This is a genomic window from Faecalibacillus faecis, from assembly GCF_003024675.1.
In the GTDB taxonomy this organism is placed as follows: Bacteria; Bacillota_I; Bacilli_A; order Erysipelotrichales; family Coprobacillaceae; genus Faecalibacillus; species Faecalibacillus faecis.
In genome coordinates, this window is sequence record NZ_PYLP01000009.1 from 1 (window position 1) to 57671 (window position 57671).

Annotated in this window: 61 protein-coding genes, 6 tRNA genes, 1 pseudogene and 1 other annotated feature; of the genes and pseudogenes, 58 read left to right on the plus strand and 10 right to left on the minus strand. The window is 29.6% G+C overall.

What is annotated here, in order from left to right; genetic code table 11:
• Positions 1-52: 52 nt before the first annotated feature.
• The 4 genes from C7U55_RS08010 to C7U55_RS08025 all read left to right on the plus strand — a co-directional run bounded on the left by C7U55_RS08010 (position 53) and on the right by C7U55_RS08025 (position 731).
• A tRNA-Met gene (locus C7U55_RS08010) sits at positions 53-129 on the plus strand.
• Between the two features lie 4 nt (positions 130-133).
• Positions 134-210 (plus strand) — tRNA-Asp (locus C7U55_RS08015).
• 6 nt (positions 211-216) lie between these two features.
• Positions 217-292 (plus strand) — tRNA-Phe (locus C7U55_RS08020).
• Positions 293-344: 52 nt separating this feature from the next.
• The gene (locus tag C7U55_RS08025) at positions 345-731 is read left to right on the plus strand and encodes a hypothetical protein (RefSeq protein WP_106988118.1); all 387 of its coding nucleotides are present in this window, start codon (positions 345-347) and stop codon (positions 729-731) included.
• 25 nt (positions 732-756) lie between these two features.
• On the opposite strand, the gene gdhA is transcribed toward C7U55_RS08025, so the two are convergent.
• Positions 757-2100 (minus strand): NADP-specific glutamate dehydrogenase, encoded by a 1344-nt coding sequence (gdhA, locus tag C7U55_RS08030; RefSeq protein ID WP_048923989.1) that lies wholly within the window; start codon positions 2098-2100, stop codon positions 757-759.
• Between the two features lie 482 nt (positions 2101-2582).
• Here gdhA and C7U55_RS08035 point away from each other — a divergent pair, with 482 nt between their 5' ends.
• Genes C7U55_RS08035 through hisIE form a run of 8 tightly spaced genes read left to right on the plus strand, consistent with a single transcriptional unit; the run spans position 2583 to position 8784 of the window.
• Positions 2583-3548, plus strand: coding sequence for an ATP phosphoribosyltransferase regulatory subunit (locus C7U55_RS08035; RefSeq protein ID WP_106988119.1), 966 nt, complete (start codon positions 2583-2585; stop codon positions 3546-3548).
• Between the two features lies 1 nt (position 3549).
• Positions 3550-4188, plus strand: coding sequence for an ATP phosphoribosyltransferase (gene hisG / locus C7U55_RS08040; protein ID WP_106988120.1), 639 nt, complete (start codon positions 3550-3552; stop codon positions 4186-4188).
• Positions 4181-5479 carry a histidinol dehydrogenase gene (gene hisD / locus C7U55_RS08045; RefSeq protein WP_106988121.1) on the plus strand — a complete coding sequence of 433 codons (1299 nt, stop codon included), beginning with the start codon at positions 4181-4183 and terminating at the stop codon, positions 5477-5479. The genes hisG and hisD overlap by 8 nt, the downstream gene beginning before the upstream one ends.
• A gap of 2 nt (positions 5480-5481) precedes the next feature.
• Complete coding sequence (hisB, locus tag C7U55_RS08050) at positions 5482-6069, plus strand: imidazoleglycerol-phosphate dehydratase HisB (protein WP_106988122.1); 588 nt, start codon at positions 5482-5484, stop codon at positions 6067-6069.
• Positions 6070-6678 carry an imidazole glycerol phosphate synthase subunit HisH gene (gene hisH / locus C7U55_RS08055; RefSeq protein ID WP_106988123.1) on the plus strand — a complete coding sequence of 203 codons (609 nt, stop codon included), beginning with the start codon at positions 6070-6072 and terminating at the stop codon, positions 6676-6678. It begins immediately after the preceding gene.
• Positions 6672-7397: a 1-(5-phosphoribosyl)-5-[(5-phosphoribosylamino)methylideneamino]imidazole-4-carboxamide isomerase gene (gene hisA / locus C7U55_RS08060; protein ID WP_106988124.1), complete on the plus strand. Its 726-nt coding sequence runs from the start codon at positions 6672-6674 to the stop codon at positions 7395-7397. Before hisH ends, hisA begins: the two co-directional genes overlap by 7 nt.
• Entirely contained in the window at positions 7379-8146 is a 768-nt protein-coding gene (hisF, locus tag C7U55_RS08065) for an imidazole glycerol phosphate synthase subunit HisF (RefSeq protein WP_106988125.1), read from the plus strand. Before hisA ends, hisF begins: the two co-directional genes overlap by 19 nt.
• Complete coding sequence (gene hisIE, locus C7U55_RS08070; protein WP_106988126.1) at positions 8146-8784, plus strand: bifunctional phosphoribosyl-AMP cyclohydrolase/phosphoribosyl-ATP diphosphatase HisIE; 639 nt, start codon at positions 8146-8148, stop codon at positions 8782-8784. The genes hisF and hisIE overlap by 1 nt, the downstream gene beginning before the upstream one ends.
• A gap of 106 nt (positions 8785-8890) precedes the next feature.
• Here the strand turns inward: hisIE and C7U55_RS08075 are convergent.
• Positions 8891-8966, minus strand: a tRNA-Lys gene (locus C7U55_RS08075).
• A gap of 166 nt (positions 8967-9132) precedes the next feature.
• Here C7U55_RS08075 and C7U55_RS08080 point away from each other — a divergent pair.
• From C7U55_RS08080 to C7U55_RS08095, 4 genes are all read left to right on the plus strand, one after another.
• Positions 9133-9330: a helix-turn-helix domain-containing protein gene (locus tag C7U55_RS08080; RefSeq protein ID WP_048923980.1), complete on the plus strand. Its 198-nt coding sequence runs from the start codon at positions 9133-9135 to the stop codon at positions 9328-9330.
• Between the two features lie 169 nt (positions 9331-9499).
• Positions 9500-11011 (plus strand): HAD family hydrolase, encoded by a 1512-nt coding sequence (locus C7U55_RS08085; RefSeq protein WP_106988127.1) that lies wholly within the window; start codon positions 9500-9502, stop codon positions 11009-11011.
• An 88-nt stretch (positions 11012-11099) separates the two neighbouring features.
• A tRNA-Ser gene (locus C7U55_RS08090) sits at positions 11100-11190 on the plus strand.
• 14 nt (positions 11191-11204) lie between these two features.
• Positions 11205-11281: transfer RNA gene (locus tag C7U55_RS08095), tRNA-Asp, on the plus strand.
• 30 nt (positions 11282-11311) lie between these two features.
• On the opposite strand, the gene C7U55_RS08100 is transcribed toward C7U55_RS08095, so the two are convergent.
• The gene (locus tag C7U55_RS08100; protein WP_106988128.1) at positions 11312-11845 is read right to left on the minus strand and encodes an NUDIX hydrolase; all 534 of its coding nucleotides are present in this window, start codon (positions 11843-11845) and stop codon (positions 11312-11314) included.
• A 242-nt stretch (positions 11846-12087) separates the two neighbouring features.
• Here C7U55_RS08100 and C7U55_RS08105 point away from each other — a divergent pair, with 242 nt between their 5' ends.
• The 16 genes and pseudogenes from C7U55_RS08105 (at position 12088) to greA (ending at position 28372) form a co-directional block, all read left to right on the plus strand.
• Entirely contained in the window at positions 12088-13068 is a 981-nt protein-coding gene (locus C7U55_RS08105) for an RluA family pseudouridine synthase (protein WP_106988129.1), read from the plus strand.
• 48 nt (positions 13069-13116) lie between these two features.
• A complete protein-coding gene (locus C7U55_RS08110; RefSeq protein ID WP_106988130.1) occupies positions 13117-14034 on the plus strand; it encodes an ROK family protein in 918 nt (305 codons plus the stop codon).
• A gap of 145 nt (positions 14035-14179) precedes the next feature.
• Positions 14180-15319 (plus strand): annotated as a pseudogene (gene mnmA, locus C7U55_RS08115) (tRNA 2-thiouridine(34) synthase MnmA); the annotation flags it as partial.
• A complete protein-coding gene (recD2, locus tag C7U55_RS08120) occupies positions 15319-17589 on the plus strand; it encodes an SF1B family DNA helicase RecD2 (protein ID WP_106988132.1) in 2271 nt (756 codons plus the stop codon). The pseudogene mnmA and the gene recD2, both read left to right, overlap by 1 nt.
• Before the next feature lie 195 nt (positions 17590-17784).
• Positions 17785-17978, plus strand: a binding site (T-box leader).
• 41 nt (positions 17979-18019) lie between these two features.
• Positions 18020-20626 carry an alanine--tRNA ligase gene (alaS, locus tag C7U55_RS08125; RefSeq protein ID WP_106988133.1) on the plus strand — a complete coding sequence of 869 codons (2607 nt, stop codon included), beginning with the start codon at positions 18020-18022 and terminating at the stop codon, positions 20624-20626.
• Between the two features lie 51 nt (positions 20627-20677).
• A complete protein-coding gene (locus tag C7U55_RS08130) occupies positions 20678-20932 on the plus strand; it encodes an IreB family regulatory phosphoprotein (protein ID WP_048923973.1) in 255 nt (84 codons plus the stop codon).
• Complete coding sequence (gene ruvX / locus C7U55_RS08135; RefSeq protein WP_106988134.1) at positions 20932-21351, plus strand: Holliday junction resolvase RuvX; 420 nt, start codon at positions 20932-20934, stop codon at positions 21349-21351. The genes C7U55_RS08130 and ruvX overlap by 1 nt, the downstream gene beginning before the upstream one ends.
• Positions 21352-21354: 3 nt before the next feature.
• Entirely contained in the window at positions 21355-21642 is a 288-nt protein-coding gene (locus C7U55_RS08140; RefSeq protein WP_048923971.1) for a DUF1292 domain-containing protein, read from the plus strand.
• Positions 21643-21726: 84 nt separating this feature from the next.
• Positions 21727-22830: a beta-propeller fold lactonase family protein gene (locus C7U55_RS08145; protein WP_106988135.1), complete on the plus strand. Its 1104-nt coding sequence runs from the start codon at positions 21727-21729 to the stop codon at positions 22828-22830.
• Between the two features lie 79 nt (positions 22831-22909).
• Positions 22910-23983 (plus strand): endolytic transglycosylase MltG, encoded by a 1074-nt coding sequence (gene mltG, locus C7U55_RS08150; protein WP_239985183.1) that lies wholly within the window; start codon positions 22910-22912, stop codon positions 23981-23983.
• Between the two features lies 1 nt (position 23984).
• Positions 23985-24575 (plus strand): O-methyltransferase, encoded by a 591-nt coding sequence (locus tag C7U55_RS08155; protein ID WP_106988137.1) that lies wholly within the window; start codon positions 23985-23987, stop codon positions 24573-24575.
• A 5-nt stretch (positions 24576-24580) separates the two neighbouring features.
• Entirely contained in the window at positions 24581-25513 is a 933-nt protein-coding gene (locus tag C7U55_RS08160; protein WP_106988138.1) for a peptidase U32 family protein, read from the plus strand.
• The gene (locus C7U55_RS08165) at positions 25500-26753 is read left to right on the plus strand and encodes a peptidase U32 family protein (RefSeq protein WP_106988139.1); all 1254 of its coding nucleotides are present in this window, start codon (positions 25500-25502) and stop codon (positions 26751-26753) included. The genes C7U55_RS08160 and C7U55_RS08165 overlap by 14 nt, the downstream gene beginning before the upstream one ends.
• Positions 26743-27372: a uridine kinase gene (gene udk / locus C7U55_RS08170; RefSeq protein ID WP_106988140.1), complete on the plus strand. Its 630-nt coding sequence runs from the start codon at positions 26743-26745 to the stop codon at positions 27370-27372. Before C7U55_RS08165 ends, udk begins: the two co-directional genes overlap by 11 nt.
• A 2-nt stretch (positions 27373-27374) precedes the next feature.
• Positions 27375-27827 (plus strand): DUF4234 domain-containing protein, encoded by a 453-nt coding sequence (locus tag C7U55_RS08175; protein WP_106988191.1) that lies wholly within the window; start codon positions 27375-27377, stop codon positions 27825-27827.
• A 59-nt stretch (positions 27828-27886) separates the two neighbouring features.
• Positions 27887-28372, plus strand: coding sequence for a transcription elongation factor GreA (greA, locus tag C7U55_RS08180; RefSeq protein ID WP_048923967.1), 486 nt, complete (start codon positions 27887-27889; stop codon positions 28370-28372).
• Between the two features lie 10 nt (positions 28373-28382).
• Here greA and C7U55_RS08185 read toward each other — a convergent pair whose 3' ends face one another.
• A complete protein-coding gene (locus C7U55_RS08185; RefSeq protein ID WP_048923966.1) occupies positions 28383-28733 on the minus strand; it encodes a hypothetical protein in 351 nt (116 codons plus the stop codon).
• 54 nt (positions 28734-28787) lie between these two features.
• Between C7U55_RS08185 and C7U55_RS08190 the strand changes: the two genes are divergently transcribed.
• Positions 28788-29414: a DUF421 domain-containing protein gene (locus C7U55_RS08190; protein WP_106988141.1), complete on the plus strand. Its 627-nt coding sequence runs from the start codon at positions 28788-28790 to the stop codon at positions 29412-29414.
• Here C7U55_RS08190 and C7U55_RS08195 read toward each other — a convergent pair whose 3' ends face one another.
• Positions 29415-30194, minus strand: coding sequence for a ZIP family metal transporter (locus C7U55_RS08195; RefSeq protein ID WP_048923964.1), 780 nt, complete (start codon positions 30192-30194; stop codon positions 29415-29417).
• Positions 30195-30242: 48 nt separating this feature from the next.
• A complete protein-coding gene (locus C7U55_RS08200; RefSeq protein ID WP_106988142.1) occupies positions 30243-31496 on the minus strand; it encodes a hypothetical protein in 1254 nt (417 codons plus the stop codon).
• 111 nt (positions 31497-31607) lie between these two features.
• On the opposite strand from C7U55_RS08200, the gene pnp reads away from it, so the two are divergent.
• From pnp to C7U55_RS08240, 9 genes are all read left to right on the plus strand, one after another.
• Complete coding sequence (pnp, locus tag C7U55_RS08205; protein ID WP_106988143.1) at positions 31608-33749, plus strand: polyribonucleotide nucleotidyltransferase; 2142 nt, start codon at positions 31608-31610, stop codon at positions 33747-33749.
• The gene (locus C7U55_RS08210) at positions 33739-34293 is read left to right on the plus strand and encodes a Maf family protein (RefSeq protein ID WP_106988192.1); all 555 of its coding nucleotides are present in this window, start codon (positions 33739-33741) and stop codon (positions 34291-34293) included. The genes pnp and C7U55_RS08210 overlap by 11 nt, the downstream gene beginning before the upstream one ends.
• A gap of 77 nt (positions 34294-34370) precedes the next feature.
• The gene (locus tag C7U55_RS08215) at positions 34371-34679 is read left to right on the plus strand and encodes a hypothetical protein (protein ID WP_106988144.1); all 309 of its coding nucleotides are present in this window, start codon (positions 34371-34373) and stop codon (positions 34677-34679) included.
• Positions 34680-34786: 107 nt separating this feature from the next.
• Entirely contained in the window at positions 34787-34936 is a 150-nt protein-coding gene (locus C7U55_RS13545; protein ID WP_155522381.1) for a hypothetical protein, read from the plus strand.
• A gap of 137 nt (positions 34937-35073) precedes the next feature.
• Positions 35074-35475, plus strand: a complete 402-nt coding sequence (locus tag C7U55_RS08220) for a hypothetical protein (protein WP_106988145.1) — start codon at positions 35074-35076, stop codon at positions 35473-35475.
• A 150-nt stretch (positions 35476-35625) separates the two neighbouring features.
• Positions 35626-37647: a helix-turn-helix domain-containing protein gene (locus tag C7U55_RS08225; protein ID WP_106988146.1), complete on the plus strand. Its 2022-nt coding sequence runs from the start codon at positions 35626-35628 to the stop codon at positions 37645-37647.
• A gap of 2 nt (positions 37648-37649) precedes the next feature.
• Positions 37650-39647: a penicillin-binding transpeptidase domain-containing protein gene (locus C7U55_RS08230; protein ID WP_106988147.1), complete on the plus strand. Its 1998-nt coding sequence runs from the start codon at positions 37650-37652 to the stop codon at positions 39645-39647.
• A gap of 56 nt (positions 39648-39703) precedes the next feature.
• Positions 39704-40111, plus strand: a complete 408-nt coding sequence (locus tag C7U55_RS08235) for a hypothetical protein (protein ID WP_106988148.1) — start codon at positions 39704-39706, stop codon at positions 40109-40111.
• Between the two features lie 2 nt (positions 40112-40113).
• Positions 40114-40515: a hypothetical protein gene (locus tag C7U55_RS08240; protein WP_106988149.1), complete on the plus strand. Its 402-nt coding sequence runs from the start codon at positions 40114-40116 to the stop codon at positions 40513-40515.
• A gap of 26 nt (positions 40516-40541) precedes the next feature.
• On the opposite strand, the gene C7U55_RS08245 is transcribed toward C7U55_RS08240, so the two are convergent.
• On the minus strand, positions 40542-40955 hold the full coding sequence (locus C7U55_RS08245) for a hypothetical protein (RefSeq protein ID WP_106988150.1): 414 nt from the start codon (positions 40953-40955) through the stop codon (positions 40542-40544).
• Between the two features lie 48 nt (positions 40956-41003).
• On the opposite strand from C7U55_RS08245, the gene C7U55_RS08250 reads away from it, so the two are divergent.
• The 4 genes from C7U55_RS08250 (at position 41004) to C7U55_RS08265 (ending at position 43240) form a co-directional block, all read left to right on the plus strand.
• Complete coding sequence (locus C7U55_RS08250; protein ID WP_106988151.1) at positions 41004-42053, plus strand: serine/threonine protein kinase; 1050 nt, start codon at positions 41004-41006, stop codon at positions 42051-42053.
• A gap of 81 nt (positions 42054-42134) precedes the next feature.
• On the plus strand, positions 42135-42350 hold the full coding sequence (locus C7U55_RS08255) for a hypothetical protein (RefSeq protein ID WP_106988152.1): 216 nt from the start codon (positions 42135-42137) through the stop codon (positions 42348-42350).
• Positions 42351-42375: 25 nt separating this feature from the next.
• Positions 42376-42735, plus strand: coding sequence for a hypothetical protein (locus C7U55_RS08260; protein ID WP_106988153.1), 360 nt, complete (start codon positions 42376-42378; stop codon positions 42733-42735).
• Position 42736: 1 nt separating this feature from the next.
• A complete protein-coding gene (locus C7U55_RS08265) occupies positions 42737-43240 on the plus strand; it encodes a DUF4352 domain-containing protein (RefSeq protein ID WP_106988154.1) in 504 nt (167 codons plus the stop codon).
• A 55-nt stretch (positions 43241-43295) separates the two neighbouring features.
• Here the strand turns inward: C7U55_RS08265 and C7U55_RS08270 are convergent, their stop codons facing one another.
• A complete protein-coding gene (locus C7U55_RS08270) occupies positions 43296-43835 on the minus strand; it encodes a TetR/AcrR family transcriptional regulator (protein ID WP_106988155.1) in 540 nt (179 codons plus the stop codon).
• 115 nt (positions 43836-43950) lie between these two features.
• On the opposite strand from C7U55_RS08270, the gene C7U55_RS08275 reads away from it, so the two are divergent.
• Together C7U55_RS08275 and C7U55_RS08280 are read left to right on the plus strand one after the other, a co-directional pair.
• Positions 43951-44829: an SDR family oxidoreductase gene (locus C7U55_RS08275; protein ID WP_162297430.1), complete on the plus strand. Its 879-nt coding sequence runs from the start codon at positions 43951-43953 to the stop codon at positions 44827-44829.
• A gap of 91 nt (positions 44830-44920) precedes the next feature.
• On the plus strand, positions 44921-46039 hold the full coding sequence (locus C7U55_RS08280; protein ID WP_106988157.1) for a 6-phosphofructokinase: 1119 nt from the start codon (positions 44921-44923) through the stop codon (positions 46037-46039).
• A gap of 23 nt (positions 46040-46062) precedes the next feature.
• Here C7U55_RS08280 and C7U55_RS08285 read toward each other — a convergent pair whose 3' ends face one another.
• Complete coding sequence (locus C7U55_RS08285) at positions 46063-46947, minus strand: MurR/RpiR family transcriptional regulator (protein ID WP_106988158.1); 885 nt, start codon at positions 46945-46947, stop codon at positions 46063-46065.
• A 158-nt stretch (positions 46948-47105) separates the two neighbouring features.
• On the opposite strand from C7U55_RS08285, the gene C7U55_RS08290 reads away from it, so the two are divergent.
• The 10 genes from C7U55_RS08290 to C7U55_RS08335 all read left to right on the plus strand — a co-directional run bounded on the left by C7U55_RS08290 (position 47106) and on the right by C7U55_RS08335 (position 57311).
• Entirely contained in the window at positions 47106-48518 is a 1413-nt protein-coding gene (locus C7U55_RS08290) for a glycoside hydrolase family 1 protein (RefSeq protein WP_106988159.1), read from the plus strand.
• 80 nt (positions 48519-48598) lie between these two features.
• Positions 48599-49384, plus strand: a complete 786-nt coding sequence (locus tag C7U55_RS08295) for a histidinol-phosphatase HisJ family protein (protein ID WP_106988160.1) — start codon at positions 48599-48601, stop codon at positions 49382-49384.
• Positions 49385-49444: 60 nt separating this feature from the next.
• Positions 49445-49786, plus strand: a complete 342-nt coding sequence (locus C7U55_RS08300) for a hypothetical protein (protein WP_106988161.1) — start codon at positions 49445-49447, stop codon at positions 49784-49786.
• Entirely contained in the window at positions 49783-50949 is a 1167-nt protein-coding gene (locus C7U55_RS08305; protein ID WP_106988162.1) for a cation diffusion facilitator family transporter, read from the plus strand. Before C7U55_RS08300 ends, C7U55_RS08305 begins: the two co-directional genes overlap by 4 nt.
• A gap of 53 nt (positions 50950-51002) precedes the next feature.
• Positions 51003-51533, plus strand: a complete 531-nt coding sequence (locus C7U55_RS08310) for a hypothetical protein (RefSeq protein WP_106988163.1) — start codon at positions 51003-51005, stop codon at positions 51531-51533.
• A gap of 88 nt (positions 51534-51621) precedes the next feature.
• Positions 51622-52791: a MupG family TIM beta-alpha barrel fold protein gene (locus tag C7U55_RS08315; protein WP_106988164.1), complete on the plus strand. Its 1170-nt coding sequence runs from the start codon at positions 51622-51624 to the stop codon at positions 52789-52791.
• A 70-nt stretch (positions 52792-52861) separates the two neighbouring features.
• The gene (gene rho, locus C7U55_RS08320; RefSeq protein ID WP_106988165.1) at positions 52862-54028 is read left to right on the plus strand and encodes a transcription termination factor Rho; all 1167 of its coding nucleotides are present in this window, start codon (positions 52862-52864) and stop codon (positions 54026-54028) included.
• A 34-nt stretch (positions 54029-54062) separates the two neighbouring features.
• Positions 54063-55169 carry a metallophosphoesterase gene (locus C7U55_RS08325; protein WP_106988166.1) on the plus strand — a complete coding sequence of 369 codons (1107 nt, stop codon included), beginning with the start codon at positions 54063-54065 and terminating at the stop codon, positions 55167-55169.
• A gap of 74 nt (positions 55170-55243) precedes the next feature.
• Positions 55244-56146, plus strand: coding sequence for a LysR family transcriptional regulator (locus C7U55_RS08330; protein WP_106988167.1), 903 nt, complete (start codon positions 55244-55246; stop codon positions 56144-56146).
• On the plus strand, positions 56136-57311 hold the full coding sequence (locus C7U55_RS08335; RefSeq protein ID WP_106988168.1) for a polysaccharide deacetylase: 1176 nt from the start codon (positions 56136-56138) through the stop codon (positions 57309-57311). Before C7U55_RS08330 ends, C7U55_RS08335 begins: the two co-directional genes overlap by 11 nt.
• Positions 57312-57323: 12 nt before the next feature.
• Here the strand turns inward: C7U55_RS08335 and C7U55_RS08340 are convergent, their stop codons facing one another.
• Complete coding sequence (locus tag C7U55_RS08340; protein WP_106988169.1) at positions 57324-57602, minus strand: hypothetical protein; 279 nt, start codon at positions 57600-57602, stop codon at positions 57324-57326.
• Positions 57603-57671 lie beyond the last annotated feature (69 nt).

Here is a 57671-nt window from a genome sequence, read left to right on the forward strand (position 1 = left end):
TCCTGCGGGGGTTCGAATCCCTCAATCTCCGCCATTTATTAAAATTTAATATCGCGGGATGGAGCAGTCTGGTAGCTCGTCGGGCTCATAACCCGAAGGTCGTTGGTTCAAATCCTTCTCCCGCAACCAAAATGGTCTGGTAGTTCAGCTGGTTAGAATGCCGCCCTGTCACGGCGGAGGTCGCGGGTTCGAGTCCCGTCCAGACCGCCAAATGATGGTTCCGTAGCTCAGTCGGTAGAGCAGAGGACTGAAAATCCTCGTGTCGGTGGTTCGATTCCGCCCGGAACCACCATTTTTTTTATTTATAAAATATTTAATTTTTTTATCTTTAAAGGAGAAAAGTTATGTTTAAATATAAAGATTTAAGAATGGTTGTTATTTCTATTATTTTGGTTGTTTTATGTGTGTTTAGTGGGATTCATTTTCGTTATGATCATATGAAGCTTATCGTTGTTTTATTACTGGCATTAAGTGTTATACCAACGTTGATCGTTCGTTTTAATGCCTCGGTATTTGAAGATGGTATGTTGATTTATACGTTTAGAGGAATTGCTATTTTACCACAAATGATTGAGTTTAAAGATTTAACATCGTATAAACTTCTTTCAAAACATGTTTTAGAATTACAATCTCAAAATAAAACAAAAAAAATCTATCTTGTAAATGCGATTGCTTTTTATAAAGAACTTGATGATCGATTTACTCAATACAAAAATGGACAAGAGATTTAATCTCCTGTCCATTCTTTTTTACTTATTAATAGATTCCTTGAGAAATCATTGCTTCTACTACTTTTTCAAAACCAGCAATATTAGCACCTTTGATTAAGTCAAATCCTAATCCATATTTTTCAGCAGCTGCAACAGAGTTATTAAAGATTGATTTCATGATATTATGCAATTTTTCATCAACTTCTTCACTTGACCAGTTATATCTCATAGAGTTTTGAGACATTTCTAATGCTGAAACAGCAACTCCACCAGCGTTAGCAGCTTTTGCAGGTCCTAAAGTACCTCCGTTTGCTGTAAAGTAAGCAATTGCTTCAGGTGTACTTGGCATGTTTGCACCTTCGATAATGTATTTACATCCATTAGCGATTAATTGTTTAGCTTCTTCTTCACCGATTTCATTTTGAGTAGCACAAGGGAAAGCCATATCTACTTTTAATCCCCATGGTTTTTCACCAGGATGGAATTCGCATCCAAATTTTTCTGCATAGTCTTTTAATTTAACATCATTTGATGAACGAATTTTTAATAAGAAATCAATTTTTTCATCAGTATTGATTCCTTCTGGATCATAGATATATCCATCTCTACCAGAAATAGAAACAACTTTTGCTCCATATTCTTTAGCTTTGATACATACACCCCAAGCAACGTTACCATATCCAGAAACAGCAATTGTTTTTCCTTCATAAGTATCGTTAAAATGAGCTAATACTTCTTTACCGTAGTATACAGCACCAAATCCAGTAGCTTCTGGTCTAATTAAAGAACCACCATAAGTCATTCCTTTACCAGTTAAAACACCGTTTTCATAGGCATCTTTAATACGTTTGTATTGACCAAATAAATATCCGATTTCTCTACCACCAACACCGATATCTCCAGCAGGTACATCAACGCTAGGTCCAATGTGACGATATAATTCAGTCATGAATGATTGACAGAATCTCATAACTTCAGCATCTGATTTACCTTGTGGGTCAAAATCAGAACCACCTTTACCACCACCGATAGGAAGTGTAGTTAATGAGTTTTTGAAAATTTGTTCAAATCCTAAGAATTTAATAATTCCAAGGTTAACAGAAGGGTGGAATCTTAAACCACCTTTATAAGGTCCAATTGCACTAGAGAATTGAATACGATATCCTCTGTTTACTTGAACTTTACCTTGATCATCCATCCAAGGTACTTTAAACATTAAAGTTCTTTCTGGTTCAGTTAATCTTTCTAAAATAGCCATATCTTCATATTCAGGATGAGCTTTGATTACTGGTTCTAAGCTTTCTAATACTTCTTCAACAGCTTGAATAAATTCAGGTTGATCAGCATTTTTAGCTTTTAAATTTGTTAATACTCTTTCAATATATTCCATTGTCATATCCTCCTATCGCTATGATACATCTTTAATAATAATAAATGAATAAATTAAGAAAAAGTTATCACATAAATAAGTTATCGTGATAATAAAAACACTTCATAATGTGTTTTATCACGATAAAAATTGTATACAATTGATTATCATTTTATTTAATTTACTTTAAAATAAAAAAGTGGTGTAGGTAAACAACTACAATGATGTTAAATGTATACAATATATAGTTTAAAAGATAAAATAATTCATAAAAATACATAATTGTCTTTTCTTTGTATACAATCTATGCTAGAATAAAGCACAACAAGAGGTGATTACTATGAAAAGACTAAATAACACACAATTACATCACCATCATTGGATCGAGTAGGGTTATATCATTTATGATACAGCCCATTTTGTCTATCGCAAATAAGCTGTATCTAATGATATTGAAACGAGTCATTAGATGACTCGTTTTTTTAGTAATAAGGGGGATTTTTATGGAAGAGTTTAAATATTTGATACCTGAAGAAAGCATTGATGCAATTATTACAAATGTAGAAAAATTAAGGGAAATTGAAAATCATTTACGACATGTTTTTTCAAATCATGGGTACAATGAAGTGTTGATGCCATCATTTGAATATGTTGATTTATATACAAAATTGGATTGTGGTTTTACGGTTGATAAGATGTTTCAATACATCAATCACGAAGGTAAAAATGTTGCAATGCGTTTAGATTTTACAATTCCACTTGCCAGACTTTATGCTAATAGTGCTAATGTTGGGGAAGCACGTTACAGTTATTTTGGAAAAGTGTATCGTAAAGAAACAATGCATAAAGGAAGAAGCAGTGAGTTTTTTCAAGGTGGTGTAGAATTAATGAATAAGCCAGGACTTCAAGGAGATAAGGAAGTTATGACAATGATTCAAGAATCTTTACCAGGAATTTCATTAAAAAATATTCTTTTAGAATTGGGCTCTGCTAAATTCTATAATCGTTTATTAGAATTAGTGGGAAATCAAAGAAATGAATTAGAAGATATTTTAAGATTAAGAGATATTAGTGAAATGAAACGTTTTGTTTCTAAGAATGATTTTGGAGATAGTTTAAATCAATTGTTGCTATCTTTACCAACATGTTTTGGAAATATTGATTTACTTCATCAAATGATGAAAACATGTCAAGATTCTGTTTTATTAGGGGCATTACAAGAATTAAATGATTTATATGAATCATTAGAAAGTAAAGAAGGCATTATTTTTGATTTAGGAATGGTTCCAACGATGAAATATTATACAGGTTTTATGATTAAAGGTTATAGTGATCAAAGTGCGAATCCAATTTTATCGGGAGGACGATATGATGATTTACTTCCAAGATTTAATGTTGAAAAAACAGCCGTTGGATTTTGTTTTCATATGAACCATATTTTAAAAGCCATTGAAAAAGAGGGAGAGTAATATGATTAAAATAGCGATTACTAAAGGAAGAATTGAAAAACAAGTATGTAAACTTCTTTCAGAAGCAGGGTTTGATATGGAACCTATTTTTAATAAAAATCGAGAATTATTAATTGAAACAAAAGATGGAATTTCAATGATTTTTGGAAAACCAAATGATGTAGTTACATTTTTAGAACACGGCATTGTTGATATTGGCTTTGTAGGAAAAGATACATTAGATGATGTTGATTTTGAAGATTATTATGAACTTCTTGATTTGGAAATAGGAAAATGTTATTTCGCGGTAGCTGCTTATCCAGAATATCGTGATAAAGTGTTCAATCGTCGTAAAAAGATTGCCAGTAAATATACAAATGTGGCAAAAAAATATTTTGCTTCTAAACAAGAAGATGTAGAAATTATTAAATTAGAAGGATCAGTTGAACTTGGACCAGTAACAGGTATTTCTGATGCTATTGTTGATATTGTAGAAACAGGATCAACGCTTAAAGCAAATGGCTTAGAAGTAATTGAAAAAGTAAGTGATATTTCGACAAGGATGATTGTTAATAAGGTGGCTTTTAAATTTAAAAAAGATGAAATCATGAATATCGTAAATCAATTAGAAAAAGTAATAGGGGGAAATCAAAATGCTTAAAGTAATTCAATATGATGGGAATTTAAAAGAAATTGCAAAAAAACTAAATAATCGTAAAGAAGAAATTTCAATTGAAGTTAATAATGCAGTCAGTGATATTATTGAAGATATTAGAAAAAATGGAAATCAGGCATTAATTGATTATTGTCAAAAATTTGATGGTTATCAAATAAAAGATGAAAGTGATTTTGTGGTATCAAATCAAGAAAAAGAAGAAGCTTTAAAACAAGTTGATCAAGATTACATAAGAATCTTAGAAAGAACAAAAAAACAAATTACTGAGTTCCATAAAAATCAAATTGATAAATCATGGTCTTTATATAAAGATAACGGAGTGATCATGGGACAAATGGTACGTCCAATTGAAAGAGTTGCTTTATACGTTCCAGGTGGAACAGCAGCTTATCCTTCAACTGTTTTAATGAATGCCATTCCTGCAAAACTTGCAGGAGTTACAGATTTAGTGATTATTACACCAGTTAAAGCAGATGGAAAAGTCAATCCAGTAATTGTCGCTGCTGCAAAAGTTTCAGGAGTGGATACCATTTATAAATTTGGTGGAGCCCAAGGGGTTGCTGCGATTGCTCATGGTACTGAAACAATTGAAAAAGTAGATAAAATCGTAGGTCCAGGAAATATCTTTGTTGCGACAGCTAAAAAATTAAGTTATGGGGTTGTTGATATTGATATGGTGGCAGGGCCGAGTGAAGTTTTAGTGATTGCTGATGAAAAAGCAAATCCAAAATATATTGCTGCTGATTTAATGTCACAAGCAGAACATGATAAACTTGCCAGTGCTATGCTTGTTACAACTAGCGAAGAACTTGTTGAAAAAGTTAATGTTGAATTAAAAAGACAAGTGGCTTATTTATCACGTAAAGAAATTATTGAAGAATCTCTTAAAAACTATGGAGGAGCTATCCTTGTTAAAGATTTAAAAGAAGCCTTTGATGTATCTAATTATTTAGCACCAGAACATTTAGAAGTTTTAGTAGAAAATCCAGTTAATACACTTCCTTCTATTAAAAATGCAGGTTCTATTTTCCTTGGTGAATATTCTCCAGAACCTCTAGGAGATTACATGTCAGGAACAAATCATGTTTTACCAACAGGAGGAACAGCTAAATTCTATTCAGCTTTAGGTGTTTATGATTTTGTTAAATATTCATCATATAGTTATTATCCAAAAGAAGTATTAGAAACTTTCAAAGATGATGTCCAAACTTTCGCAAAAAGTGAAGGTTTAGATGCACATGCAAATAGTATTGCTGTACGTTTTGAGGAGGAATAACAATGAGAAAAGCACAACTAGAAAGAAATACGAATGAAACACAAATTGAATTAGAAATTAATTTAGATGGAACCGGAAAAGCACAAATTCAAACAGGAATTGGTTTCTTTGATCATATGTTGACTTTGCTTGCCTTTCATAGTGAAATGGATATTAAGATGATTTGTCATGGTGATTTAGAAGTTGATAGTCATCACAGTGTAGAAGATATGGGAATTGCTTTAGGTAAAACGATTTTAGAAGCTTTAAATGATAAAAAAGGAATTACACGTTATGGACATTTTACAATACCTATGGATGAAGCATTAGTAACATGTGATTTAGATATTTCAGGAAGAAGTTTTCTTGTCTTTAATGTGGATATTCCTAAAGTTAATTTAGGGAATTATGAAAGTGAAATGACAGAAGAATTTTTTAGAGCAGTTGCTTATAATATGAATGCAACATTGCATATTAATGAAGCTTATGGAAATAATGTCCATCATGTCATTGAAGCATGTTTTAAAGCTTTTGGTAGAGCTTTAAAAGAAGCAGTACGTATTGATGAAAAAAATAAAGACAAAGTTATTTCTTCAAAAGGGGTTTTATAAATGATTGTAATTATTGATTATAATGTGGGAAATTTAAAAAGTGTTACAGGTGCTTTTAAAAGAATTGGTTTAGAAGCTATTGTTTCTCGTGATGAAAAGGTAATAAGAGAAGCAAAAGGAATTGTTTTACCAGGAGTAGGAACGTTTCCTACAGCAATGAAAAATTTAGAAAGGTTTCATTTGGTTAGTCTTTTAAAAGAAAGAAAAGAAGCTGGAATTCCAATTCTAGGTATTTGTTTAGGAATGCAAATTCTTTTTGAAAAAGGCTATGAGGTAGAAGAAACAAAAGGATTAGGATTTATTCCAGGTTATGTAAGTTATATGGATATTGATGAAAAGATTCCTCATATGGGATGGAATCAATTACATAAAACACAAAATCATCTTTTACTTAAATATGTTCATGAAAATGAAGATGTTTATTTTGTTCATTCTTACATGGCTCATGTAAGTGATGAAAATCTTGTGGCTTATAGTGATTATGGTTCAACAAAAGTAACAGCACTTGTCCAAAATGGAAATGTTATGGGATGCCAATTCCATCCAGAAAAATCAGGCAAAGTCGGACAAAATATATTACGTGCATTTAAGGAGATGGTAGAATGTTAGTGATTCCAGCAATTGATTTAAAAGATGGACAAGCGGTTCGTCTATTTAAAGGCGATTATCAACAAAAAACAGTATATAGTGATCATCCTGAAGAGTTAGCTCAAACATTTGAAGAAGCTGGTGCCAAGTTTTTACATGTTGTTGACTTAGATGGGGCAAAAGATGGACAAGCTAAAAATTTAGAAACAATCAAAAAAATAAGAAAACAAACATCAATGAAAATAGAATTAGGTGGCGGTATTCGTGATTTAAAAACTGTACAACTTTATTTAGAAGAAGTAGGAATTGATCGTGTTATTTTAGGTACGGCTGCTTTGGAAGATCCTGAATTTTTAAAAACTGCTTTAAAACGCTATGGAAGCGAGAAAATTGTTGTTGGTGTTGATGTTAAAAATGGTTTTGTTTCTACGGCAGGATGGTTAGAAACAAGTCAAACACCTTATTTAGAATTTATTCAATTTTTAGAAAAAATTGGTGTTCAATATATTGTGGCAACAGATATTTCTAAAGATGGTACTTTAATGGGACCTAATTTTGATATGTATGATCAAATTGCAAAAACAAGTTCAATTCAATTTGTTGTTTCAGGTGGTATTAAGGATTTTGATAATATTAAAAAGGTGGCTGAAAAAGGGTATTATGCCTGTATTGTAGGAAAAGCCTATTATGAAAAGAAAGTAGATTTAAAGGAGACAATACAATGCTTACAAAACGTATAATTCCTTGTTTAGATATAAAAGATGGAAAAGTGGTTAAAGGAGTCAACTTCGTCGGTTTAAAAGAGGTTGGAGATCCTATTGAACTTGCTAAAAAATATGATTTACAATGTGCAGATGAAGTAGTATTTTTAGATATTACAGCATCTTATGAAAATCGAAATATCATGAAAGATATTATTGAACGTGGTGCTTCAGAACTTACAATTCCTCTTGCTGTTGGGGGAGGAATTAGAACATTAGATGATTTTAGAATGATTTTAGCTTCTGGGGCAGATAAAGTTTCTGTCAATTCGGCGGCTATTAATAATCCACAATTAATCAAAGAAGCTGCTGATGAATTTGGTGTGCAATGTGTTGTTATTGCGATTGATGCAAAAAAAAGAGATGACCAATCAGGTTGGGATGTTTATGTCAAAGGTGGACGTGAAAATACAGGACTTGATTTAATCGAGTGGGTAACAAAATGCGAAAACCTAGGGGCTGGAGAAGTGTTATTAACTTCAATGGATGCCGATGGAACAAAAGCAGGGTATGATTTAGATATGTTAAATGCGGTATGCAATGCGGTAGATATTCCTGTTATTGCTTCAGGAGGTTGTGGAAGTATTCAAGATATTATTGAAGTATTTGAAAAAACAGATGTTGATGCAGCTTTAGTTGCTTCTTTATTCCATTTTAATGAAGCAACAGTAGAAGAGGTAAGGAACGAATGCAGAAAACACGGTATTAACGTAAGGAGAGCAATGTAATGAGACCAAATTTTAAAAAAATGGAATTAATTCCAGCAATTGTACAAGATTATCAAACAAAAGAAGTGTTGATGTTAGCTTATGTCAATGAAGAAGCTTATGATAAAATGCTAGAAATCAATCAAACTGTATTCTATTCAAGAAGTCGAAAAAAATTATGGCATAAAGGGGAAGAATCAGGGCATTTTCAAGATATTAAAGGAATCTATTTAGATTGTGATTTAGATACACTTTTAATTTATGTAAAACAAACAGGGGTTGCTTGTCATACAGGCGCTTATTCATGTTTTTTTAATGAAGTAAAACCTTATGATACGAGAAATATCTTTAGTGAACTTGAAAAAACAATTGAAGACCGTAAAATTCATCCGGTTGAAAAATCTTATACAAATTATTTATTAAATGAAGGTGTTGATAAGATTTGTAAAAAGGTTGGAGAAGAAGCAAGTGAAACAATCATTGCAGCTAAAAATGATGATAAAGATGAATTAGTTGGTGAAATTTCTGATTTATTATTCCATACCTTTGTTTTAATGAATGATCGTGGTGTAAAACTTGAAGATATTGAAAATAAATTGAAAGAAAGACATAAAGTGGTAGGAAATAAAAAAGAATTTCATACACGTGGTGAATATTAAATAGCTATGCGAAATATTTCGCATAGCTATTACTTTGTAAAAGAATTATTGAATTTAAATAAAAAAGTCTAAACATGAATTATACTGTTTAGACTATTTTATCAATTGGTCTCCCCGCACGGTCTCGAACCGTGGACCCTCTGATTAAGAGTCAGATGCTCTACCAACTGAGCTACGGAGAGATAACAAAGTTATTTTAATACAATAAAAGTATAAAATCAATATTTTTTTACCATTTTAATTATCAATTACAATAATTCCATTTCTATTATAAATCGTTGTGTATATGTTCACAATATATTTAGAGATACTTTGTTTATATAATATTTCTAAAAGGAGTGCATATAAATGATAGATTACTCACCACTATGGAAAACAATGGAAGAAAAGAAAGTATCACAATATACCCTTTTGAAAAAGGGTGTTGATAATAAAACATTAAATAGACTTAAACACAATGAAAATATTACTGCACTCACAATCGAAAAGCTCTGTATAATTCTAGAATGTACTCCAAATGATGTGTTAACATTTACAAATGAATAACTTACGAAACTTCTATATGTAGTAGAAGTTTTTTTATTTTAGTAATATTTATTCTTTGCTTTAAAAATGAGGTCTTAAAAATAAATTACAGGATTCTTGTTTTTGACGACATATTTTGCGGTTATTTAAAAAAATGTATGCTATAATGTGAAAAGGAGGGGTGATCTTTATGTTTTATAGTCAAACATGTGAAAATATACAATTAATTGTTTTTACTTTGGATGGTGGTTTGTTAGATATTAATAGACTTAGATATAACTACTATCGAAGTACATGTGAAACATATCATAAAAATGCATCCCGTGAAGAATTTTCTAAAATGCTTGGTAATATGAATACGATGTATGACCATTCATTATTAGAGAATATTATTCCTGCAAAAGAGTTTAATAAAGCGGTTGAAAAGGATCTTTTTGAATATATTAAATTAAAACCTTCTATTAAAAGAGAAGGAGTTGATGAACTTATTCAATATTGTAAACAAAAGAATATGAAAATAGCTGTGTATACGACACATAAAACAAAAAGAGCAATTCAATATCTACAACTTACAGGATTGTATGAAAAGATAGATTTTTTAATTGGGGGAGATAGCCATTTAAAGCCACTTCCTCATTGTCAAATGTTGGAGGTAACCTGTCAACAAATGGATATTGAGCCAAGTCATACAATGATTGTTGCTAATTTTGAATCAATGGTTGAAGCAGCAAATAAACTTCTTGCTAATGTAATTTATATGCCAGATCTTTCACCGGCAACAGAAAAAATAAAAGCAAGTGTTTATAAAGTAACGAAAAATCCTTTAGAAATCATGAATATGTTTCTGTTTTCTAAGTATGATTCTGTAGAGATGTTTTCTCCAATCTTAGGAATGAATGCGAATATGGATTTAGATACTTTAACACAAACAAGAGACAAACTTTTAGAGAAATACAAAGATGATGAACAATTAATTGGACTTGTTAATAAAACTTATGATTATTTTAATGAAATTTTATTAAAACAATTTTTAATAGAAGAACTTGAAAAAAATGAGAAAAAACATTTTTCTTTCGATGATGAAGATAGTACTTTAAAAGGAAAACAAAATATTGAAATGTTTGAAGAAGAAAATAATCAAGAAGAAATGATAAAAGAGGAAGCAGAGGTACCTTTTCTAGATGAAAAAAAAGATTTATTTCAAGAACAATCTGTTTTAAAGAATACAACTTCAATTGATCCTAAAAGAATTAATGAATTAATGGATATTATTAATGGCAATGCAGAAGCTGAAGAAAATGTTGAAACAGAAGAAAAGGTAGAAGAGGTAAAAGAAAAAGACAAAAGTAAAATGGATACTTTTATGGATGGAGTTTATAATTTGTTGATATCAATTATTCTTGTTTTTGCTTTTTTGATTTTTCGTATTATTTTACAAGAGTTTATCATTTCTATACCATCTTTAAATTCAATGGCTATAACTCTTGAAAAAGGCTACTTAAAAATTCTAGAAGTATTATTTGGCTTTGTTTTTAATTCATTGCATATGTTATTTAAAATCGTACCTACATATAAAGTATTTGTTTATCAAAATTCTTTACTTTCACCGATGGCGGTGCTTTGTTTATTTTCAATTATTTTAATTTTTATCATTATTTCTATGATTAAAGGAATGATCAATCTTATAAAAAATAAAGACTAAATGTTTCAAATGAAAATTTGAAACATTTTTAAAAAAACTATTTACAAATTGATAATTAGATGGTATTATTAACTGGCACTGATGTGATGGAGACATACTCAAGAGGCTGAAGAGGCGCCCCTGCTAAGGGTGTAGGTCGGGAAACTGGCGCGAGGGTTCAAATCCCTCTGTCTCCGCCATTTTTATTGTTATTGGTCTGGTAGTTCAGCTGGTTAGAATGCCGCCCTGTCACGGCGGAGGTCGCGGGTTCGAGTCCCGTCCAGACCGCCAGTAAAAAAATAAAACTGCATAAGCAGTTTTTTATTTTATATATTTATCTGTATAAGCTTTCATAATTGCGATAATTGTTTTAGAGTCATGAATTTCATTATTTATGACTTTTTTATATGCTTCATCAATAGGCATATAAATAAGATCAATGAATTCATCTTCGTCACCTTCTAGAGGATTTTCTACTTTAAAAGGATCAATAGCTTGGTATAAATGAATAATTTCATCGCAATAACCTGTTGTTGGGTAAATTTCATTAATAAGTCTCATATCTTTACAACTATATCCTGTTTCTTCTTCGAGTTCTCTTTTTCCTGCAAGCGATACTTCTTCGCCTTTTTCTAATTTTCCTGCAGGAATTTCTAAAGTATCTTTGTTATAAGCATATCTAAATTGTTTAACGAGTACGATGCAATCATCAACAACAACAAGAATACCAACGCCACCATGATGTCTTACGATTTCTCGTGTCGCAATTTTTTTATTTGGGCATTCTACTTTATCTTTATAAACAGTAATAATTTTCCCATTATAAATAACTTGACTTTCTACTTTCTTTTCCATTTTTTTAACCTCTTTTCTTATTTTATTATACGTTATTTTGAAATGAATAAAATAAAAAAGTATGCGGGGGTGCATACTTTTTCTTCTATTATTTACGTAAGGATGATAATAGGGGGTATGTTAGAGTGAATCTGTTTCACTTAACAAATATATTATAACATGTATATCTAAAATGTAAAGGGTTTCATAAAAATTAAATTATTCTTTTAGAAAGATGTGTTATAATGCTGTTGGTGAAGAAAATGAAAAAAATAATGATTAAGGAAAATGATGCAAATCAAAGAATAGATAAATATTTAAAAAAGCTTTTGTGTAATGCGTCGAGTAATTTTATTTATAAAATGTTTAGAAAAAAAGATATTAAGATCAATGGCACACGGGTCAATGAAAAATATATCTTACAAAAAGGGGATGTTTTAGAAATGTTCCTTTATGAAGATAAGTTTAATGAACTAACAAAAGAAAAAGATATCTATCAATTGAAAAGAGAATTCAAAGTTTTATATGAAGATAAAAATATTTTAATTGTTGATAAGCCTGTTGGTTTATTAGTTCATGGGGATGCCAATGAAAATGTTAATACGCTTTCTCATCAAGTGTTAAGTTATTTAAAAGAAAAAGGAGAATTGGATATAAGTCGTGAAAGTACGTTTATTCCTGGACCGGTTCATCGTTTAGATCGAAATACCAGTGGCATCGTAATTTTTGGTAAAACATTAGTGGCTTTACAAGATCTTAATGAAATGATGAAAAAAAGACATCATATTGAAAAGTCTTATATGACGATTTGTGAAGGAAAGCTTATTAAAAAGCAAGAATTGGTAGGTTATGTTAAAAAGATTGAAAATGAAGATCGTGTACGTTTTGTCAAAAAAGATGATAAAGATGCTTTAATGATGAAAACAATTGTTCATCCGTTAAATTATACAAATGATTTTTCCTTGGTAGAAGTTAAAATCATTACAGGAAGAATGCATCAAATAAGAATACATCTTTCTAGTATTCAACATCCAGTTATTGGAGATCGTAAGTATGGTGATTTTACTTTGAATAAACAAATGAAACAAAAATATGGTTTAAATAATCAATTACTTCATGCTTATAAAATAAAGTTTGTGGATCCTTTTGGTTCTTTAAGTTATTTAAAAGGAAAAGAAATTATTTGTCCAAAACCAGCACAATTTAAAAAAATTGAAAAAAGTTTATTTGAAAGCGTTCTCTAAATATATATTTTATAGTATAATTTATTTATATTTTTAGGAGGAAAGAGAATGAAATATTATATCGGTATCGATTTAGGTGGTACAAACGTAAGAACATTATTAGTGGATGAACATGGTGAATCTTATAGTGAAGTTAAAGGACCTACTGAATGTGAAAATGGTCCAGATTATGTATGTGATAAAATAATAAAACAAATTGAATCATTGGATACATCTGTATGTGGTGGTTTACAAGGTGTTGAAGGTATTGGAATTGGTGCTCCAGGACCAGTAGATACAGAACTTGGAATTATGATTATGGCAAGTAACTTACCAGGATTTGAAAACTATCCAGTTTGTCATAAATTAAAAGAAAAATTTGGATTACCAACTTTTATTGATAATGATGCAAACGTGGCTGGTTTAGCTGAAGCTGTTTTAGGAGCTGGAAAAGATTATAGAACAAATTACTTTATTACTTGTTCAACAGGAGTTGGTGGAGCTTTTGTTGTTGATAAAAAATTAGTATCTGGTGGTAGAGGACATGCTGGTGAAATTGGAAACATGATTCTTGTACCAGGTGGGTATAAACAAGGTGCTTTAAACCCTGGAGCTGTTGAAGGAGAAATTTCTGGTACGGCTCTTACAAGAAAAGGTAAAGAAGCAAAAGGTGATTTAGTAAAACATGCAGGTGATGTTTTCAAATTAGCTGCTGAAGGTGACGAAGCTTGTCAAAAAATTGTTGAAGAATTTATTGATGGTTTCTCAACTTTACTCGCAAATGTTGCACATACAGTTGATCCACATTGTTTTGTTTTAGGAGGAGGGGTATTTAAATCAAAAGCCTATTTCTGGGATGAACTTGAAAAAAGATTCAACAGTAAAATTCACGTAGGTATGAGAAATCATATTCCTCTATTATTTAAAGAAATTGATGACTGTGGTGCAATCGGTGCTGCTATGTTACCAATGTCTCAATTAGATTAATTAGAAAAAGTGACTCCACTATATTTTATAGTGATAGGTCGACCCCATAACAATTTAAATATTCGAAATAGCCCCATTAGGGGCTATTATTGTGTCTTAATGTTTTACTTTAATTTTGTTTTTGATATAATACACGAGAAGGAGGACGGTTATGAAAAAAAGAGTCGTTTTAGGATTAAGTGGAGGTGTTGATTCTGCTGTTGCTGCTTATTTATTAAAAGAACAAGGATATGAAGTTATTGGTGTATTTATGAGAAACTGGGATAGCCAATTAAATAATGATATTTTAGGTAATCCCACAAATGATAACGATATTTGTCCTCAAGAACAAGATTATAACGATGCAAAAGCAGTTGCTAAACATCTAGGTATAGAAATTAGAAGAGTTGATTTTATTAAAGAATATTGGGATAAAGTTTTTACCTATTTTATTGATGAATATACAAAAGGAAGAACACCAAACCCTGATATTTTATGTAATAAGCATATTAAATTTAAAGCATTCTTAGAATATGCTGAAGAATTGAATGCAGATTATATCGCAACAGGTCATTATGCGCGAGTAGAACACCATAAAGGAAAAGATTCTGTAATGCTTAAAGGGATTGATCAAAATAAAGATCAAACTTATTTTTTATGTCAACTCAATCAAAAACAATTACAAGCTTCTTTATTTCCTTTAGGAAATATTACAAAACAAGAAGTTAGAAAAATTGCGGAAGATTTAAATCTACCAGTTGCTCATAAAAAAGATAGTACAGGTATTTGCTTTATTGGAGAAAGAGATTTTAAACAATTCTTACAAAACTACATTCCTGCTAAATCAGGAAAGATGGTCGATATTCAAACAGGTAAAGTGATTGGTGATCATATTGGTATCATGTACTATACAATTGGACAAAGAAAAGGTTTAGGTATCGGTGGTTCTGGTGATGCTTGGTTTGTTGTAGGAAAAGATTATGATCAAAATATCTTATATATTTGTCAAGGAGATCAAAATGATTGGTTAATGTCAACAGGAGCACTTATTACAGATGTTAACTGGATTCCAAGTATTAAACCAGAAGAAGGATTTAAATGTTGTACAAAATTTAGATATCGTCAAAAAGATAATCCAGTGACACTTACGTTCATTGATGAAACAACTGTTAAATTAGAATTTGATCAACCTGTTAAATCAGTCACTCCTGGACAAGCTGCTGTTTTCTACAAAGATGATGTTTGTTTAGGTGGCGGAACAATTGAAAAAGTCTATAAAGACGGAAAAGAGATTGAATATTTGTAATGATTAAATATACAGGATTTATTCGAAAGATTCGCTATTATAGTGAATCTTCTCATTATATCGTGGCTTTATTAGAAGTTGAAGAGGAACAAAAACTGATTACGATGAATGGCTATATGTCAAATTTTAATGAGTATGATAAATATCTTTTTTATGGTAATTATGAAATTCATCCTAAATATGGACAACAATTGAAACTTGATCACTATGAAGTTGTTTTAAGTACAGATGAAGATGAAATGATTAAATATCTTTCAAGTCCTTTGTTTAAAGGAATAGGACCAACCCAAGCAAAATATATTGTTGATGCTTTGGGTAAAGATACTCTTACTTTAATTAAAGAAGATAAACATCATTTAGATAATGTTAAAGGAATGACAGCTGTTAAAAGAGATCATATCTATGAAGTTTTAACGGCTAATGATTATGACCAAGAAGTGATTCAGTTTTTTATGGGACATGGTATATCTATGAGATATATAGGTATTATTCAAGAAACATATAAAGAAAAAACATTAGAAGTTCTACAAAATCATCCTTATCAATTAATAGAAGATATTGATGGAATTGGCTTTAAAACAGCGGATGAACTTGCATTAAAATTGGGCGGTTCTAAAGAAAGCCCAGAACGTTTAAAAGCTGCAGTTTTATATAGTGTTAAAAGGGGATGCTTTGATTCGGGAAGTACGTATATGCTTTATGATGAAATAAAAAAAGCATACCATAAAAATATTGGATATATTGACGAAAGTGTTTTTAATGAGTATTTAGAAATATTGGTTGATGAAGGATTTGTGATTCAAGAAGGTGAATTATATTATGATAAAGAACTTTATGACAGTGAAGAAATTATTTCTAGTTTTTTAAAGAAAATTAACAGCTATCCTGAAGAACATTATGATGAAAAAGAAGTAGGAAGACTTCTTACAAATTTTCAAGATAAATTTGGCATAGAATATTCCAAAAAACAAAAAGAAGCTATTGATTACTTTTTGAAATATCCCATGATGATTTTAACAGGTGGACCAGGAACAGGGAAAACAACGACAGTCAAAGCTCTTATTCGTATGTATCGCTCGCTTTATCCAAATGAAAGTATTTCATTAGTAGCCCCAACGGGAAGAGCAGCAAAAAGATTGAGTGAACTTACAGGATTAGAAGCTTGTACAATTCATCGAGAATTAAAATGGGATCTTCATAAAAATACATTTGCGATGAATAAAAATAATCCATTAAGTAGTGAAGTGTTGATTATTGATGAGTTTTCAATGGTTGATAGTTTGCTTTTATCAAAATTATTTGAAGCGTGTCGAAAAGTCCATAAAGTACTTTTTATTGGGGATTATCATCAATTACCATCGGTGGCTCCAGGTAATGTATTAAAAGATTTTATAGAAAGTCATTTAAAAGTGATTGAACTTGATGAAATCTATCGCCAAGCAAAAGATTCAGGAATTGTTCAGCTAGCACATCAATTGATTCATCAAGAAGTGCATGATTTGTCTCTTTTTGACCAATATAAGGATATCAATTTTTTTAACAGTACAAATTTTGAAGTCGTTAAAAATGTGGTCATGATTGTAAAGAAAGCTATTGAAAGTGGCTATGATCAAAATGATATTCAAGTGCTTGCCCCTATTTATAAAGGAGTAGCGGGAATCGATGCTTTAAATCTTGCTTTACAAGAAGTCTTTAATCCTAAAGAAGATCAAGATGAATATCGTATAGGGCAAACTGTTTATCGTGTTGGTGATAAAATTTTACAAACAAAAAATAGACCTGATGACGATGTTTATAATGGGGATATTGGTGTACTTGTAGAAATAGGGCGTAAAGATGGTTTTGAGTATTTAGAAGATACGCTTATTGTTGATTTTGATGGTAATTTTGTAGAATATACATCAAAAGATTTTTTAACTTTTACCTTAGCATATTGTATGTCTATTCATAAAGCACAAGGAAATGAGTTTAAAATTGTGATTATGCCTGTTTTAGATGACTATTATATTATGCTTAAAAGAAATTTAATTTATACAGGACTTACAAGGGCAAAACAATCTTTATTTATTTTAGGAAGTCCTAAAGCTTTTTTATATGGAATTCAAAATGTAAAAGATACTAAAAGAAAAACAACATTGACTTCAAAAATAAATCAAGAACAATCCTTAAATCTTTATGATTTTTTAGAGGAAGAAGAATCATCTCTAGGTGAAACTGTAGATGAATCAGGCTATCAAGAAGATTTACCTTTTGAGGATGTGCCTTTTTAAAAGGTATGTTTAAAAAAAGAAAAGCCATACTACAATAGAGGTGATAAAATGAAACGTAATAATATTATTATGGCATTGACCCTTACATCATTAGCACTTCTATTTAGTGAAACAGAATGTGGTTGTCATGTCATGGAAACAATTAAAGAAAAAATGTAAGATATTGAAATGTTTTTCTAATTCGTGTATAATGCAAATAAATCGTTGAAAAAGATCAGTACTATATAGAATATTTTAGAGAGAACATGGTGGGTGAAAATGTTTATAGGATATATAGGAAAGCTACTTTGGAGAGTAATTAATGATTACCGTAGAACTGCGTTAAAGTTTAATTAAGGGCATGTATTATACATGAACTAGGATGGTACCGCGATAAAGTCGTTCCTAGATGAGGACGACTTTTTATATTGTCAAAAAAAGGAGAAAAGAAATGAAACAATTAACAGGAAATCAAGTTAGACAAATGTTCTTGGATTATTTCAAATCAAAAGGACATATGATTGAACCAGGTGCATCACTTATTCCACATAACGATCCAACACTATTATGGATCAATGCCGGAGTTGCTGCACTAAAAAAATATTTTGATGGTAGTGAAAAACCAGCATGTAATCGTATTGCTAATGCTCAAAAATCAATTCGTACAAACGATATTGAAAATGTTGGTAAAACAGCAAGACATCATACTTTCTTTGAAATGTTAGGAAATTTCTCTATTGGAGATTATTTCAAAGAAGAAGCAATTCCATTTGCATGGGAATTTTTAACAAGCCCAGAATGGATTGGTTTTGATAAAGAAAAACTTTATGTTACTGTTTATACAGATGATGAAGATGCTTATCGTATTTGGACAGAAGTATGTCATGTAGATCCAAGTCATATTTTAAAAACTTATGAAAACTTTTGGGAAATTGGAGAAGGTCCAGGGGGACCTGATTCAGAAATCTTCTATGATCGTGGTGAAAAATACGATCCAGAAGGTTTAGGAGAAAAATTATTCTTTGAAGAAATGGAAAATGATCGTTATATTGAAGTATGGAATGTTGTTTTCTCTCAGTATGATTGTAATCCAGCCATTGATCGTAAAGAATATAAAGAACTTCCACAAAAGAATATTGATACTGGTATGGGACTTGAAAGATTAGTAAGTATTATTCAAGGTGGAGAAACAAACTTTGATACAGATTTATTCTTACCAATCATTCATGCAACTGAAAAATTAGCCAATGTTTCTTATGAAGAAAACAAAATGGCTTATCGTGTTATTGCTGATCATATTCGTACTGTTACTTTTGCTTTAGCTGATGGGGCAATGTTTGATAATGCCGGTAGAGGATATGTTTTAAGACGAATTTTAAGACGTGCTGTTCGTTATGGTAAACAAATTGGTATTGAAAAAGCATTTATGTATGATTTAGTACCATTAGTTTGTGATATGATGAAAGAATTTTATGATTATTTACCAGAAAAACAAGATTTTATTTCAACAATGGTTAAAAAAGAAGAAGAAGCTTTCCATAAAACATTATTAAATGGTGAAAAATTATTAAAATCATTAATTGATAAAAATGAAAATGGAGAAATTAGTGGAAAAGATGCTTTCAAACTTTATGATACATATGGTTTCCCATTTGAATTAACATTAGAAATTGCTGAAGAATCAAACTTAACAGTTAACAAAGAAGAATTTAAAGAAGAATTAAAAGTTCAACAAGAAAGATCTCGTGCTTCACGTGATAGTAATGAATCAATGGCAAGTCAAAAACCTGATTTAATGGCTTTTGTTGAGCCTTCAACATTTGTTTATGATCCTACACCAATTCAAGGAAAAATTATTGGATTATTCAAAGATGGTGTTAAAACAGATGAAATCACAGATAAAGGAGAAGTTATCTTTGATACAACTCCATTCTACGGCGAAATGGGTGGACAATGTGGTGATACTGGATTAATAGATAACGAAACAACACATGCCAATGTTGTTAATACTTTAAATGCACCAAATAAACAACATATGCATTTTGTGGAAGTAAAAGAAGGAGCTATTCATTTAGGTGATATTTTTACATTATCAATTGATCAACAAAAACGTCGTCAAATTACAGCAAACCATAGTGCAACACATATCTTGCAAAAAGCATTACAAGAAACTTTAGGAGATCATATTAGCCAAGCGGGGTCTTATGTGGATGATAAACTTTTAAGATTTGACTTTACTCATTTTGAAAAAATTTCTGCTGAATTATTAAAAGGAATTGAAGAAAAAGTAAATCAAATTGTTTTTGAAGGACGTCCTGTTGTTATTAAAAATATGTCAAAAGAAGAAGCTTTAGCTTCAGGAGCAATGGCTTTATTTGATGAAAAATACGGAGATGTTGTTCGTGTTGTCAATATTGGAGATTACTCTATTGAATTATGTGGTGGTTGTCATGTTTCAAACAGTTCTGAAATTGGTTTATTTAAAATCGTTAGTGAAGAATCTATAGGTAGTGGAATCAGACGTATTGTGGCTCAAAGTGGATTAGCTGCTTATAATGCAATGGTTCATGAAAAAGAAACAGTAGATACAATTGCATCTACATTAAATCTTAAAAATAGAAAAGATGTTGTAAGTAAAGTTGAATCATTAAAAGAAGATTTAAAACAAGCAAAAGCAGAAGTAGAACAATTATCAGCTAAATTGAATGCAATCCAAGCTGCTTCAAAAGCAAATGATATTGAAGAAATCAACGGGGTTAAAGTTCTTTATGTTGAAGAACAATTAGAAAATGCAAAAGCAAAACAATTAACATTTGATTTTAGAGATCAATTAGAAAGTGGTATCGTTGTTTTAGTTTCAAAATATGAAGAAAAATGTTCATACTTTGTATCTGTTTCAAAAGACTTAGTGGGTCAATACAAAGCTGGAAATATCATTAAGGCAATCAATGAAGTTGTTGATGGCCGTGGTGGTGGAAAACCTGACTTTGCTCAAGGTGGATGTGCCATCAATGATAATATTTCAAAAATCAAAGGTGCTTTAAAAAATATTTTGTAATTTAATACAGTATACGGTATAATATATAGCATAGAAAAGAGGGTGAGTTAGATGGAAGATTTAACAAAAACAAGAGTATTTAGTTCAGAAGATATGCGTAGAGAAATGATACGTAGTAATCTCAAGACAGTCATTGATGCTTTAAATGAAAGAGGATACAATGCTGTTCATCAAATTGCAGGTTATCTCATATCTAATGATCCTGCATACATTTCGTCTCATAAAAATGCAAGAAATATTATTCAACAAATTGAAAGAGATGAAATTATCGAAGAATTAGTAAAATCTTATTTGGAGAAAGAATAATGAAAAAAGTATTAGGTCTTGATTTAGGGTCTAGAACTTGTGGTATTGCCATGTCTGACATTCTTGGAATGATTGCACATGGTGTAGAAACGTTTCGTTTTAAGCCTGACGATTATTTAACATGTGCAAAACATGTTAAAGAAATCGTAGAAGAAAATGATATTGAAACAATTGTTTTAGGTTTACCAAAACATATGAATGGTGATATTGGTGAAAGAGGACAAATTTCAATTGAATTTAAAAAACAATTAGAAGAAATGATTGAAGGAATCAATGTGATCTTAATAGATGAAAGATTAACAACGGTCGTTGCTGAAAATCAACTTCTTTTTGCGGATGTATCAAGAAAGAAGAGAAAACAAGTGATTGATAAAATGGCCGCAGTTGCTATTTTACAAGGATACTTAGATAGAGGATAGAATATGGATAATAATACAATTGTTGTAACAGATGAATTGGGAAATGAAGTAGAATACGAAATTTTATTTACATTTGAAAATGAAGAAAATGGACATAAATATGTTGTTTACTTTGATCCTGAAAAAGATGAGCCTGAAGCACAAGCTGCTATCTATGATGAAGAAGGTGGATTATTCCCAATTGAAACTCCTGAAGAGTGGGAACTTGTTGAAGAAGTGTTCCAATCTTTTGTTTCAGAAGAAGATGAAACAGAATACTGTGAAGGAGAAGATGAAGATTGTAATTCATAAAAGCTAATGAAAATTAGCTTTTTCCTTTTAAAGGATATCAAAAGTTCATAGTCAAATATTAAAATAATCAATGAGGTGAAAAAAATGGCATTTAATTTATTTGGAGGAAAAAGAAGAATTACGAAAGGTTTTTTCGCAAATTCTTTAGGAAATAAACAAACAAGAGGAATTTATACATTCCAAATTGACGTAGAAAATGGAGAGCTGATTTTTAAAAAATACTTTGTAACACCAACAGATCCATGGTATGCCTTTAATTATGGTCGTTTTTCATGTGTTACTTATAGAAATAGAACAGGTTCTGTTGATGATGGAGGAATTTGTTCTTATGCAGCAACAGCTGAAACTTTAGCGCTTGCTTCACGTGTGACAGATAAAGGTAAAACGTATATTCATGCTTGTGCTAATGGGGATGTAGAAACAGCAAATAAAGTTTTCTGTGTTGATTATTTTAATAGTGAAATTTCAGTAATTTCTATTGAAAAAAAGAAACTTTTAAAATGTATTTCGCACTTTAAATTAAATGGAAATGGGAAAGATCCTATCAAACAAGCACAACCTTATCCAACTTATGTAGGTTTCTTACCTGATGAAAATAAACTTTATGTCGTATGTTTAGGGTTGGATCAAGTATGTTTCTTTGATGTTAGCGAAGATGGAACTTTAACATTGGACAATGTTCATACATTACAATTAGAACCAGGATGTGGTCCTAAAAAAATGATTTTCAATCAAAAAGGAAACCGTGCTTATGTTATGAATGAACTTAATAGTACAATCTGTGTTTATAAATACGATCATCTAAACTTTGAGTTGATTCAAACAATTGATAGTTATCCTAAAGAAGATGATCCTGAATTAGTAAATTCTTTAAGTGATATTAAACTCAATAGTGATGATAGTCATTTATATGCTATTAATAAAGGACATGATTCACTTGTACTTTTTGAAGTTAATGAAGATGGAACACTTACCTATATTGATTTTGAAGATACTTCTTATGATCCAGTAGATATGCTTGTTTATAACGAAGAAGGAAATGAATGGATCGTTGTGGCTTGTCAAAAAGGCGGTATCGTTGAATCATATCGTTTTGGTAAAGAAAAAGGTGGACAAGTTTATGAAACAGAATATTGCTGTATGGTCAATGAACCTATTTGCTTAACACCATTTGTTAATAATTTCTAAGGCAACTTGTTTGCCTTTTTTTCTTTGGTTGAATCTCGACAAAAAATAACATATAATGATACAAGGTGAGGACTCGATTATGGAAAAAATAAAAAAATTGAATGTAAAGATAAAAATAGCAATGGGCTGTGTAATTGTACTTCTAATTTTAGTTTTAGGAAGTTTTGCGTTTTATCATAATGGAATCAAAGCAGTTTCTTCTAAAGATAAAGAAGTCATTGTGACAATTCCTAAGGGAAGCAGCGGAAGTAATATATTAGAAATTTTAAATAAAAAAGATTTATTAAAAAGTCCAATGTGTGCCAAAATATATTTAAAATTAAATAGTTATGATTTTAAAAGTAATGTTTATATTTTAAATAAAAATATGGATTTAGAAGAAATCATGATAATTCTAGAAGGAAATGATAAAGAACACATTTCTAATACAAAAATAACGGTTTTAGATGGTCAAACAATTCCTGAATATGCCAAAATTATTGCTAAACAAACAGGAATAGATGAAAATAAAATTTTAGAAAAATGGACAGATCAAGCTTATTTAAAGAAATTAATCAAAAAATATTGGTTTTTAACAGATGATATTTTAACAGATGGAATCTATTATCCATTAGAAGGTTATTTTGCTCCAGAAACTTATTTTTTAACACAAGAAGATAATATAGAAAGTATTACAAAAATGATGTTGGATCAAATGGAAAAACATCTTCAAAAATATAAAACACACATTGAAAGCTTTAAAGTAGGAAATCAAACATTATCGATTCATCAATTTATGACGCTTTCATCCATTGTTCAAAGAGAGTCACCAACCAATAGTCAAGATCAACAGCTGATTGCGGGGGTTTTAATCAACCGTTTAAATAAACAAATGCCACTTCAATGTGATGTAACAGTCAACTATGGCAATCAAGTTGTTAAGATTGCAGTAACACATAATGATTTAAGTAATGATACAAAATATAATACATATTTATATAAAGGTCTTCCTGTAGGACCAATCAGTGCAGTTTCTACAGAAATGATTCAAAGTGTTTTAAATTATAAAGAAAGTGAGTATTACTATTTCTTTGCGACACAAGATGGAAAAGTTTTATTTGCGAAAACTTATGAAGAACATCAAGCAAATGTAAAGAGTAATAAATGGTATTAAAATGAAGTATTTTGATGAAATAGAAAAAAGTGCAAGAGAAAGAAATATTCCAGTTATGGAAAAAGAAGGACTTGAGTTTTTAATTCAAACTTTTGAGGAATACCAATGTCATCGCTGCCTTGAAATTGGTAGTGCCATTGGCTATTCAGCAATGATGATGGTTTCTAATATTAATGATTTTGTCGTTGAAACCATTGAATTAGATGAAAATCGCTATCAAGAAGCTCTAAAAAATATACATGAACAACAATTAGAAAATCAAATAGAAATTCATCATGAAGATGCTCTTACAATCCCTCTTGATGATTTAAAATATCAAGAATTTGATTGTTTGTTTATTGATGCAGCTAAGGCTCAATATCAAAAATTCTTTGAAAAATATATGCCTCTTGTTAAAGAAAAAGGAATATGTATTGTTGATAATCTTGATTTTCATGGTATGATTTTTGATATTGATCATATTAAAAATAGAAATACTAAACAACTTGTTAAAAAAATAAAAAGATTTAAAGACTGGATCTTTAATCATGACGAATATCAAGTTACCTATTATGGTGTAGGTGATGGAATCTGTGTAATAAAAAGGAAGTGAAATACGTGTCTTTAATTGTTAATATAAATAGTTTATCTTATCTTTATGATTATCTTGATTTGGGTGTTGAACATTTTATTGTAGGAACAACACAATTTTCTTGTCGTCAAGCTTTGACGCTTGATTATAAACAAATTGTAGAAATCAAAAAAAAATATCCAAATATCAAATTATTTGTACTTGTTAATGCTTTAGTAGAACAAAAATATCTAGAAGATTTAAAAAAACATTTAAGAAAGTTATATGAATGTCAAATAGAGGGAATTATTTTCCAAGATTTTGCCGTTCTACAAATCTGTAATGAAGAAAAATATGCATTTGAAAAAATATATGATCCAGAAACTTTAAATACCAATCATCAAACTTTAGCTGTTTTAAAAGAACAAGGAATAGACGGAGCTTTTTTAGCACGAGAAATTCCTTTAAAAGAAAAACAAATGATTGAACAAAAAAGCTCTATAAAAACCATGGTACAAATTCATGGTGTTGAATATATGGCTTATTCAAAAAGAAAATTATTATCAAATTATAAAGAATTTACACATTTAGATTTTCCTGTAGATAAAGAAGCTCAAATAGAAATTAAGGCCAATGGAGTCGATGAAAATTGTCATATTTATGAAGACTTTTATGGAACACATATTACGTCAACCAATCAAATGTGTGCCCTTGACATTTTAAATCAATTCTTAGATTTTGATTATTTATTAATTGATGGACAATATATTAGTGAAACAAATTTATTAGAAATCGTTCATCTTTATAAACAAGGCTTAGATGCCATTTCAAACAATACGTACAACAAAGAATCCCTTGAATTGATGCAATTACTCTATCGTTTAACACCAAATATTCATTATTATCATAGTTTTTTATTTGATTCGACGGTTTATAAAATTGCCGATGTAAGAAAGAGAGAAGAAAATGAGAGAAGTTAGTCAAATTATTAATGGAAAAAGAATCATTGTTAAAAAGCCTGAATTATTAGCGCCAGCAGGAAACTTAGAAAAACTAAAAGTGGCTATCCTCTATGGTGCAGATGCAGTGTTTATTGGGGGTAAAGAGTTTTCTTTGCGTTCAAGTGCTTCTAATTTTTCTTTAGATGATATTAAAGAAGCTGTTGAATTTGCGCATGCACATCATGCGGCAATTCATGTGACATGTAATATTATTTTACATGAAGATAATTTAGAAGGGTTAGAAGATTATCTTTTAAAATTAGATGAAATTGGGGTTGATGCCATTATTGTAGCGGATCCTTATATCATGTCACTGGCTAAAAAATTAAACTTAAAATTAGAAGTTCATGTTTCTACACAACTTTCAACCATGAATACCAGTGCGATTCGTTTCTATGAAAATTTAGGAGTTGATCGTGTCGTTTTTGCTAGAGAAGTGGATTATCAAGATTTAAAAGAAGTTAGAGAAAAAGTGGATATTGATTTAGAATATTTTATTCATGGAGCCATGTGTATCCATTATTCAGGAAGATGTATGCTTTCTAATTACTTTTCTAGACGTGATGCCAATCGTGGAGGATGTTCGCAATCATGCCGTTGGTATTATGATATTTTTGAAAAGGATCAACAATTGAATCATGATGAAATTGTACCGTTTAGTATGTCAAGTAAAGATATGTCACTCGTTGATGAATTGCCTAAGCTTATTGAATTAGGAGTTGATTCTTTTAAAATCGAAGGAAGAATGAAATCTCTTCATTATATTGCTACTGTTGTTTCAACTTACCGTAAATTGATTGATACTTATTGTGCTGATCCAGATCACTTTAATAAAGAAGGTTATCGTAAGGAAATTGAAAAAGCAGCGAATCGTGCTTTATGTACAGGATTCTTTAAAGATTTTCCAAACAGCCAATATCAACTTTATAATCAAAGAGATGAACATCCAACACAAGATTTCTGTGCGCGCGTTCTTCATTATGATACTTCAAAACAAGAAGCGATGATTGAACAAAGAAACTATTTTAAAGTGGGAGATACAATTGAATTTTTCTCACCACACCATGAAAATATTTTAATTCAAGTAAAAGAAATATATAATGAAGATAGAGAAGCAGTAGAAGTAGCAAATCATCCAATGGAAATTCTTTATTTAAAATGTGAGCAACCATTGTCTGAATTTGATATGGGAAGGAAGGTTTTAACAAATGAAAAATAGTATTATTATTGGTATTGCTGGAGGAAGTGCTTCGGGTAAGACATCTATTTCTAGACAAGTGTATGAATTTTTTAAAGGAAGTCATACAACATGTATTATCAAACAAGATGATTATTATAAAGATCAAAGTCATCTTTCTTTTGAAGAAAGAGTTAAAACAAACTACGATCATCCTTTTGCCTTTGATAATGACTTACTTGTAGAACAATTAAAGCAACTTAAAGAAGGTAAATCAATTTCTAAACCAACTTATGATTATACAATGCATACAAGAAGTGATGTAGTAGAAACAATTACCCCAAGAGATGTTTATATTCTTGAAGGATTATTTGTTCTTTATGATGAAAAAATCAGAGAAATGTGTGATATTCTTGTATTCGTTGATACAGATGCGGATATTCGTTTTATTCGTCGTTTAAAACGTGATATTGAAGAAAGAGGACGTTCTTTAGATTCTGTTTGTAACCAATATTTAGAAACAGTAAGACCAATGCATGAACAATTTGTTGAACCTTCAAAGAAATACGCGCATATTATTATTCCTGAAGGGGGAAATAATACAGTTGCAGTTGATTTGTTAATTACTAAAATATCCAGTGTTATTGATACAAAGGAATAATTATGTATTGTACAAGGTGTGGTCAACAAATAGAAGAGGGAGCACGTTATTGTCCTTATTGTGGAGAAAAAATTTATAAGGAAGAATATACGTATGATCAAGCTCCTATTTATTCAAGAAGCATTCCAATAGCCATTATTTTATCAATTGTAACTTTTGGTATTTATGGACTTTATTGGCTTTACTCACTTGCTAATGACATTAATACTTTAACTCATCAAGAACAACCATCAGGATTTAAAGTTCTTGTTTTGACAATTATAACTTTAGGTTTTTATGAACTTTATTGGCTTTATAAAGCAGGTGAAAGAATTAATGAGTTTCAACTGGAAAGAGGAATAATCAGTGATAATTATCGCTCTCTTGTTTATTTGATTTTAGGAATTTTAGGATGGAATATCATTGCATGGGCTTTTATTCAAAATGATTTGAATAAATATGCTTATGATTCATAAAATAGGACTAGATATTTAGAGATGAATATGCTATATTATTGATTACGAGGTGACTTAAAATGGATAAAGATAAAGTATTACTTACGAAATCTGGTGTAGAAAAACTTGAAGAAGAAAGAGATAATTTAATTAATGTTGAAAGACCTAGAGTCATTGAAGAATTACAATTAGCTCGTTCTCAAGGTGACTTATCAGAAAATGCTGATTATGATGCAGCTAGAGATAAACAAGCTCAAATTGAACAAAGAATCAAAGAAATTGAATACATGCTTCAAAATGCTGAAATCATTTCTGAAGAACAAATGGATTTAAATGTTGTTAAACCAGGGACAACAGTTACAATTTTAGATTTATCTTTAGATAATCCTGAAGAAGAAAAATATACAATTGTTGGTTCTTTTGAAACTGATCCAGTCAATGGTAAAATTTCAAATGAATCTCCACTAGCAAAAGCACTTATCGGTCATGGTGTCAATGAAATCGTGACAGTAGGGGTTGCTGAAGCATACGATGTTAAAATCGTTGATATTGAATTTACTGTATAGAAAACAACATTTATTGTTGTTTTTTCTTTATATATAAAAGTAGAAAATAAAGAATTAAAAGCCAAAGTGGTTTTAATAATAATGTAAATTTGAATTCTTGAAAATGAAAAATGATTTGTATGATTAAATAAATAAAAGGGAAAATAAGGCCATGGATCCATGGTTTTTCTTTTACATTTTTAAAGAAAAACAAAGTAAAAACACTTAACAAAAAATAATTCATTATAATTAAAAGAATGTTATAAACAAAAGATGAAACATGCATAAAGGAAAGTAAAACAGCCATAATAAAACTAACTAAAAAATAACTTACAAATAAAAAGAAATAAGCCAATAAATAAGGCATCATTATTTTTTTCATAGAAACCTCCTATTAAAGAATATGAAAAAACAAAGTAAGTAGAACGGAGAAAATATGTTTAAAGTCTTTATTATCAGTGTTTTCCTTTATGTCTATCTCACAATCTTATTAAGACTTTTTGGTAAAAAAGAATTTAGTCAACTTAATGTCTTTGACTTTGTTGTTTTTTTGGTTATTGCAGAAATCACAACTATGTCTTTAGAAAGTCAAGAATTATCTGTGATAGAAAGTGTTATTGCGACAATTACACTTATTGTTTTAGATCGCGTTGAATCATTTATTACTATGCGTTCTAAAAAACTAAGAGATTTTTTTGAAGGAAGACCTTGTTATATTATTTATAAAGGAAAAATTCAATATCAAAACATGAAAAAACTGAGATATAGCATTGATGATCTTTGTCATCATTTAAGGGTAAGTGATATTGATAGTGTATCTAAAGTTGATTTCGCGGTATTAGAAACCAATGGATCACTTTCAGTCATTACAAAACAAGATAGCCAAACCCATTTACCAGATGCTTTAATTAGTGATGGTACAATCAATGAAGAAGCTTTACAGCTTTTAAATAAAGATGTGTCGTGGCTAAAAAATGAACTAAAGAAAAAACACATTTCTCATATAGAAGATGTGCTTTATTGTATCTTAGAAAAAAATGGTTTATATGTCATAAAAAAATAATCAGCCAAGAAGAACATCCAACATCATCATAATCATAAAGCCTACCATAAAACTCATTGTACCTACATCGATTTCTTTTAATGCATTGGCTTCAGGAATAAGTTCTTCAATACAAACAAACATCATGGCTCCGGCAGCAAAGCTTAAAGCAAAAGGAAGAATGCTACTAAAAACTTGGGCAAAGAGAAAACCAAACAGGGCACTTGGTATTTCTACAAGGGCAGAAAACTGTCCATACATCATGGCTTTAAAACGAGATAAGCCACTTTCATGTAAAGGTAAAGAAATTGCTGTTCCTTCAGGAAAATTTTGAATACCAATCCCAATAGATAAAATAAGTGCAGGTAATAAATTACTTTTAACACCTGCAATGGCAATGCCGACTGCTAAACCTTCGGGAATATTGTGAAGTGTCATAGCGAGTAAAAGAAGCTTGTTTTTAGAAAGTTTATTTTGAGGACCTTCTTTTTGATGAGAAATAATGTGTTCGTGAGGTAAAAACTTATCGCACAGTCTTAAAAAAAGTCCTCCAATAAAAAAGATAATAGGGATTAAAAAGAGAAGAAAAAAATGATCTTGGACTTGATTGATTGCTGGAAGCAATAAGGAAAAGAAGGTAGCTGCAATCATAATTCCAGCTGCTAAACCTAAAGCACTGCTGATCAGTTTTTGACTTTTGTTTTTTACAAAATAAACCAGGCTTGAACCTAAAAAAGTCATTAACCAATTAAAAAAAGAAAGAAGAAAAGCAAGTAAAAAAAGTTGAATATTTGATAACATAAAAGACCTCCATAGTACAATATGAAGGTCTTTTTGTTTGGTATAGGCTTATCTATTGATAAAGTCATAATCACTATCATCAATTGTAATTAAGATAGCTTTTTCTGTAAGACGTTGTTTTTTAGTATCGTAAGTAGGTAAGACTGTATAGTTGACACGTTCATTTCTTTCAACTTCTTCATCATAAGCAAAATCTGCTTGTCTAAAGAAAATTGGATCATGATCATAAACAGAGATGTTGCCAAATTGATTTTGTTCATTATAGTAAACAACTTTACCTGATTTACGAACTACTAAACTATCAAGGTGAGACATGATTAAATCATACATTTCATCATAAAGTGTGCTTGAATCTTTACCTTGATATTTTTCATCAATTGTAAGTGGACATTCTTTTTGATTTTCATCACATAAAGTTTTTACAAAAGAATGAACAACTTTAATTAATAATTCATTACCATTATTTTCAACAGCTTCATTTAATCTTTGATATAAAGGAAGTTGTTCAAAGCTATATCCTTTTTCAAAGAATTCATAAAGTAAATAAGCATTTGCTTCTTTTGTTTTACCTACAGTAACATTTGTTTTATATAAAACTTCATAGAAGTTAACACCTTTAATACGATTATGTAAAGAAATAAATTCTCTGTTAGCTTCATCGTATTCTTTTAATTCTAATAAAGCACAACCTCTATAATATTTAATCCATTGTAAAGCATTATAATGCCATTTGAGTGGTGTTGCTAATGCTTGGTTTGCACATTCAACACAGGCTTTATATTGTTTTGTTTCAAATAAAGCACGTACTTTTAATCTAAAGTATCTTTCTTTAAATGATTCAAATTCTTTACCCTCTTTATTAACAAAAGGTTTATCAGATAATAATTTAATATCTAATTTATTAAGCATTTTAATCATTAAATCATAATTGATTGGTGTTTGGCTTAAAGCATATTTGATAGCTCTGTTGATTGCTGGTTCAACTGGAGAGTATTTTTCTTGTTTACAGATATTTAAAATGTCTTCTAGAATATCAAAGAAGAGATTTTCTTTTTCTTTGATTTTTTCATCATCAATATTAATAAACTTATTGTATAAAGCATATCCATATTGATTAATATATCCTTTTAAAGATGGAGCCATTTGTAAAAATGTACTTCCTACTTCAATCGCATCATCATTTCTGTTGTTGTTTTTTAATAATTTAATAAAGTCATTGGCTTCAAATTCATTGAAAGAAGCAGCATCTTCATTGAATTTATTAAAATATCTTTCAATACTTTTTAATTCGTTTTCGTTCATAAAAATCACCTCGTTCACTATTATATCATTTATTTACCATGAATAACATAAAATGTTTTTAAAAACATTTTTAATATGCTATAATAATGCAGAAAATTAAGAGGTGAAAAAATGAGTAAACAAGTGTTTAGTACAGATTTTTACGGGAAAAATCTGACAGTAGAAGTAGGAGAGTTAGCAAAACAAGCTAACGGTAGTGTTTTAGTAAGATATGATGATACAGTCATCTTATCAACAGCTGTTGCTGGAAAAGAACCAAAAAGTGTAGATTTCTTTCCACTAACAGTTACATATGAAGAAAAATTATATTCTGTGGGTAAAATTCCAGGAGGATTCTTAAAAAGAGAAGGACGTCCAAGTGAACATGGAACTTTAACTGCAAGAATGATTGATAGACCAATTCGTCCATTATTTGCAGATGGATTTAGAAATGAAGTGCAAGTTGTTAATACTGTGTTATCGGTAGATCAACAAGCTTCTCCAGAAATGGCCGCAATGTTAGGGGCTTCTCTAGCATTATGCGTTTCTGATATTCCTTTCAATGGGCCAATCGCTGGTGTTAATGTTGGTTTAATTGATGGTGAATTTACAATCAATGCTGGTCCTGAAGAAATGGAAAGAAGTTTAATCAACTTAGAAGTAGCAGGAACAAAAGATGCTATCAACATGGTTGAAGCTGATGCTAAAGAAGTTGATGAAGATACAATGTTAAATGCTTTAATGTTTGGACATGAAGCAATTAAAGAATTAATTGCTTTTGAAGAAAAAGTGGTTGAAGCATGTGGTAAAGAAAAAATCGAAATTCCATTATTTGAATTAGATGAAGCTTTAGTTCAAGAAATTACAGATTTATGTAATGATGAAATGGTTGCTGCTGTATCTATTCCAGGAAAACTTGAAAGATATGCTGCCATTGATGAAATCATGGATCGTGTAACTGCACAATATGATGAAAAAGAATATGCAGATGAAGAAACAAAAGAATCTGTCATGAAACAAGTTGGAATCATCTTACATGACTTAGAAAAAAATGAAGTAAGACGTTTAATTACTGAAGAAAAAATTAGACCAGATGGTCGTAAAATTGACGAAGTACGTCCATTAAATGCACAAGTTGATTTATTGCCAAGAGTTCATGGTTCTGCTTTATTTACAAGAGGTGAAACACAAGTTTTATCTGTATGTACATTAGGAGCTATGGGAGAAGTTCAAAAAATCGATGGTTTAGGATTAGAAGATCAAAAACGTTTTATGCATCATTATAACTTCCCACCATATTCAGTTGGTGAAACAGGAAGAATGGGTGCTCCAGGACGTCGTGAAATTGGACATGGTGCTTTAGGAGAAAGAGCTTTAGCACAAGTTATCCCAAGTGAAAAAGATTTCCCATATACAATTCGTGTTGTTTCTGAAGTCTTAGAATCAAATGGATCAAGTTCACAAGCATCTATTTGTGCTTCATCAATGGCTTTAATGACTGCTGGTGTACCAATTTCAAATCCAGTTTCTGGAGTTGCGATGGGACTTGTTAAAAAAGGTGACGATTATACAATCTTAACTGATATCCAAGGTATGGAAGACCACTTAGGAGATATGGATTTCAAAGTAGCTGGTACTAAAAACGGTATTTGTGCTTTACAAATGGATATCAAAATTGACGGTATTACAAAAGAAATCTTACAAGAAGCTTTAGCACAAGCAAAAGTAGGACGTGCTCAAATCATGGATTGTATGTTAGGAGCAATTCCTGCACCACGTGATCATTTATCTAAATACGCACCAAAAATGCATGTTATGCATATTGATCCAGAACAAATTAGAGATGTTATTGGACGTGGTGGAGAAACAATTAATGAAATCATTGAAAAATCAAATGATGTTAAAATTGATATTGATCAAGACGGTACAGTGGTTATCTACCATAGTGATCAAGAAGCCATCGACACAGCTGTTTCTTTAATTGAAAGAATTGTTAAAAAAGCTGAAGTTGGTGAAATCTATGATGGAACAATCGCACGTGTAAATGATAACTATGCATTCGTTACTTTATTTGAAGGTACAGATGGATTCTTACATATTTCTGATTGGTCTTATGAAAGAACAAGCAAAATGCAAGATGTATGTAAGGCAGGAGATGTCATCAAAGTAAAAGTTACTAAAGTTGATGAAAAAGGTAAAGTTAATGTTTCTAGAAAAGCATTACTTCCAAAACCAGTTAAAAAAGAAGAAAAAATTGAAAAAAATGAAAAATAAAATCATACTTGCAAGTAGTTCTCCAAGAAGAAAAGAACTTTTCGATAAATATGGAATAGACTATACAGTAGATTTTGTAGAAACAGAAGAAGTGTTAGACGAAAGTTTAACACTTTTTAAAAGACTAGAAAACATTGCTTTACAAAAAGCTAAACCACTTCAAATAAAATATCCAAATAATATTATCATTTCAGCAGATACCATGGTAACCTTTCAAGATGAAATGTTAGGAAAACCAAAAGATCGAGAAGACGCTAAAAGAATGCTTAATATGTTATCAAATAATAAACAAGTTGTTATTACGGCAGTATGTGTTATTAAAGATCAACAAATCACAACATTTACAGATGCGACAACTGTTACATTTAAAGAATTATCTAATCAAGAAATTGAAGATTATCTTGATACAAATGAATGGCAAGGCAAAGCGGGTGCTTATGCAATCCAAGGCATTGCTTCGAAGTTTGTAGAAAAGATTGATGGGGATTTAGAAAATGTCATTGGAATGCCAATGTATAAAGTTATCAAATATTTAGAAGCTTAACGAGAAATCGTTAAGTTTTTTCTTTACTATGATATAATTAAGTAAATAGAAAAGGTTCAAAAAGGAGGAAAAATATTATGAATAATTTTGCAGAGATTGTAAGAGTAGGCATTATTACAGGACTTGGCGTGGTTTTAATGATTATAGCTCTTTTAATAGCAAATGGGAACTCGTTTCTAACAAAAGGAATGAACAAGAAGTATACAAATGAATCTGTTAGAGATTATTGTAAGAGTAATTGTTTGGGACAAATTATTTTTTCTTTAGGTCTTATTTTAGAAGGTATCTTTTCTAAAGAAATATTTTATTATTTAGGAGTTGGATGTTTATTTTTTGGAACAATAATTATGGTGGCTGCTTCTAAAAAATTAGTAAAAAGAGTATGATGATTATATTATTCAAATGGTTCTGACATGAAATTAAAATAGTATAAATAAAAACAGATTTCACAAATATTAGAAATCTGTTTTTTTACTATAGCTACTAAAGGAACTTGAAAAAAGCATTAGATGAGTTATCTAACAAAGCTATTCAACAAATCAAAGATAATAAATATGGTTATGAATTAAAAGGAAAAGTCATCTATATAGGTCTAGCACATCATGGTAAAGATGTAAACATTAAATGGGAAAACAAAAGATAGTCTTATAAAGCTCGTTTTGTACGAGCTTTTAATATCTTATTATATTTTTTTGATTCCATTAAGAACAATCAGTCTGTATAGTTCGTTTTTCACAAGATTTACACAAGTATAATTTATAATATATCCTCAGAGAGGTTATGATAAGGAAAAAAATAGATCTTTATTTGATATATCTATATTATGCTTTAGAAGCTTGTCTTTATATCGGTTATAGACTTTGGACAATTTATGGATGCACAGAAAAAGGGGCTGGAGTTTATACTTTTTTAGTGATTTTGTTTAATTTTTATTCAACTTTATGTTTACTTTATGTAACATTACAGGCCTACATGCGAAGAAAAAAAATCTCAATTAATATAAAAAGAAATACAATTTTGTTATTAATGATTCTTCTTTTTGATTTGTTAGTTTATGGTTTTGATCGAATTTTAACAATGTTTTCAAACAATCCACAGTTTTATATGATTTGTTTTATGTGTTTAGCACATGCTAAAATTTATATAAGAGATAAAAGAAAACCTTTAAGAAATGAGGAATAGATGAAAAAATATAAAATTCTTTTTTTAATCAATTTTAAAAAAAGCACATAATATCAAGGAATTCCACGCTTCGTAGACATATTCTCTAGATGAAATGTTGTATCTTTTAAAGAAAGTTTTTAGTATGATAGGTGTAAGGGAGTTGTTTATATGGATAGTAAAAAAATTGGAAAAGTAATTGCAAAGAGAAGAAAAGAAAAAGGAATGACCCAAGGGGAACTGGCAGAAAGATTATCTGTTTCTAATAAGACAATTTCTAAATGGGAAACCGGGGCAGGGTTACCTGATATTTCGATTCTTGTTGATCTTGCAAGTGTTCTTGATATAAGTGTTGATGATTTATTGAAGGGAAAAGAAAATAAAGTTCAAAATATTCTATATGAGAAAAACTTTTTAATAAAAAAGAAATATTATAAAAAATATTTGAGAGATCATTATTTTGAAAGTAAGGCTTATTGGCTATTCAATTTTATAGGAATTATGTTTATTTTAGGGGGTTTTGCTTTTTTACCACTGCAACAATATATTCATCATTATGTAGATATTCTTGGTAAAAGTTTTATTGTTTTAGGAATTATTCTCATATTATTTCCTTTTATACAAATCTTTTTTAAAAGCAACACTTTTAAAGAACGTGAAGTCTTTTATACATTTAAAGATAATGGAATGATCTATCAAGAAGATGAAGAAGAAATCTTTTATAGTTTTCCACAATTTAAAAGAATCAATTATAAAGATTTTATACTTTTAAAGAAAGATCAAAAGATTTTATTCGTTGATCTTAATGATTTAGATCAATTAGAAAATGATATAAAAGAAACAAAGATCAAGAAGAGTTCATTTTTAATTTCTTTATTTACCAGTGTTATAGGTTGTTCATTATTGGTCTTACAACTTGGTTATTTAGTTATTTTAAAACGATTTGAATTTGAATATATTCATTCAATGAATCAAATTATATTTAATCTCATTATTTTATGTTGTTTTTTCATTAATTATTGTTTAATTAAGAAAAAGAAGATTAAGATTCAATATGCTTTAATAGGCTGTTTAGTATTTGTTGTAATTTCTATTTTTGGATTCCAGTATTTTCAAAAAGATGAAGAAATTTCATCTTTTTCTTCAAATTTAAAAAACAGAGCTGTTTTAAAATATGATGATAATGACCACCGTTTAGACATTTACCATTATACTTATTTATGCTTTGCTAGAAAAAGTGATACTGTTTCTACAGAAATAAAAGGTTATCATGGAAAATGGCTTACGAATGATTGCTATGTTTTTACTTATAATAACGAAGAAAATCAAAAGAAAGTGTATGTATCTACTTTTGGTGATCGCGGTGATGGAATTTCATATTTTAATATTTTTCCTACATTGCAAGGGGAATGGTTTAATAAAAATAACGGTGAAACAAAAACGTATCTTAAAGAAAATGCAGGACAATTAACTTTAAAAATAAAAAATAAAACGCAATATTTTGACGCAGATGAAACAAAACAAAATGGGACGATTGCTTTAACTTTATCTAAAGATGAAGAAGCTCAATATATTATTGCCTTAGATGAAAACTGTATTTTAAATGAGGATAATCTTTTAGATAAAAATGGAACAATTCAAATTTATAATCTTCAAAAAGATTCAAGTGTAACTCTTTATTGTGGGACCTATAAAGAAGATAAAAAAGAACAAGAAGAAATTGATAATGACTATCGAAAACAAGCTAAAGAGCTTGTTAATAAAATGGTTGCTTATTTGAAAAAAGACTCAACATTACCTGATTTTGATGATAGAGAATCTCTTTTCAAAGTTCCTTCATCATCCAATGACTTTTATGTTGTGACAAGAGATGCTTATTTTCATTCTTTAAAATTATTTAAACAGGATGAAGCACAAGAAACGGGGCAAATTAAACAAATCAAAGTTTTAGCGGGAGATATTAATGATTTCTATGTTGAAATGACCTATACATCGACAATTACCTATTTAGGTGAAACAGAAACCATGGATATTACATATCATTATCGTATAAAAAAGGGAAAGGATTGTTATTTGGTAGCCTTTGTTGGTTATCGTGTACCAGGGGATATTGGTTTAGTAAAGTGTGATCCTGTTATTGAAAAAGACGTTTCAACAAATGAAGATTATGCATATTCTGTAGGAGGACAGTAGAAATGAAAGATAAAAAGAAATGGATCATTGGAATAAGTGCCTGTGTTTTACTGATGGTTTCTGTGTTTTTTGTGTTTAATCAAGGGAAAAGTAATGAACAAGTTGTTACAGAGTATTTTGAACTTTTAAAAAAGAAAGATTATAAACAAATGTATCAAATGTTAAATTCCAAAACAGTGTATACACCTACACAAAAATACTTTGTTGAAAAATATAAAGAATTTTATGAAGAAATCGATGCAAAAAATATTCAAATAAAAATCTTAGATGAACAAGATAATGTCATTGAATATTTAATCTATATTGATACCCTTGCAGGAAGAATTACTTATCGAAATAAAGTAGGGGTCAAAAATGAACAAATCCAATTTAATAAAGAACTGATTATGGATGGTTACACTGATGGGTGCAAAATAAAAATAACAACATATAATCCTGAAAAAAGAGGACGCATTTTAGATAGAAATGGAAAAGTTCTTGCTGAAGATGGAAAAGGTTATTCTGTTGGACTTGTAAAAGGAAAACTAAATGGTGAAAATGATTATGGACAAATTGCACAGTATTTAGAAACAGATGTTGAAACCCTTCAAAAGAAAATGAGTGCATCTTGGATTAATGATGATTCTTTTGTACCTATCAAAACTGTTTCTGAAGCAACTAAAAACGATTTAATCAATAAGAATATTTTAGGTATCAACGGCGTTAAAATTTCGACAGTGAGTATTCGTACGTATCCTTACGATAAAGTGGCTTCACATATCGTAGGCTATGTTCAAAATGTTAATGCTGAAGATTTAAAAAAACATAAAAATGAAGGCTATAATTCGACTTCAGTCATTGGAAGAAGTGGAATTGAAGCAGCCTATGAAGAAAAGCTAAGAGGAATCACATCTGGTAAAATTGATCTGGTTGATAAAAATGATAAAGTTATTAAAGAACTTTGTCATAAAGAAGTTAAAATGAGTCCACAAGATATTACACTCACAATCGATATTGATTTACAACAAAGTCTTTATAATGAGTATCAAAATGATAAAAGTGCATCTGTTGCTCTCAATCCAAAAACAGGAGAAGTTTTAGCACTTGTATCAACACCATCCTATTCAAACAATGATTTTGTTTTAGGACTTTCAACAGATAAATGGAATGCTTTAAATAATGATGTCAACCAACCATTGATGAGTCGTTATAAACAAACCTATACACCGGGGTCATCCATGAAACCTATTACGGCAGCTATTGGGTTAGAAACAAAAGCCATTGATCCTGATAAAGATTTAGTGGCTAAGGATAAATGGCAAAAGGATTCAAGCTGGGGTAATTATTATGTAACAACATTACATGCTCCTTCACCTAATAATTTAAGGAATGCAATCACGTATTCTGATAATGTTTATTTTGCAAGAAGTGCGTTAAATATAGGAAAAGATAATTTATTTAAGTATTATAAAAACTTAAAGATTGTTGAAAAGATTCCTTTTGAACTTGCTTTAAATAAAAGTCAGTATATCAATAAAAATCAAAAAGTAAGTGATCAATTAATTGCAGATAGTGGTTATGGACAAGGACAAATTTTGATGAATCCACTTCAGCTTGCAAGTATCTATAGTGCTTTTGTTAATAATGGATCAATCTATCAGCCACATATAGTTCAAGGACAAACAAAAACATGGATTAAAAATGTTTTTTCAAAAGAGACAACAAAAACAATAAAAGAAGATCTTATTAATGTCATTGTGGATGAAAATGGAACAGGACATGCCATCTATCATGATCATGTCATTCTTGCAGGAAAAACAGGAACGGCAGAAATTAAACAAAGTCAAAGTGATACAACAGGAACAGAACTTGGTTGGTTTACAATCATGACGACAGATGAAAAACAACCTATTTTAATGACAACTGTTGTGGAAGATGTCAAAAATCGTGGTGGTAGTGGTTATGTTGTTGAACATACAAAAGCACCATTAGATTTATATTTATCTCAAGTAAGTGATTAACTAAATGAATAAAATTTCTAACGAAGTTTCATTCATTTTTTAAAGAAGGGAAGAAAATGGGAAAGTATCTTTTAAAGAAACTTGTGATTACTGAAACGCTTATGATTGGCATCGTTTCTTTATTTATAGTAATGAATTATTTTTCTAATAATACTATTTGGGATTTAATAATTCATGATGAACCTGAAGACGTATTACTTTATGAAAATAGGGATGCAACATCAAAAGCAAAGGTACAAATATATGAAAAATGGAGTTTATCATTGTTTGATAGACATATCCGTGTAGATATTACCTTTAATAATTTAGAAACATATAGCTATTCAACAGTATGTTATGCAAGTGAAAATCTTGATTTTAATAATACTCAAGATGTAAATGTTAAATGGAAAAGGTATATTCCATCAATTTATATGAGGAATCATCCAACGATGACAATCAGGTCTATAATACAAAAGGAGTAGCTATGAAATATAAAGTAAAGTTATTTATTTTTGGTGTGGAAACATTTATGATATTTTGTATTGTTTCTACAATGATTTTTACCCGTATTTATAATGGTTCCTATTTTTCGATTTTTCATCAATTTGATAAACAAGAGCATCTTATTTTAAAAAAGAAAATAAGTAATCGTGATTCTATTGTTATTTTTGAAAGAGGAGAACCAGTATTTTTTGAAAAGAATCATCTAGAAATAAGATTGAGTAATAGAATTGATGTGATAGATATTGATATTGATAATGCAGGAAAACCTTTAACAAAAAAGAATATAGATATTAATCAAAGACAAGATTTTATTGAAATAACAATCCATAAAAACGATGGAAAGACAATTGTTTATAAGCTTAATGAGGCGTTTAATAAATAAAAAATAGGATTCCATTAGGAATCCTATTAGTCTTTTAAAGGCTCTAAATCATGATTATAAAGTTCAATGTTGACTTCTTCTACGGTTTGTTTTTTTAACAAGCCATTTAATAGAATAAGATCTCTGGCATTATGTGGATATAAGTCACCTGCATTATTTAAAGATAATAAATGATTTGTTTCTTTTTGGGTTAAATTCATAGCAAGCGCTAAGCGATAGATTTTATCCTTTGCATTTTTTCCTTTTTCACCACGAATAATTTTATAAGCATATGTTCTTTCTAATCCTGATTTTCGTATAATATCGGCTTCTTTTAAATGGTATTTTTCAAATAAATGATGGATATATTCAGAAAAATCCATATCATGAATTTGTTTTAAAAGATCATCAATTTCTGCTTCATTTTTTAAAGAGTTTTCTATTTCTTCTGTTAAAATCATATCATCACCTAAAAATATGATATACTATATTTTACGGAGAGACAAGATATGACAGTTTTAGAATTGGAAGTAATTAAAGAAACACCACAAAAAAGAATTACATTAGTAAGAGAACTTGATAAAAGAACGATTTATATTAAAAAAGAACTAAAAGCATATAATAAAGAGGTTTGGAAAACTTTAAAAGAATTAGATCTTCAAGGAATACCTCACATTTATTCTTTAAAAGAAAATGAAGAAGAATTAGAAATTATTGAAGAATATATTTCTTGTAATACACTTGAGGATTGTTTAAAAGAAAGGTGTTTTTCACATGAAGAAGCCTATCAAATTACAAGACAATTATGTGTTATTTTAGATGTGTTACATAAACAAACACCACCAATCATTCATCGTGACATTAAACCAGAAAATATTTTTTATGATGGAAAGCACGTCTATCTTTTTGATTTCGACATTGCACGAAATTATCATGAAAATCAAAAAAGAGATACTACGGTTTTAGGAAGTCAAGGTTATGCTGCACCTGAACAGTTTGGTTTCTACCAAACGGATGCACGAAGTGATATTTATTCTTTAGGTGTTTTATATCATGTTTTACTCACTAATAATCTTCCTCGAGAATGTAATTATCATGGTTTTGAAAAAAATGTTATTGATAAGATGATTTCAATCGATCCTCATAAACGCTATCAAGATATGCAAGAAATTATACGACGTTTAGATCAATTATTTTATCAAAATAAACTTATTGAAAGAAAAGAACAAAATTATTGCTTACCTGGTTTTCGTAGTCATAAGATATGGAAAATGATTCTTGCAGTAATGGGATATGGTTTAGCGATTGAACTTGTTTCCACTTTTAAGATAGAAGGACAAGCTACTGTGTTAGATTATTTTGTTTATCGTATGATTTTGATTTTATGGTTTGTGATTACACTTGTTTTATCAACGAATTATTTATCATTAAGAGATTATTTGCCTTATTATAAAGGACAAAAAACATTGATTAAAGTAATATCAACTATTGTTTCTTGGTTTGTTTTAATGTTGGGTGTTCTTTTGGTTGGCACATTTTTTATCGCATTATTTAAGTAATGTGCCCTCACGGGGCACCTTTTTTTATACTTTTTTCGTTAAAATTCTTTTGTAGTCTATTTCTTATAAAGGAGGAAAGTTATGGATATAGAAGATTATCAAGAAAAAGATATATCAGGAAAAATTCTTTATTTAGCATCTTTATTTAAAGGTATCAAAGATCATTTAAAAATCTTAAATGAAATGGATGAACTCACAGGAGTTGAATCACAGATGTTTACGATTTTAAATGATTTGCAACTAGGAATTAATGAATTATGTATCTTGTATGAAAAAATAGAAAAATTAGAGAAATAGGCTTCTAAAGAAAGGAAGGGAAAATATGAAAATTTGGAAATTAGTAGCAGGAATTTTATCAATTATTTTTAGTGTGATTGTCTTTTTTCAATCAATGCTTGTTGGAACTGCAAATACACTTTCCTCAAATGGAGAAGTAGGGGGAAGTGCTGGCTTATTTGTTTCTATCTTTATGCTTTCAGGGGGGATTGTTTCAATTGTCGTAAGAAATAGCGAAAAAACTACAGGGAATATTGCTTTAGGTATTTTATTTGGTTTAGGAGCTTTCTTAGGCTTTAGCATGGCAGGAAGCTATAGCGATTTAAATATTTGGGCTGGTTGGTGTCTTATTAATATGGGACTTGCGATTGTATCATTTGTTAAACTAAGGAAGAGAGGTTATTAAGATGAAAAAGATATTAAGTATCTGTCTGGTTTTATTAACATCGTTTGCTTTATGTGCCTGCAGTAGTGAAGAAGGAAAAGAAACAAATAACCAGACAAAGACAGAAGAAAAAATCTATGGTGTTGGAGAAACAATAACATATAAAAAAGATGGTCAAGAACGTGTTCATTTCACTGTAAATTCAGTAAGCAATACAAGTGATCGTAATGAATTTGCGGATAGCCAACCAGAACAAGTCATTATCATTCATTATTCTTATGAAAATATAGCAAGTGAAGAAGATGTTTATTTTTCAAGCGTTAATTTTAAAGTAATTGATGAGGGTGGAAATGTTTGTGAAACCTACCCAGCATCTATTAATACGTATCCTCAAACGGCACCCATCGGGACCAAAAGCGAAGGAGAAGAAGCTTATGGTTTAAAGCAACAAAGTTCTAAAATTAAACTTGTTGTTGATTTGGATTATTTTGGAAATAAAGTGACTTATGAACTACCAATTCAATAATAAAGTATGAGTGTTTGGCAATCTGTAATAAGTATAAAATCGTAGTTTACTTATTTTAGGTTGCTTTTTGTATAAATTTTATTTTTTCAAATTCTTTAATTATTTTAAAAAGAGTTTCTATAGATTCTTGTTTACCATTTGTAATCCAATAGGTACAAATATTAAACAAAGAACCGTGATAATAACTAATAAAATAAAAAGCATGTTCGCGTATAAATTTATTTTTATAGTGCTGTGTATAACTGAGTACGATTTCTGTATTATATTTTGCAATAAGTTCTATAAGATTCCATTTTATAAGAACAAGTAATAATTTACTATTTTTATCAAAGAAAGAAATCATGTCTAGGATATGTTCATCACTATAGACATATTCTAATTGAGAGTATTTTTCTTTAAAAATCTGTTTATGTGCTCTTTGGTAAATATATTTAAGAACATCATCTAGATTATTGAAATTGTTATAAAAAGCAGTACGACTAATTTCAGCTTTTTTAGCAAGTTCTTTTATTGTAATTAAATCAAGTGGTTTGTTGTTTAACAATTCAATAAGTGCTTGCGATATTTGATTTTTTGTTTTGATAGCTTTATTCATAAAAAATCACCTCTCTTTTTTTATAACATAATCCTTACACATTGTCTAAATATGTTCATATTTATTTGTGAAAAATATATTTTAAAATATAATGAAATTATGGAGGAATGATTATATGAAAGATTATTTTGGTTATCAAGAAAAAGTTGTTATTGTTACAGGAGCTAGTTCTGGAATGGGAAAAGCGACAGCAGAAATATTGGTGGATTTAGGGGCAAAAGTATATGCACTTGATTGGAATGCATGTGATGTAAAAGGTATTGAAAAATTTGTACAGGTAGACTTATCAAAAAAAGATTCAATCAATCAAGCAATGAAGGAGTTACCAAAACATGTTGATTCATTTTTTGGCATAGCTGGAGTTTCTGGTATGAAAAATGATTTTATGACAACAGTAAGTATTGATTTTATTGCGAATAAATATATTTGTGAAGAATATCTTATTCATTCTATGACTGAAAATGGAACAATTGCTTTTATGACATCAACTGGTGGAAATGGTTGGGAAAAAGAAGAAAATAAAAAATATTATTTAGATGCTATTGCATCTGTTGGATGGGATGCTACGGTGGAATCCATCTTGAAAACAGGATTTCAATATTTACCTGGAACATTAGGATATCCTTTTGCAAAATTAGCAATGAATTATTATACAGCTTATTTACAAAAGAAATTTGCAAGTAAAAAAATTAGAGTAAATGCGGTATTGCCAGGATCAACAGATACAGGAATGAAAAATGAATTTACAGAAATGGCACATGGAGAAGAAGGTTTATTATCTCATTGTGGGTATGCAAATCGCTTAGCGTATTCAAAAGAAATGGCAGGTCCAATTGTATTTTTAAATAGCCAAATGGCTTCCTATGCTTCAGGTGTATTGATGGAAGTTGATTATGGAAATACAATAGAAGAAAGAGCAAGTATTAAACCAATTCAACAAGCAATTTCTTTAGAAGCTATTCATCAAATGATGCAACAACAAAGTGATAAATAAAAAAATAAGAAATAACTGTAAACGCTTACAAAAAAGTATTGTTTTTTCCTCTATGTGAATTTATAATTATATAGTATGGAGGAAGAAAATTATGGGAAGTACTGTCAAAAAAATTGCATTATTATCTGGGGGAGGAGATTGTCCAGGTTTAAACGCTGTTATTCGTACAATTACTAAAACAGCAATCTCTAAATATGGCTATGAAGTGATTGGTTTTGTTTATGGCTATAGAGGTTTATATCATAATAATTATGTGGAACTTACTGAAGAATCAGTAGAAGATATTTATAAAGAAGGAGGAACTATTTTATATAGTTCGAATAAAGATAATCTTTTTGATTATTTGGTAGATGATGGTCATGGTGGAAAAGTGAAGAAAGATGTTTCTGATGTGGCTGTTGAAAATTTAAAAAAAGATGGTGTTGATGTTCTTGTTATTTTAGGCGGCGATGGGACACTTACAAGTGCACGTGATTTTTCAAGAAAAGGTGTTAATGTCATTGGAGTTCCTAAAACAATGGACAATGATCTTGCAAGTACAGATGTTACTTATGGATTTATTTCAGCAATGTCGGTAGGTACAGAATTTATTGATCGTTTACAAACAACAGCTAAATCACATCATCGTGTTATTTGTTGCGAATTAATGGGACGTGATGCAGGATGGATTACTTTATATGCAGGTCTTGCAGGAAATGCCGGTGTATGTTTGATTCCAGAAATTCCATTTACAATTGAAAATGTTGCAAGAGCAATTAAAAAACGTGATGAAATGGGATTACCTTATACTGTTGTTGCTGTTGCTGAAGGAGCTAAATATGCAGACGGAACAAAAGTCATTGGTAAAATCGTAGAAGATAGTCCAGATCCTGTACGCTATTCTGGACTTGCTGCAAAAGTAGCGGATGATCTTGAAAAAGTAATTCCAAATCATGAAGTACGTTCGGTTAATCCAGGACATATTATTCGTGGAGGAGATATTTCAGCTTATGATCGCATCTTATCAATCCGTTATGGAGTGGCTGCAGTTGAACTTATTAATGAAGGTAAGTTTGGTAATGTGGTTACAATCAATGGTGATAAAATGGGATATACTTCATTAGAAGAAGTAATCGGAGCTGCGAAGATTGGTCAACAAAAACATGTTGATCCAAATGGTGAACTTGTTAAAGCGGCTAAAGCAATTGGTGTTTCATTTGGTGATGAATAATAAAAAAGCCCAGCGATGGGCTTTTACTCTGTAATATCATTAACAGGGCTATGTAAAGGATGGCGGACATCGTTTTCTTTATCATAGCTTATTTTATTTTGAATATTTGTTTCATAATCTTTTTTGAATAAACAAGAAAAGATTACATTTAATAAATATTCAATCGATGTTTGTGAAGCAAAAGGAGCAATCTTGGTAAAAATCTTTTCTCTTGAACCAATATTTAAAATATAATTGGCATAATGGGAAAGACGATTATCGCCAACAGAAGTTAAAACAATGATAGGAGTTTTCTTTTCTTTTAAAATTTCAGCAATTTTAATAAGTTCATTGGTTTCACCAGAATAAGAAATAATCATCGCAATTTTATTTTTATTGGAATTATAAGACATAAAGACTTGTTCTCCAGCGAGCATCTTTAAATTGACATTTCTTTGTATTCGCATCATTTTATGTTGGAAAGACATAGCTGCAAGTAATGAATTTCCTGTTCCATAGATATCGACATCTTTGTTTTGATCAAGTAGTTCCACAATTTGATGAAGTTGCTCAAAATCAATAAGCTGTATTGTTTCAGCAATTACTTCTTGATTTAAACTAGCGAGTTTATAAGCAATCATAGAATCATTATCTTCTTCATTGAAAGGAAAATTGACATCAATACGATCGGTGTGAGCTAAATCGAATTGTAATTCGGCAGAATATTTTATTTTAAAATCACCATAGCCTTTTAATCCTAATTTATGGCAAAGTCTTACAATTGTGGCAGGAGATGTATAGGTTTTTTTTGCAAGTTCTTTAATTGAAAGACTTAGAACTTTTTCTCCTTCGTTTAAAATATAGTGAGCGATTTCTTTTTCAGAATGGGAGAAATCAAGCTCAAATTCTAGTTGTGTCATTATACTCATTTTTATCACCGTTTTTAGTATAACATGAAACAAAGTTTCATGAAATGGCTTTTATTTAAATTAAATATGAAACATTATAAAAAGGAAAGTTGAAGATATTTACTTTCAAGAAGAGATGATTAAAATGTTAGGTGGATATAAAAGAAGGAGAACATTTTATGGAAAGAAAATTACCAAAAGATTTTTATTGGGGTGGATCAGTTTCATCATTCCAAACAGAAGGACATAGAAATGAAGGCGGAAAAGGATTATGTGTTTATGATGTAAGACCAATGAATCCTGAATTTTCAGATTGGAACGATGCTATTGATGAATATACTCGTTATGATGAAGATATTGCATTAATGAAAGGGATGGGATTCAACTTTTATCGTTTCTCTATTTGTTGGTCTCGTATTATTCCTAATGGAACATTAGATGAACCAGTAAATGAAGAAGGAGTTAAATTCTATAGTGATTTAATTGATAAATTATTAGCTGCAGGTATTGAACCAATGATTACATTAGTTCATTTTGATATGCCTTATCATTTAGTAAAAGAATATAATGGATTTGCCTCACGTTATGTTGTAGATTGTTTTGAAAGATATGCAAAAGTTTGTATTGAAAGATTTGGGGACCGTGTTAAACATTGGATGTCATTCAACGAACAAAACTTACACAGTATGATGTTACGTGTTTCTAATGCTGAAGTTATTCCTGAAGGCGTTAGTTATCCAAAACACTTATATCAAGTAAACCACAATGTTATGATGGCTCACTGTAAAGCGGTTCGTGCTTTAAGACAAATGCAACCAGATGCTAAATTCTGTGGAATGGGAGCTATTACAAATATCTATGCTTATGAAAATAGTCCAGAAAATAATTTCTTTGCAACAAAAGGATATAATTTATTAAATGGTTTCTTAGTTGATACATTTGCTCAAGGTAAATATCCTGATTACTGGAACGCTTATCTTGAAAACAGAGGATGGATGCCTACTTTTGAAGAAGGTGACGAAGAATTATTAAAATATACTGTTGATTATATTGCTTTCTCTTACTATCGTTCAAATACTGTTAAAGCAGGTGAATTTGATTATGAAAGACCTGCTCATGAATGTGTTAACGAAAAACAAATTAAAAACCCACATTGTAAAGCAAATGAATGGGATTGGGAAATCGACCCAATTGGATTTAGATGGACATTAAATGATTTACATCATAGAACTGGACTTCCAGTATTTGTACTTGAAAATGGTATTGGTTGGCGTGAAGATATGAGTCAAGAAGAAATAGATCAAATGTTAGCTGAAGGTCGTACTATCGAAGATGATTATCGTATTAATTATCATAGAGATCATATCAAAGAAATGGAAAATGCAATCTTTGAAGATGGTGTTGATTGTTTAGGGTATATTACTTGGGGACCAATTGATATTCTTGCAAGTATGTGTAATATGGATAAACGTTATGGATTCGTTTATGTAAATAGAACAAATAAAGATTTAAGAGATATGAAACGTATTCCTAAAAAATCATATCAATGGATTAAAAAAGCTTTCGAATCAAACGGTGCTGATTTAGATTAATTTATAATATAATTTTGTAAAAAGGGAAAATAGAAATATTTTCTCTTTTTTGTTATAATGACAAAAACGGAGGTTATTCTATGAGAGTCATCGATTATCACATGCATACACATTTTTCGGGAGACAGCGAAGCGAATCCTAGAGAACATGTTTTACAAGCTATAAAAATGAATTTAGATGAAATTTGTTTTACTGATCATCGTGATTTTAATTATCCCATTGATTCGTTTGAATTAGATGTTGAAAATTATTATCAAACAATTCAAGCTTTAAAAGAAGAATTTAAAGATCAAATCACGATTAAATGGGGAATTGAAATGGGATTAGATTTGGAGCATCAAGAAGAAATTGAAAAGCTTATTCAAAGTTATCCTTTTGATTTTGTTATTGGTTCGATTCATGTTATCCACCATACAGAATTTTATTATGGAGAGTTCTTTAAAGGAAAAACCAAAGAAGAAGCACATCGAGAATTCTTTGAAGAAACATTAAAATGTGTAAAAGCTTTTGATTGTTTTAACGTTTTAGGACATTTGGATTATATTGTTCGTTATGGTCCTTACCAAGATAAAACAGTGGATCATGCAAAATACCAAGATATTATTGATGAAATCTTTAAAACATTAATAAAAAAAGGAAAAGGTATAGAAGTTAATACATCAGGGTATAAAGATTTAAAAATATGTGGTTTTCCAAATTATGAACAAGTTCAACGCTACTATGATTTAGGGGGACGCATTATTACAATTGGAACGGATAGTCATACTAGTGATCGTGTTGGAGAAAACTGTTTAACGGTTGCTAAAAAATATCAAGAAATTGGTTTTGAAGATGTTTCAACATTTACGGGTAGAGTTAAAGATTAAAGGGAATGTGTTCTTTTTTTTAAGATATGGTATAATATAGAAACAAAAGGAGAAAGAATTATGGAGTTATATACAAAAGAAAGTTTAAAAGAAGTTATTGAAAAATCAAAAGATGAATTTTATATGCCAAAAGCATTATTTGATCACTATAAAAATTTACGTTTAGAAACAAAACTTGCTTATGTTTCAATATTAGAAACTATGAAAAATAAAGCAGTTTATACAACAGAAAATCTTGCTTATGTTAAAGTGGATAATCCACAAATCCAAGCAAATCTCGCAGAACTTGCAAATAAAGAAGTAGATCAAGAAAAAGTAAACAAATATCTTAAAGAACTAGAAGAAGTAGAACTTATAAAGGTAGATAAACAAAATATCTTTGTTTATGATGTTTTATCATGATCAATTATCTTGTTAAGAAATTTATAGATGATTATGATGACTATAAAAATCAAAGAGTACGACAAGCTTATGGAACGTTATGTTCCATTTTGTCGATTATATGCAATATTATTTTAGTTATTTTCAAAATAACAATAGGTCTCTTTGTTCATTCTGTAGCAATTCAAGCAGATGCTTTAAACAACCTATCTGATGTTGGAAGCAATCTCGCATCCTTATTTGGTTTCAAACTTGCTAATAAACATCCTGATAACGATCATCCTTATGGACATGGACGTTATGAATATATTGCAGGAATGATTATTGCCTTTTTGATTTTAGTTGTAGGTATTCAATCATTGAAAGAATCAGTTGTTAAAATATTTGTTCCTGAAAAAGTCACTTTTTCAATTGTGGCGGTAATTATTTTAGTCGTTTCTATTTTTATTAAATTATGGATGTATTATTTTAATCATCAAATAGGAAATAAAATAGATTCTTCATCTTTAAAAGCAGCAGGACAAGATAGTCTAAATGATGTTGTCACGACATTTGCGACACTCGTTGCTTTATTACTTACTTTGATTACCGATTTACCAGTAGATGGTATTATTGGGACTATTGTTTCTATCATTGTTATTCTTGCAGGAATCAATGTGTTTAAAGATACAATCAATCCTTTACTAGGACTTGCACCAGATAAAGCCTTAATTGATAGTATTGAACATTTTATTATGTCTTATGAAAAACCTTTAGGAATTCATGATTTAATGATGCACGATTATGGTCCAGGAAGGATGTTTATGACACTTCATGTAGAAGTAGACAGTCGCGAAGATATTATGAAGATTCATGAAGAAATTGATGATATCGAAAGAGCTATCCAAGAAAAATATCATATTCATACAACCATTCATTATGATCCTGTAGATATTCATAATCCACAGTTACTTGCTTTAAAACAACAAGTTTTAGAAATTGTTCAACATATTAATGAAAATTATTCGATTCATGATTTTCGTATGGTCCCAGGGAAAAATCATACAAATTTAATTTTTGATGTATTAATTCCTGCAAATGATCAAATTAGTCATCAAATTTTAAAAAATATGATTAGTGCACAAGTTAAACAAATAAATGATGAATACCATTGTGTTATTGAAATTGATCATGCTTTTGTCTAAGAGGAGGAGAAATCCTCTTTTTATAATATTGATATTATAATTAGGAGAAGAAAATGGAAAATATTGTAAAAGAAATTTGGGATGAAGTAAAAATGAAAGGAAATATAGTACAAGGAATATATGCTATTGAAAAAGTGTTTTTGGTCTTTATTTTAAGCATGTTCATTATGCCAACAACAATTGATATAGAAAAAATAGATATTTTGCGACAATTTTTTTCTATTTTTAATTATGTTAATGAGTTAAAAAATACAAATTTAATAGTTTTTGGTCCAACTGCTTGTCTTGCTTTGTATATAGTTACAAGATATGTATATTTGAAAATAATTAAATATTTTTGTTATGATGGTGACGAATTAAAACAGTGCATAGCTATATTTATTACAATTGAAAATGTGATAGAACTTATAGGAACGATTCTTATGTTTTTGTTTTTGTTAGAGGTTACAATACAATATTATTACACCAAAACTATATGTGTGGAACTTTTTGCAATACTCAATTATGTTGGGTTTATCATAACCATTTTGAATGATACTTTAGAAAACTATTATAGAAAAATAAAAAATTTAATTTTTAAATAAGTAATTTGTTTCGGATTTTTTGTTAATACAATAATGATTGTAAGGGTTGTATATACATGTTATAATATCTCTCATAGGAGGATTTTTTATGGAAAAAGTCATGTTAGGTGTTTCTTTATATCCAGAACAAGAAGTTCTTGAAGAAATTGATGCGTATTTAAAAATGGCATCAAGTTATGGATTTAAAAAAGTATTTACGAGCATGTTTTCTGTATCAGGAACAAAGGAAGAAGTGATTGCATATTTTAAAGATTTTACAAAAATCGTTCATAAATATGGCATGGTTGTTTCTGGGGATTGTAACAGCGAACTTTTTCATAGATTAGGTGCAACTGAAACAGATCTTTCGGTTTTTAAGGAAATTGGTGTCGATATTTTAAGAATGGATTTTAGTTTTAATGATGAAAGGGATGCAACATTGATCAATAATAAAGAAGGTATCAAAATTGAAATGTCAACAAGCTTTATTGAAATCATTGAAGCCGCTATTAAAAATGGGGCAAAACCTGAAAATATTTCAACATGTCATAATTTCTATCCAGAAAGATATACTGCGCCAAGTTTAGAAGCAATCAATGAAATTAATAATTATTGGAAAGCAAAGAATATTCCTGTCGCAATCTTTATTTCAAGTTTAGTTAAAGGAAGTCATGGACCATGGCCTGTTAGTGATGGACTTCCAACGATTGAAGAGCATCGTGATATGCCAATAGAAGAACAATTAAAACATTGTCTAGCTTTAGATAATGTTGATGAAATCATTATTGGAAATGCTTATGCGAGCGAAGATGAATTTAAAGCAATCGATCAAGTCATGAAACAAGTCTATGTCGATGTTCCCAAAAATGAAGCTTTTGGTTTTTTAGCTGATTTTATTCCACATGGAATGATTAAAAGAGTTCCTTTTAAAATTCAATTAGAAGAAGGAATCACAGAACTTGAAAAAGAAATCTTATTCAATTATCCAACGCATAGTGATTTAGGAGATTGTATGAATTATATGTTACGTTCTCGTTGGACAAGAATGATTTATAAAGGAAAAGAAATTCCTTGTCGTCCTTGTACCAAGACGCACTATACAAGAGGGGATGTTGTTATTGTCAATGACAACCTTGCCCATTATCGAGGAGAAATTCAAATTGTTTTAAAAGATATGAAAGTAGATGGACAAAGAAATTTACTTGGTCGTATTGATGAAAGTGAAATCTTTATTTTAGAACATATTAAAGCCAAAGATGTTTTTACCTTTGTTGAATAAAGTAGATGTAAATCTACTTTTTCTTATGGCGTAAAAAGGAAAAATATGACATAATGAATGAGGTGATAATATGGAAAATACAAAAAAAGAAAAGAAAGAATATACTAAAGATTCTTTGGATGATGGAGTTATTACAACAGGTTTTTTAGAAGTTTTACCTGATGGATATGGTTTTATTAGAAATGCGAATTATTTATCAGATCCTCATGATGTTTATGTCTCACAATCACAAATTTATAAATTTAAATTAAAGACAGGAGACTTTATTACAGGTGTTGTTAGAGAACCAAAAGCAACAGAAAAGTTTAGATCTTTATTACATATCCAAAAAATTAATCATTATGATTTAGAAACAGCAATGAAAAGAAAAGCTTTTGAAAGCTTAACACCTATTTTTCCAAATGAAAAAATTAATCTTGGAAAAAATGGTAAAATAGCGATGCGTATGATTGATTTACTTGCACCTATTGGAAAAGGACAAAGAGGAATCATTGTTTCACCACCAAAGGCAGGAAAAACAACACTTTTAAAAGATATTGCTTTAGCGGTTAAAGAAAATAATAAAGATATACATATATTGATTCTATTAATTGATGAAAGACCAGAAGAAGTTACAGATATTAAAGAAGCTGTTGAAGGAGATAATGTAGAAGTTCTTTATTCAACATTCGATGAAACACCAGACCGACATAAAAAAGTATCTGAAATGGTCATTGAAAGAGCAAAACGTCTTGTTGAACATGGACAAGATGTGATGATTTTACTTGATAGTATTACACGATTAACACGTTCATATAACCTGATTTGTTCTCCTTCAGGAAGAACTCTTTCAGGGGGGTTAGATCCAAACTGTCTTTATATGCCCAAAAGATTCTTTGGGGCAGCTCGAAATATGCGCGAAGGAGGAAGTCTTACCATTCTTGCAACAGCGCTTGTTGATACAGGAAGCCGTATGGATGATGTGATTTATGAAGAATTTAAAGGAACAGGAAATATGGAACTTGTGTTATCACGTGCAATGCAAGAAAAAAGAATCTTTCCAGCCATCGATATCGCAAAATCTGGAACACGACGTGAAGATCTTCTTTTAAGTGAAAAAGAATTACAAGTCAATCATGATATTCATTACTTATTAAATGGTTCGCGTGCAAGTCAATCTTTAGATGACGTTATTTTGCTTTTTAGAAATACAAAAGATAATGAAGCTCTTATTGAAACAATGTTAAAAAGAAAGTAGGATAGTTTTTCTATCCTTTTTAAATAGGTGATTTATGATTGAAATAAAACATGAAAAACTAAATATAAAAGGAAAATATCGATGTATTGTTATTTCAGACATACATAGCCATTTAGAACGTTTTCAGCAAATCTTAAAAGAAGTAGATTATACAACAAATGATTATTTAATTATTAATGGAGATTTTGTAGAAAAGGGGACACAGGCTATTGAGACGGTTCATTATCTTCAATATCTCCAACAACAAAGCAAAAGAGTATATGTTTTACTTGGTAATTGTGAGTATGCTTTAGATGCTTTAATCAATGAGGATAGATTATGTCAAGAAATGCTTCACTATTTACGTAAAATTGGTAAAAGTGGTATGATTGATCAAATTGTTTTTCAAAAACACTTGGATTTAAAGAAAGAAAACCCAAAACTTTTACAAAAAATTGTAAGAGATTCTTTAAAAAATGAACTTACTTATCTCCAAAGTTTACCCACTTCTTTAGAAACAAATGATTTTCTATGTATTCATGCGGGAATTGAAAAGAAAAAGGATTGGCAAGATGCACCACTTTCTTCTTTTATAGAAAAAAGAGATTTTCAAAAAGTAGGGCATTGTTTAGATAAATATGTGATTGTAGGACATTTACCTACCTCTAATTTTTATAAAAACCAAATTAATAACGATATTTGTTTTGATGAAGATAAAAAAATCATTAGTATTGATGGTGGAACAGGAGTTAAATTTATTAGTCAATTAAATGCTTTAATTATTGAAAAGGATGACCAAGGTCTTCATTTTAAACAACATGAAGTTCAACCTTTACCTGTTTATCAAATCAAGAAAGATTATTTTGTTGAAAAGAAAGAAATTCATAAGGTGGCATGGCCTCATTTTGAAATAGAAATATTAGAAAAAAAAGATGAATTTTCTTTATGTCGAGTGCTTGATAAAAATGATATTTTATGGATTAAAAATGAATTTATCTATGAAAAAAAGAAACACTATTATTGTTTAGATGATTATATAGATGCTTTTTTATCAGTAAAAAAAGGAGAGCTAATAAAAGTTGTAGGCATTTATCATAATTGGGCCTATATAAAATATAAAAATGAAATTGGTTGGATTCCAATAAAAATATTAGATGAATAATCTTAAGGAATTTTTAGAAGTATTTTATGTTTTTTTTAAGAAATAAAGGATAAAATAAAAAGGAAGCGAAAGACATGGAACTTAGAATTTTACAGTATTTTTTAATGGTTGCAAGAGAAGAAAATATTACCCGTGCAGCAAAACAATTAAATATGACGCAACCTACCTTATCAAGACAATTAATGCAATTAGAAGATGAATTAGGCAAGCCGTTATTTATTCGTGGTAAAAGAAAAATTGAATTAACAGATGAAGGTGTCTTACTTAGAAGAAGGGCAGAAGAAATTCTTTCTTTAGTTAATAAAACGGAACAAGAAATCACACAAAGCGAAGAAGAAATGGTTGGACAAATTATGATTGGAACCGGTATTTTTTCTTCATCACAAACTTTTCTTTCTAAAGTAATTGAAGAATTTCATGAAGAGTATCCCCTTGTTAAATTTGATATTTATACAGGAAATGCGGATTTAATTAAAGAAAGAATTGATCAAGGACTGGTTGATATTGGAATTTTGTTGGAACCGGTCGATATTTCAAAATACAATCATATACGTATTCCACTTCAAGAAAAATGGGGAGTTATTGCTTCAAAAGAAAATAAGCTTGCTAAAAAGCAAGTTGTTGAAAAAGATGATTTAAAAGATGTTCCTTTATTTCTAACAAATCGAGAAATAATTCAAAGTGAAATTTCTAACTGGCTAAAAGGGGATATTCCTTTAAATAGCGCTTATTCTTATAATTTTGCTTCAGCAATTCTTCCGTTTATTCAAGATAATAAAGGAGTTGCTATTACTATTGAAGGCGCTTATCAAGTTTTAAATCAAGATCAAATATGTTTTATTCCGTTTTCTCCACAACTTTCAACAAATACAGTTCTTGTATGGAAAAAATATACGCGTCTTTCACCAGTGATTAATAAATTTATAAAGAAATCACAAGAATATCTAGAAAAAAATAGGAGTCTATATGAAAAATAAGAAAAATATAATGATAGGAACAATTGTTATTGTTTTACTTGCTTTAGGATTATTTATCTATCAAAAGTTTGTTAAACAACAATTGCATTTTAAAGATGATTTAACAGTAGAAATCAATGGAAAGTTTGATCCACTTTCTTATATTAGTGAAGTAGAACATGGCAACATCAAAGAAGTAACTTGTCAAAGTAAAAATTTAAATATAAAAAAATTAGGTGAATATGAAATTGTCTATACATATAAAAATCGTGATTATGAAGCAATGATACAAGTTGTTGATACAACAAAACCGGTATTTAATGGACTTAATGATCTTGCAGTTTCTATAAATACAACACCTGATTTAAAAGCAGGTGTAGAAGTAAGTGATAATAGTTTAGAAGAAATTAAATACAAAATAGATGATAAAAAAATAGATACATCAAAAGAAGGGACATATGAAGTTACTTATAGTGCAAAAGATAGTTCAGGTAACAAAATAATAGCTAAAAGAAAAATAGAAGTTATTAAAAAAATCGGAAGTGAGCAACAATCAAATGAGAAAGTGGTTTATTTAACATTTGATGATGGGCCATCAGAAAATACCAAAAAAATTATGGATATTCTTGCTAAATATAATGCAAAAGCCACTTTCTTTGTAACTGGTAGAAATCAAAAATATAATTATCTTATTAAAGATGCCTATAATGCAGGACATACGATTGGTCTTCATACCTACAGTCACGATTACCAAACAGTATACTCTTCAGTAGAAGCATATTTTGATGATTTAAATAAAGTAGGTCAAATGGTAAAGAATGAAATAGGGTTTGTTCCACATTATATTCGTTTTCCAGGAGGAAGTTCAAATACGATTTCAAGAAAATATTGTCAAGGAATTATGTCGACACTTACAAAAGAAGTGATTGAAAAAGGGTATCAATATTATGATTGGAATGGAGATTCTACTGATGCCTCAGGAAATCATGTAGCGGTTGATAAATTAATTAGAAATGGAACGCTTTGCCATGATAACAACGTAATGATTTTGTGCCATGATACACAAGCTAAAGATACAACTGTTCAAGCATTGCCTGCTATTATCGAACACTATCGAAATTTAGGTTATACTTTTAAAGGTATTGATGATACAACTTATACACCACAACAAGGTGTTAACAATTAATAAAAGTAATGTTCATTTTTGGACATTACTTTTTATTTTATGAAGCTCTTCTTTTATTTTTTCTACACTTTTTTCTAATAAATCATAATCATCCTGACTATTTATAGAAAAAGAATTTTGATTTTGCATGTAAGAAATATAGGCACTATTTAAAGAAAGCATATCGCCTAGTGTTGTTAAAAAGGAACCAATAATAGCTTGCTCATCACTGGAAAAGCATTCATTAAATGATTGTGAAATGATGACAATCATTTGATTAAGTAAAACGGGATGCATACAGGGTAATGACATATAATCACCAATATATTATATGCATTAAAAGAAAAGATGATTTAATAAAATAAATATTTATTGATGAAA

Bases quoted from the DNA above. Each gene is read 5' to 3' on its own strand.
- C7U55_RS08250 (WP_106988151.1), top strand. From the start codon at position 41,004: ATGACAGTTTTAGAATTGGAAGTAATTAAAGAAACACCACAAAAAAGA.
- C7U55_RS08255 (WP_106988152.1), top strand. From the start codon at position 42,135: ATGGATATAGAAGATTATCAAGAAAAAGATATATCAGGAAAAATTCTT.
- C7U55_RS08085 (WP_106988127.1), top strand. From the start codon at position 9,500: ATGTTTTATAGTCAAACATGTGAAAATATACAATTAATTGTTTTTACT.
- C7U55_RS08220 (WP_106988145.1), top strand. From the start codon at position 35,074: ATGATAAGGAAAAAAATAGATCTTTATTTGATATATCTATATTATGCT.
- C7U55_RS08240 (WP_106988149.1), top strand. From the start codon at position 40,114: ATGAAATATAAAGTAAAGTTATTTATTTTTGGTGTGGAAACATTTATG.
- hisD (WP_106988121.1), top strand. From the start codon at position 4,181: ATGCTTAAAGTAATTCAATATGATGGGAATTTAAAAGAAATTGCAAAA.
- mltG (WP_239985183.1), top strand. From the start codon at position 22,910: ATGGAAAAAATAAAAAAATTGAATGTAAAGATAAAAATAGCAATGGGC.
- C7U55_RS08270 (WP_106988155.1), bottom strand. From the start codon at position 43,835: ATGAATAAAGCTATCAAAACAAAAAATCAAATATCGCAAGCACTTATT.
- C7U55_RS08145 (WP_106988135.1), top strand. From the start codon at position 21,727: ATGGCATTTAATTTATTTGGAGGAAAAAGAAGAATTACGAAAGGTTTT.
- C7U55_RS08230 (WP_106988147.1), top strand. From the start codon at position 37,650: ATGAAAGATAAAAAGAAATGGATCATTGGAATAAGTGCCTGTGTTTTA.
- hisF (WP_106988125.1), top strand. From the start codon at position 7,379: ATGCTTACAAAACGTATAATTCCTTGTTTAGATATAAAAGATGGAAAA.
- C7U55_RS08340 (WP_106988169.1), bottom strand. From the start codon at position 57,602: ATGTCATTACCCTGTATGCATCCCGTTTTACTTAATCAAATGATTGTC.
- hisG (WP_106988120.1), top strand. From the start codon at position 3,550: ATGATTAAAATAGCGATTACTAAAGGAAGAATTGAAAAACAAGTATGT.
- C7U55_RS08290 (WP_106988159.1), top strand. From the start codon at position 47,106: ATGGAAAGAAAATTACCAAAAGATTTTTATTGGGGTGGATCAGTTTCA.
- C7U55_RS08025 (WP_106988118.1), top strand. From the start codon at position 345: ATGTTTAAATATAAAGATTTAAGAATGGTTGTTATTTCTATTATTTTG.
- C7U55_RS08110 (WP_106988130.1), top strand. From the start codon at position 13,117: ATGAAATATTATATCGGTATCGATTTAGGTGGTACAAACGTAAGAACA.
- C7U55_RS08275 (WP_162297430.1), top strand. From the start codon at position 43,951: ATGAAAGATTATTTTGGTTATCAAGAAAAAGTTGTTATTGTTACAGGA.
- C7U55_RS08185 (WP_048923966.1), bottom strand. From the start codon at position 28,733: ATGAAAAAAATAATGATGCCTTATTTATTGGCTTATTTCTTTTTATTT.
- C7U55_RS08190 (WP_106988141.1), top strand. From the start codon at position 28,788: ATGTTTAAAGTCTTTATTATCAGTGTTTTCCTTTATGTCTATCTCACA.
- C7U55_RS08305 (WP_106988162.1), top strand. From the start codon at position 49,783: ATGATCAATTATCTTGTTAAGAAATTTATAGATGATTATGATGACTAT.
- C7U55_RS08130 (WP_048923973.1), top strand. From the start codon at position 20,678: ATGGAAGATTTAACAAAAACAAGAGTATTTAGTTCAGAAGATATGCGT.
- hisIE (WP_106988126.1), top strand. From the start codon at position 8,146: ATGAGACCAAATTTTAAAAAAATGGAATTAATTCCAGCAATTGTACAA.
- C7U55_RS08295 (WP_106988160.1), top strand. From the start codon at position 48,599: ATGAGAGTCATCGATTATCACATGCATACACATTTTTCGGGAGACAGC.
- C7U55_RS08080 (WP_048923980.1), top strand. From the start codon at position 9,133: ATGATAGATTACTCACCACTATGGAAAACAATGGAAGAAAAGAAAGTA.
- ruvX (WP_106988134.1), top strand. From the start codon at position 20,932: ATGAAAAAAGTATTAGGTCTTGATTTAGGGTCTAGAACTTGTGGTATT.
- C7U55_RS08325 (WP_106988166.1), top strand. From the start codon at position 54,063: ATGATTGAAATAAAACATGAAAAACTAAATATAAAAGGAAAATATCGA.
- C7U55_RS08265 (WP_106988154.1), top strand. From the start codon at position 42,737: ATGAAAAAGATATTAAGTATCTGTCTGGTTTTATTAACATCGTTTGCT.
- C7U55_RS08335 (WP_106988168.1), top strand. From the start codon at position 56,136: ATGAAAAATAAGAAAAATATAATGATAGGAACAATTGTTATTGTTTTA.
- C7U55_RS08165 (WP_106988139.1), top strand. From the start codon at position 25,500: ATGAGAGAAGTTAGTCAAATTATTAATGGAAAAAGAATCATTGTTAAA.
- C7U55_RS08215 (WP_106988144.1), top strand. From the start codon at position 34,371: ATGAATAATTTTGCAGAGATTGTAAGAGTAGGCATTATTACAGGACTT.
- C7U55_RS08210 (WP_106988192.1), top strand. From the start codon at position 33,739: ATGAAAAATAAAATCATACTTGCAAGTAGTTCTCCAAGAAGAAAAGAA.
- C7U55_RS08200 (WP_106988142.1), bottom strand. From the start codon at position 31,496: ATGAACGAAAACGAATTAAAAAGTATTGAAAGATATTTTAATAAATTC.
- udk (WP_106988140.1), top strand. From the start codon at position 26,743: ATGAAAAATAGTATTATTATTGGTATTGCTGGAGGAAGTGCTTCGGGT.
- C7U55_RS08235 (WP_106988148.1), top strand. From the start codon at position 39,704: ATGGGAAAGTATCTTTTAAAGAAACTTGTGATTACTGAAACGCTTATG.
- C7U55_RS08225 (WP_106988146.1), top strand. From the start codon at position 35,626: ATGGATAGTAAAAAAATTGGAAAAGTAATTGCAAAGAGAAGAAAAGAA.
- recD2 (WP_106988132.1), top strand. From the start codon at position 15,319: ATGATTAAATATACAGGATTTATTCGAAAGATTCGCTATTATAGTGAA.
- pnp (WP_106988143.1), top strand. From the start codon at position 31,608: ATGAGTAAACAAGTGTTTAGTACAGATTTTTACGGGAAAAATCTGACA.
- C7U55_RS08260 (WP_106988153.1), top strand. From the start codon at position 42,376: ATGAAAATTTGGAAATTAGTAGCAGGAATTTTATCAATTATTTTTAGT.
- gdhA (WP_048923989.1), bottom strand. From the start codon at position 2,100: ATGGAATATATTGAAAGAGTATTAACAAATTTAAAAGCTAAAAATGCT.
- C7U55_RS08100 (WP_106988128.1), bottom strand. From the start codon at position 11,845: ATGGAAAAGAAAGTAGAAAGTCAAGTTATTTATAATGGGAAAATTATT.
- C7U55_RS08035 (WP_106988119.1), top strand. From the start codon at position 2,583: ATGGAAGAGTTTAAATATTTGATACCTGAAGAAAGCATTGATGCAATT.
- C7U55_RS08155 (WP_106988137.1), top strand. From the start codon at position 23,985: ATGAAGTATTTTGATGAAATAGAAAAAAGTGCAAGAGAAAGAAATATT.
- C7U55_RS08285 (WP_106988158.1), bottom strand. From the start codon at position 46,947: ATGAGTATAATGACACAACTAGAATTTGAGCTTGATTTCTCCCATTCT.
- hisB (WP_106988122.1), top strand. From the start codon at position 5,482: ATGAGAAAAGCACAACTAGAAAGAAATACGAATGAAACACAAATTGAA.
- C7U55_RS08175 (WP_106988191.1), top strand. From the start codon at position 27,375: ATGTATTGTACAAGGTGTGGTCAACAAATAGAAGAGGGAGCACGTTAT.
- C7U55_RS08245 (WP_106988150.1), bottom strand. From the start codon at position 40,955: ATGATTTTAACAGAAGAAATAGAAAACTCTTTAAAAAATGAAGCAGAA.
- C7U55_RS08195 (WP_048923964.1), bottom strand. From the start codon at position 30,194: ATGTTATCAAATATTCAACTTTTTTTACTTGCTTTTCTTCTTTCTTTT.
- C7U55_RS08315 (WP_106988164.1), top strand. From the start codon at position 51,622: ATGGAAAAAGTCATGTTAGGTGTTTCTTTATATCCAGAACAAGAAGTT.
- hisA (WP_106988124.1), top strand. From the start codon at position 6,672: ATGTTAGTGATTCCAGCAATTGATTTAAAAGATGGACAAGCGGTTCGT.
- C7U55_RS08140 (WP_048923971.1), top strand. From the start codon at position 21,355: ATGGATAATAATACAATTGTTGTAACAGATGAATTGGGAAATGAAGTA.
- C7U55_RS08310 (WP_106988163.1), top strand. From the start codon at position 51,003: ATGGAAAATATTGTAAAAGAAATTTGGGATGAAGTAAAAATGAAAGGA.
- rho (WP_106988165.1), top strand. From the start codon at position 52,862: ATGGAAAATACAAAAAAAGAAAAGAAAGAATATACTAAAGATTCTTTG.
- C7U55_RS08300 (WP_106988161.1), top strand. From the start codon at position 49,445: ATGGAGTTATATACAAAAGAAAGTTTAAAAGAAGTTATTGAAAAATCA.
- alaS (WP_106988133.1), top strand. From the start codon at position 18,020: ATGAAACAATTAACAGGAAATCAAGTTAGACAAATGTTCTTGGATTAT.
- C7U55_RS08280 (WP_106988157.1), top strand. From the start codon at position 44,921: ATGGGAAGTACTGTCAAAAAAATTGCATTATTATCTGGGGGAGGAGAT.
- C7U55_RS08330 (WP_106988167.1), top strand. From the start codon at position 55,244: ATGGAACTTAGAATTTTACAGTATTTTTTAATGGTTGCAAGAGAAGAA.
- C7U55_RS08105 (WP_106988129.1), top strand. From the start codon at position 12,088: ATGAAAAAAATAATGATTAAGGAAAATGATGCAAATCAAAGAATAGAT.
- greA (WP_048923967.1), top strand. From the start codon at position 27,887: ATGGATAAAGATAAAGTATTACTTACGAAATCTGGTGTAGAAAAACTT.
- hisH (WP_106988123.1), top strand. From the start codon at position 6,070: ATGATTGTAATTATTGATTATAATGTGGGAAATTTAAAAAGTGTTACA.